We start from the raw sequence: 56,979 nt of genomic DNA on the forward strand, positions 1-56,979 counted from the left end.
CTTCCTGAACGGCGGTGTCTGCTGGCTCGGCCTTGGGTTGTCGTACCGGTTTCTTTTTCCTCCGGACAATGACACCGGAGCGGACACGCTTGTCCTCAATGGACGGTTCGTGGGATGCCTTGTTGAACTCCTTGCGTGCCATTTCGGTTTCTTCGTCCGTCAGACCGCTCATGTGACTCTTGACGTTGATATTGAGCTTGCGGAGCAGATGGATCAACTCCTTGTTTGAAATGCCGAGTTCGCCTGATAATTCTCTTACCCGCATTTTAGTTGTCATAATGTTCCCCCCTACATTTCTTCTGCCAGCCCCTGAACTTCTTGAACTTTTTCATGCATTCACTGCTTGTGCACACGTAGAAACCCCGTCCGGACCGTTTTCCTGTAGGATCAGGACATAATTCCTGTTTGTCGTTTTGGGGACATGTGTATCGTATGATTTCCGATTTGGGAAATCGCTGCCGGCAAATTACGCACATGCGCATTGGAACATGATTGCACCGATGCGGGGTATGGTTGTTCGGCTCGATCTTGCAAGATCGGTTTGGTGGATGCATAGCAGGTCGAAAAATAATGTTTTTTGGAAAATTGATGGTTGGTAAGATGCAGCTTCAAAAAACGTGTGACGTCTCCTGAACGATGCACGGATTTCAGCTCTGTTGGTCGTTGTCGGATTCAGCTGTTTCGGCATCCTCGTGCTCATCGCTTTCAGGAGCCTTTTCCGCAAGCAGGTTGGCAGCAGCCTTGAGATCGGCGACATTTTCTTCCCCGATACCCTCAATATCCAACAGTTCTGCTTCCGTGCTCTCGACGACACTGTTTACATCCTCGAAACCGGCCTCAATGAGATTGTCCACATGGATCTCCGCAGCACTGGCCAGCTGTTCCAGACCCCGACGGTTTTTGTTCAGTTCTCCGTAACGGCTTTCCGTGAAGATATCGATACGCCACCCGAGGAGTTTGGCCGCGAGTTTGACGTTTTGCCCCTTGCGGCCGATGGCCGGCGTGAGCTGATCGTCGGGAACAACCACTTCCAGGGTCTTGTCATCGTCATCCACGGTGATTCTGGATATGACCGCCGGTGAAAGTGCGTTGGCCGCATAGGTGGTAATGTCCGGATTCCAGAGCACGATATCAATGCGTTCACCCCGGAATTCCTGGACAATATTCTGGATGCGCGAGCCCTTGACGCCCACGCAGGCCCCAACGGGATCAACATCGGGTTCGTGGGAAATGACCGCCACCTTGGCACGCAGGCCCGGATCACGCGCCACACCCATGATGGTCACGATGCCATCGTCGATCTCGGGAACTTCGCGTTTGAACAGGGCTTTCATGTACTCGGGGTGCGATCTGGAGACAACGACCTGAGGACCGCGGCCTTCCTGCTTGACGTCTACAATATAGGTCTGAACCCGATCTCCCTGACGGAAACGTTCCCTTGGGATCTGTTCGTTCTTGGGAAGGATGGCTTCGGTTCTGCCGAGGTTGATCACCCAGCCGTTGCGATCCCGGCGTTGAATGATGCCGCCTACGATTTCTCCGATGCGATCCTTGTATTCTTCGTAGATGATTTCATGCTCAGCGTCACGCATCCGCTGGATGATGACCTGTTTGGCGGATTGGGCTGCGATTCTCCCCAGGTCCTCGATTTCCATGCGAAATCCCACTTCGTCGTCCAGCTGGACGTTGGGATCGTGGATCTTGGCATCTTCCAGGGTGATTTCCCGGGAGGGGTCGTTCACCTCGGCAACCACCACCTTGAACTGGTAGACCTCGATCTCGCCGATTTCTTCATTGAAGCTGACTTCGATATCAAGATTGTCGCCGTATTTTTTGATCACCGAGGCCCGGATGGCTTCTTCGAGAGTGTCCACAAGAAGATCACGGTCGATGCCCTTGTCTTTGCTGATCTGATCGATTGCTTTTTTTAGCTCCATGCCCATGAGGATTCTCCGCTTCTTCTTGGAATCAAAAGGATTCGGATAACGGTTGGTTGAAAGGACAGCGGGTGCACCATGTGCCTGCCGCGGTCGTGTACTCTGATCAGCCCGTGAAGACGAGTCGCAGTTTTTTGGTTTCGCCCCATGAAAATTCGTGTTCGCTTTGGTCGTCGAGCCGCAGGGCAAAGGTGTCTCCCGTACGCGAGGTCAAGATGCCCCTGAACTGCTTGCGTCCCTGCCTGGGCGCGTTCAGGGTCAGTTTGACGGTTTTGTTCAGAAATCCGTCGAGCTGCTCGGGCGAAAAAAAGATGCGATCAAGACCTGGAGAGGAAACTTCCAGATTGTACGCGCCTGCAATGATGTCTTCCACATCCAGAAGGACGCTTGCCTGGCGGCTGAATGCCGCGCACGTGTCAATGGTCACCCCTTGGGGTGAGTCAATGAAGATGCGCACAATCCGGTGTTTGGGAGACGCAAGAATCAATTCAATACCCCAGATGGCGACGTTGTGTTCCTCGCACAGGGGGGCCAGAATGGAAATGAGCTGGTCGTAAAGTATGTGTTTTTGCATTTGTTTCCAAAAAAAAAGTGGACCAAAATGGTCCACCCCTCAATAACCCTACCACTTCGGTTATGTCATTACATCTTGGAGTGGAGCGGATGACGGGGCTCGAACCCGCGACACCAAGCTTGGGAAGCTTGTACTCTACCAGCTGAGCTACATCCGCCCGGAAAGCTCTTCTCTTTTGTCGAATTTTCTGGGTTTGTCAACTTTTTTTTCCTGAGATCGACCCGGATGCGTGCCTGCGCCATTCTTAACACAAATGGTCCGGATAGGCAAAAAATGCCCACGCTTTTGGCGGGGACGAGGAACATGGTTTTTTGGAAAACAATATGAATTCTGGCAGGATTATTGCTTTGGTGGAAGATTACGGAGGGTATCAGTCATGCAATCAGCAGTATACAGCGCGGTTTTCGGGAGTACAACCCAGTCCAAGCGGCTTAATTACATCGCCAATAATTTGGCGAACGTCAATACGACCGGCTTCAAAAGGATGGCCATGTCCTTTTGCGATGCGTTCAGGAATCAGGAAATTGGCAAGGACCCCATGGTCTCACAGACCCGGTTGCATACCGTGGACGTGGATCTTAGCCAGGGCGGCTTGACCATGACAGGCAATCCTCTGGATCTGGCCATTGAGGGCAAGGGCTTTTTCAAGCTGGAGACCCCCAATGGGGTTCGCTACACCCGGGCGGGCATGTTTCGGCTTGATGACAATGGGGTCATAACGGATGTTCATGGCAATATCTTGCAGGGCGAGGGCGGTCCGGTCACGGTACCACGTGATTCACAGCCTGTTATCAACGATGCCGGGGAACTGTATGTTGATGGAGCTGTTGTGGGACGTATTGCCGTGGTTACTTTTGATGAGGCCCAGCGCCTTGAACCGGTGGGTCGGCATTTGTTCCGGACTCCTGATGATCAGTCCTTTGAGGAAATACCGGCCACTGACTCCATGGTCCATCAGGGCTTTCTTGAAAATTCCAATGTGGAGGTTGTGCAGGAAATGGTCAGGATGATTGAGGTCTCTCGCAATGTGGGTGCTGAACAGAAAATTATGACTACGTCTTCGGACATGGACGACAAGGCAATCAACACCGTGGGCAAGATTTAGACGGAATCTGTAGTTAGGACGCGAAATGGTCCGAAACATGGGCCGTGTGTGGGTAGGACATTAATGTATGAAATGTAAAAATTAGGAGATAACAAGGTTATGATGCGATCATTGTGGACAGCAGCTTCAGGCATGGTGGCCATGCAGCGCAACATTGACGTGATTTCCAACAATCTGTCCAATGTGAGCACAACGGGGTTCAAGAAGAGTCGGGCGGAATTCGAGGATCTCATGTACCAGAACCTTAAGATATCCGGTGCCCAGAATGTTTCCGGCGATCGGTTGCCCACGGGTATTCAGGTGGGCATGGGGGTGCGGGCCGTGGATGTGCACAAGATTTTTACCGAGGGTGATCTGACCAATACCGGCAATCAGCTTGATCTGGCCATCGAGGGGGATGGGTTTTTCAAGGTGGAGGATGCCAACGGCGATGATGCCTATACCCGTGTAGGATCGTTCAAACTCAATGTTGACGGTGAGCTGGTTACCTCGGGGGGATACAGGTTGCAGCCCAATTTTACGGTTCCCGTGGAAACACAAAATATCGTCATTACCGAAGACGGACATATTAGCGCCCTGGATAAAAACGGCGAGTCCCTGCAGGAAGGGGATATCCCTTTGTATACCTTTATCAACCCGGCCGGGCTCAAGGCCAAGGGACGCAACCTGTATGTGGAGACTGAAGGGTCCGGCGATCCTGTGGAGGGAACCCCCGGAGAGAACAATGTGGGGACGCTGGCCCAGGGATTCCTTGAGTCTTCCAATGTGGATCTCGTGGAGGAAATGGTCAACATGATTGTCGCCCAAAGGGCCTATGAAACCAATTCCAAGGCCATTACCACGGCCGATAACATGCTTCAGACCGCCAACCAGATGAAGCGATAGGTTTGCCATGCGGGATCTGTCTGCAATCATAACGCGCATGCTTGCGCTTTTTATTGGGATGCTGTGGTTGGGCGTTGGACATGGGCATGCAGCCACCGTCGAACGCCTCGTGTTTGCCGATGCCGTCTGCGTACAGGGGCCCCAGGTAACCCTTGGCGATCTGGCCGTGTCCAGTGGACCGGAATCAGCGGTTTTTCTGGAGCATTTTGCCTCGTTCAAGATGGCGGATGCTCCTTCCCGTCAAGGGGACCGGATGATCCTTGCTGCGGACATGATTCGTGCTGCTTTGGGTCGGATACCCCCTGTCCCTGGCGATTGCGACATCCCTTCTCAGATCCATGTCCAGCAGGGAGGGCGGGTCATTGCCTCGGCCGCCATCAGACGTCAGGTCGACAAATTTTTGACAACAGCCCTGACATCCACCCGGGCAGAGATCACCATCCGGGACTACCGGATTCCTGACCGGTTGTTTTTGCCTGATGCCCTTGGAACGGTACGCATTGACTCGTCGCGGGCCATTGCTCCTGGCCGCGTCTCGCTGCGCATCAAGATTCTGGACGGGAACAAAATGGTTGTGCGTCAGATTGCCGCCAGCGCATTTGTGGATGCCTGGGTGACGGTTCCTTGCGCTGCCAGGCCCCTGAGCAGAGGACGAATCATTGTTCCTGATACCGTGCGTTTTGAACGCAAAAATCTGGCTTACCTGCGGGGGGCTGTCTGGAACGGCCGGGGTGGTCCCTGGCGGGTTAAAAGGCCCATGGGTACGGGGGAGGTTGTGTACGACAAAAACATTGAACTCGTGCCGACCATTACCGAAGGTTCACGGGTGTCCCTGGTGTTCGAGGGACCGACCATCCGTTTGGAGGTGCCGGCCGAGGCCCTTGAAGATGGACGCGTGGGTGCAAGCATCGCGGTTCGCAATTTGCAAAGTGACAAACAGGTCCTTGCGCGTGTCAAGGACAAGGATACGGTTGTGGTTCCATAGGCCCGGGGCCGAGCCACATTCCAGGAGATTTTACCCAAGGGTTCACCATGTCATCACCTCGACATTTTTATCCTCATCAATGGTTGGATACAGGTTCTTGGCCACGGCTTATGAGCCGCATTGCCCTTTTTTGCTTTTTCGGTCTGCTTTTTGGCGGTTGCGCCACCACCCAGAAGCACGCTCTGCCCGAACCCGTGTACACCCCGGCCAATGAGTCCATCCCTCCCGAAGAAAATCCGGGTTCGCTATTCAAGCCCGATCAGGCCGATTATCTTTTTGCAGACAGCAGAGCGCGTCGTGTCGGGGATATCGTGACTATCAACATTGTTGAAAACACCGTTTCCAAGAACAAGGCCTCAACTGATGCCAGCAAGGATTCCAGTATCAACCTCGGTGTCCAGAATTTTATGGGAAATGGATATATCAAGGGCATTCCTGTTGGAGCAACGCCAGCCATTGAGGCGGGTTCCTCCAGTGAATTTTCCGGTGACGGAGAGACTAAGCGCGAAAATTATCTGACAACCACGGTGTCCGTGCGCGTCGTGCGGGTTCTGGCCAACGGTGTCCTCGAGGTCGAGGGAGGGCGTGAGGTTCGGGTCAACGACGAGACGCAGATCGTGGTTGTCAGGGGGATCATTCGGTCAAGGGACATTGGACCTGATAATTCCATTGCTTCCACGGCCATGGCAGACGCCCGCATTGAATTGTACGGCCGGGGAGTCCTGGCGGACAAACAGAAACCGGGCTGGCTGACCAGAATTCTGGATAACATGTGGCCCTTTTGAGGCATGAGCATAAGGGGAAGGTGCAGGCATATGGCAAATAATGCCGAACATGGGAAAATCCGTTGTACGCAATGGGCAGCCATGCTGATGGCGGTGGTGGGACTGGGGTTGTTTGTTCCCCGGGCAGATGCTGTCAGACTCAAGGACATGGCCACTTTCAGCGGGGTACGTACCAATCAGCTGGTGGGATATGGGTTGGTTGTGGGCCTTTCCGGGACCGGAGACGGGTCCGGTACCGAATTTACCATCCAATCCATGGTCAACATGCTTGAGAAAATGGGTGTTCGCGTGGACAAGGATGATCTGAGTGTCGACAATGTGGCAGCGGTCATGGTCACGGCCAAAATGCCGGTATCGGCCCGTCCCGGGGCCAAGCTGGACGTGGTTGTCTCCTCTGTAGGTGATGCCTCGAGCCTTTATGGGGGGGTTCTTTTGATGACACCTCTCAAGGGCATTGACGGCAAGGTCTATGCCCTGGCCCAGGGATCGTTGGTCCTGGGCGGGTATTCTGCAGAAGGGCAGGCAGCCCAGGCCACCAAAAACGTTACAACCGTGGGGCAGATTCCCGGAGGCGCTACTGTGGAACGGGGAACACCCTTTGCCTTTAATGAACAGGATTCCCTGCTCATTCATCTCAATGATCGTGATTTTTCAACGGCAGAACAGGTGGTCCAAAGCCTTAACCGGTCTCTGGGGGGCGATTACGCCCGTGCCGAGGATATTGCCACCATCCGATTGCAGATACCGCAGCGTTTCAAGAACAATCTTGTTCCTCTGATGGCTTCCCTTGAGAATATTCAATGTACTCCGGATACCAGGGCCAAGGTGGTCATTGACGAGCGCAGCGGCACGGTAGTCCTTGGGAGCAATGTGACCCTGTCCCGGGTGGCCGTAACCCACGGCAATCTCAATGTGGTGATTAAGGAAAACGCTAATGTCTCCCAGCCCAATGCCTTCAGTCAGGGGCAGACCGTTGTGACACCGGACACCCAACTCCAGACCCGGGAGCAGACCAATCGTCTGGTTCTCGTGGAGGGAGCCAATATTCAGGAACTGGTCAACGGTTTGAACGCCATTGGTGCAACCCCGAGAGACATCATGTCCATTCTGCGGACATTGAAAGCTGCCGGCGCGTTGCATGCTGATCTTGAGAGTATCTGATGCATCCAAGAGCGGGAGAGATGCGTCTATACAAAGGCCCGCACAACGAGGTGGATGATGGGAATCAATGGTATGGCCTCCGTCCAGGCCCAGGATGTCGCTTCCGTGGACGAACAGTCAAAATTGAAGAAACTCGAACGCTTGGGTGATAATGCGGACAGTGAAAAGCAACTCAGGGAAGCTGCTCAGGGGTTTGAATCCATTTTCATAGGCAAGTTGTGGGAGCGCATGCGCGCCACCGTGCCCAAGGACAATTACTTGCACAGCAAGGAAGAGGAGTTCTATCTGTCCATGTTTGATCGGGAATTGTCCCGGAAAATGGCCGAGGCCGGTGGCCTGGGTCTGGGTAAAATGCTGTATGACAGCCTCAAAGACAAGCTTAATCAGGCCAGTCATGAGGCTGCTCCCGTAAAACCACTGGACACACCCCTCCCCACCCGTTCAGAGCCCATGGAGCATTCTGGAACATCGCCTTTGCTGTTTTCGTCGCCCACAAACGATGCCGGAACCATGCGTCAGCTTGAGCAGCTCATTCAGAAAATCGAGCAAGAACATGAGGCTGACGCATCGGATGCCAAGCTTGTCAAAGACGTGTAGGCATTGACGGTTGTCAGCCTCCTGTCGGGATTTGTGGGACGAAAAGGGGGGGCAGCAGGACATGACAAGGGATCATGCATGTTCCTTAAGATTGATGGCCCCGCTTTTTCGGCTCTGCATGGAGCGTGGAAATGCGGGGTTTTTTGTGAGATTGTCCGCGGTTGTCTGTTTCCCAGGACTGTTTGCAGTGAGGACGGGCCTAGGGTTGGCAGGGAAAAATATTTTTTGAACGGATGTTCAAGCTAAATGGTAAAAACTTTGCATGGAATATGACACCAGGATTTTTTTTCCTCCTTGCTGTGCGGGAAATCATGTTGTTCAGTCAATTCAGGGGATACAACGTTATGCAAAAAGTCATTATCCAGAGTCTTGCAAGACAGGCCAAAGGGCTTGTGCTCTTGGGCTCGCTTCTGGATCAGGAACTGCGACTTTTAAAGACAAATGCCCCCCAGGCCGTTGCCGGGCTCGAATTTTCCATTCAGGAATTGTTGCGTCAGATAGCCTCCGAAAAGGCGTGGGTCGCATCCTGTATGCGAGCAATGGGGGTTGAGGCCGTACATCTGACAGATGTCATGGACCTGTTTGCTCATGACGAACGGGTACGCTTGGAAGAACTTCTGGCCGCTATTGACAAGTATCAGCAGGAGTGCGCGCGCAAGGCGGCTATGAACGCAGACATTGCAAAGGCGTTGCAGGATCAGAGCAATTCCCTGCTTTCCTTTTTTCGCGACCAAGTTATGCCCACGAGCCAGCATACTTATTCCTCCCATGGACGTTGGTCGGCCAGAACCAGAACGGCCACACTCATAAGCGGGAGACTCTGATGAGTAGCATTTTTGGGACCATGGACATTGCCAAGCAGGCCCTCAATCTGACTCAGACTCAGATTGAGGTGACCGGCAACAATATCGCCAATGCAGATACCCCGGGGTATAGTCGGCGCGCGGTCAATGTTGAAGAAAACCAGCCGATCAATACCGCTCCCGGACAGATCGGTACGGGGGTCAACGGCACAGAAGTTGTCCGTATTTTTGATGAATTCGTGGAACGACAGTATATGCAAAAACTGTCCGACCAGGGGATGTGGAGCTCCCTTTCTTCACACCTGCAAAGTGTTGAGATGCTTTTCAATGAAAATCAGGAAGGGCGCCTCAACGATGTCATGGCCCAGTTTTTCAAGGACTGGCAGGATCTTTCCATCCGTCCTGACGATGCCAATGTCAGGAGTGCACTGCTTGGCAACACCCAGAGCCTGCTGGAGACATTGGGATTGCTGGCCGAGGATCTGCAGGATCTTGCCGGCCGCATGGACGGGTATATTGAGCAGGAAGTCGAGGACATCAATACGATTGTCAAGCAGATAGCGGCATTGAACAATCAGATTGCGGTGAGCGAACAACCGGGGATCAATGCCAACGTGGCCAGGGATGAACGGGACCTGAAGATTCGTGAGCTTGCGGAAAAGCTGGACATTAATTGTATTGACAATGGTGGCGGCAAACTGACCATTACCACCGGGGGCGGTCAGACCCTTGTGGATGGTGATTCTTATTTTCTCCTGGATGTCCAGAATCCCAAGGCCACGACTTATCTGACGAATGGCTCTTCGTTCGGCACAGATGGCCAGATTTATTTCAGTGGTTCGTCGAGTTACGAGTACACTATCAAGATGGCAGATGCGGGTGCCGTGGATGCCGTGGCTCCGGCAACGCAAGCCACTTTCAACGTTTCCCTGGACGGAGGACGAACCTGGCTCAAGAATGATGATGGCTCGGTCCGGGAATTCGAGGCCACCAGTTATGACAATCGGATCAGTTTGCCGGGAGGCGAGCTGCAGGTCTGGTTCGGGACCAAGGATGACATTAACGGGGTTCCCACACATGACCTGGAGCAGGGGGACATGTTTACCATTGTGCCCAAAGATGGGGTGTACTGGTCAGGGGGCGATACCCTTTCCACGAATATCACCACCCAGATCTACGGCAATGGCGAGGCTAACCCCTCCCGGATCACCGGAGGAAGTCTTGGTGGCTATTTGGCTTTCAGGGACGAGTATGTGGGAGAATATCAGGAACGCCTTAACGCCCTGGCCCGGGGATTGGTCTGGGAGGTCAATGCCATCCACAGTCAGGGAAGCGGGCTCCAGGCTTTCACTGATGTTGTGGGGACCTATTCTGTGACCACGTCAGATGTTGCATTGGGCACGGCCGGGTCGGGCCTTGCATTTGCTGACAAACTTCAGGCAGGCAATCTTATGGTCAGCCTGCATGACGATATCTCCGGCGAGACATCCACCACGGTGCTGTCTTTTGGAGGCGGGACCAATTTTGATCCGCAACAGCACTCCCTGGAAGATGTACAGGCGGCATTTAACGCCATAGACGGTCTGACCGCCACGATTCAGAACAATGCCTTGTATCTGCAGGTGGATCCCGGCACCTCCTTTTCTTCCTTTTCCTTTGGCCAGGATTCCACGGGATTGCTGGCAGCTCTCGGAATCAATACCTTTCTGGATGGTCAGGATGCCTCGTCCCTGGCGGTCAATTCCATGGTCGCGGGCAATCTTGATTATATCAATGCCGGTCAGCTGGATGCCTCGGGAGTGATGGATTCCGGCAGCAATACCGTTGCGCAGGACATTGCCGCCTTGCAGTACACGGGAGTCGCCTTTTCTACCTTATCCAGCGAGACGAGCAATCAGACCCTGCAGGATTATTATACCGCATTGGTGAGTAAGGTTGGCGCGGATACGGCCCGGTCCACGTTCAATCTCGATTATCAGCAGAGTCTTGCCGAGGATCTCAGGGCCAGGCAGGACTCTATTTCCGCCGTCAATCTGGACGAGGAAATGAGCAATCTCATCAAGTTTCAGCAGTCCTATGCTGCAGCGGCCAAGTTGATTACCACGGCGAATCAGATGTTTGACACCTTGTTGGCCATGAAGAATTAAGGAGAATGCCATGCGGGTTGCCCATCGTTCCATGTACGCCAATTTTCTGACCAATATGAATATGGCCACGTCGGAACTGGTCGAATTAAATAACAAGGCTTCCAGTCAAAAAGACGTGAACAAGCCCTCGGATGATCCCTTGGGAACGGCCAGGATTTTGGCTTACAGGGATTCTTTGTCCGCCCTGGATCAATACCTCGAAAACATTGATACCGCTACGGGATGGCTCAGCCTGGCAGACGAAACCCTGGTGCAGGCCAGTGATCTGGTCACGCGGGCCAAGGAGATTGCCGAACAGGCGGCAACCGGGACCATGACAGCAGCCAACCGGGATATCCTGTCCTATGACATGCGTCAGGTTTTCGACCAGATGATCAGCCTGGCAAACACCAGCTTTGGGGGAAAAAGTATTTTTGCAGGCCAGGAGGTGAGCAAGGACGCCTATGAAAGCGGATTGATGGTGTATGATAGGGATGGCGCTGTGGAGCCTTATGTGGAGAACATCTCCGGAACGAGTGATCGGTCCGTGAAGGTGCAGTTTCTTGAAGACGGTACAACGGGTACGGATGATATCGATTATCGGTATTCAAGGGATGGTGGCAAGACATGGGTGAATGGAGTGGTTTCAAGCGCCGACAGAAAGCTTGATCTGGGCGATGGCCTTTCCGTGACCCTGCGTGCCGGATTCCCGGTTACCGGGTCTCCGGCAGACAACGAAGACGTGAGTGTTGGCACCTGGCTGACCGTTGCCCCCACGGCCGTTTATGTGGGAGGCAACGACCAACAGGCTGCGGTTACCCTCTCTTCGGAAGATTTTCAGGCCAGCACACAGGGGGCCTTTGAGCGCGATGTTACCGTTCAGATCGTGTCCGGCAATCTGACCACACCTGTGGATGTGACCTATCGGTACAGCTATGACGGGGGAGGTACGTGGATTCCCGGGCCGCCAGATACGTTCACGGCCAAGGAGACGGGCGCCGATTCCTGTACCCTGGAACTTCCGGGCGGTGAGATCACGGTCAATGGCAGCGGTGATGCCACGGGCCTGGAATTGACCGTGCAAGCGGATACCGCTTCTGTTTTGCAGATGGGCAGTAATGTCAACGCCTATGCCGAAGGTGGGTTTGATCGATCCATGATGGTCCGCATTGACAATGATCCCGGGATGTTTGGTACCGGCGATACCATTGAATATTCCTACAGCCTTGATGGCGGCCGATCCTGGGTCACAGGCAGGCAGGCCGACAACACCGCAGAGCCGGAGCTCTTTGTTCCCGGAGGAACCCTCAAGCTGTCAGCCAAGGGAGGCAACGATGATCTTGCGCAAGGCGACCAGTTCGTTATCCAACCCCAACTTGCGGAACTGGCCGTGGATATTGCCGCAGATAACCGGGTGACCATCAATAACGTGGGATCGGATATTTTCGGAGGCTCCCTGGCCCATGGAACCGGGCATTATGGCTCCATGGATGAAGACGGGTCCAACTTGTTCGTGACTATGGGCAAGCTTATTGCCGCCCTGGAAAACAACGATCAGGCAGGCATTGCCCAGTCCCTCGACGATTTGAAAGTGGCTCAGAGCCAATTGCTGAACCAGGCCGCGGACGTCGGGTCCAGGGAAAATCGTCTTTCCGCCACAAAGACCATTCTTTCGGGACTCAAGCTCAATCAGGAAGAACGGATGAGCACCATTGAGGATGTGGATATTGCCGAGCTGATGACGGATCTGAACAAGCAGGAGATCATTTATCAGGCGGTATTGACTTCTTCCTCCAGGATCATGAAGATGAGTCTTCTCGATTACATCTAACCACCCACAATATGCTCATTCTGTCCAGACGTCCGGGGGAGAGCCTTCACCTGGGAGATCACATCAAGATTACCGTGCTGTCCGCCAAGGGACAGCGGGTCAAGCTCGGGATCGACGTCCCTGACGGGATGCCGGTGTATCGTGAGGAAATATACGATAAAATCCAGGAGCAGAACACAATGGCCGCCCAAGCCTTGCAGGAAGACCTTCTTGCCGTAACCAAATTATGGAAACCAAAACACAACAAATAATCCTTTCCCGGCTCGGGGAAAAACAGATTGATCTGAACAAGGTCATTGCCTTTCCCCGGGGGCTCTTCGGTTTTGAATCCAGCCGCAGGTTCATCCTGTGCAGGATAAGGCAGGACTCACCATTTCTCATGCTCCAGGATGTGGACAACAGCGCCCTTGGGCTGATTGTGACCGATCCCTTTGATTTTGTGCCCGATTATTCTTTGAAGGTGGAAGATTGCGATGCCGATGTCCTGGGCACCTCAAATGTTGACGAGATCTCAGTCATTGTTACGGTGAGCATACCTCATGGCGAACCGGAGAAAACCAGTCTCAATCTGTGCGGGCCCATTCTGATCAATACCTCCACACGTGTGGGGGTTCAAGCTCCCCAGCTTGACCCGGCCTGTAAGTCTGTTCTGCTTCGGGATTTGTGATCATCGTCCGCATGCCGCTATACACAAAGCCAAGAGCCCGTCGGCCAGATGCATCTGGCCGACGGGCTCTTGGCTTTGTGTTGCAGAAGGGGGGGTTAGCCCATAATATCAAGCTCCTCCTGGAGCATGTTCCGGGCGATGTTCCCGGCATCAGTTGTATAGGTACCCGATGCTACCTGGTCCTTCAGGATCTCCACTTTGTCCTCGCGAATACCCGGGGAAGCGTTTGCTGTTTCCTGGGCGGTCTGCAAAAGCTTCCCCTTGTTTGACAGGGATATGGTATCGGCTGCTGATTCCGCCTGTCCTTCTGGGGGCGAAGGTTTGGCCTTGTTGGCCTGGGTCAGGGAACTTGTCTTGTACTGGTCGATTTGAGCTGTAATTGTTCGTATATTCATGAAGGCTACCTCAAGGGTGGTTGGCATTCCAGGGGGATCAGGGACAGATCAGGGTCCTGCTCACCTTGTCCCGGGTGATCTCCTCGATTCGGGTCATAACTTGGGCCCTGTCCTCGGGAGAGAGCACGGTCACTCCCTGTTCCGTGCTGCGCAGGATTTTCAGTTCCTTGTCTGATGCGCCATAGGAAAAAAAAAGTTTTTCCGGAAATTCACGGTCGAGTTCTTCCTTAATTTCCTGAACAATGGGGTTGGTGCTTCCCGATCCCAGCAGATTGTCCATGATTTCCCGGGATATCTGTTGCACCAGTTGATCCCGCTTGGTCTGGCCATGATCATCTTCCTGATCGCCTTCCTGGGTGAGCAGAGGGGAAAGGTGTTTTTTGATGCGCTCCAGCCTTTGGCCATTGCCGAGCTGACGGTCATAACTGCGCATCATGTTCTTGAGCATGTAGGAATGGATAATCATGGTGTTTGTTCTATCCCCTCACATTCCATATCGGCTGCTTACCGGAATATCTTTAGCTTTTTTCATGTCAGGTTGCATCGTCAGGGTCAAGATCCCGTCGAAAGGTGGTTGTTTGCGGGCGGAGTGCTGTCCCCCTGGCAATACGTCATGTTGTGTCCTTGTCCGGGTGTTGCCTGGGAAACGGCGTGTTCCCTTGCGGTATCTTTTCTTGAATCCCAACCCATATTTGGCTAGACAGGCGATCATGAATGCCTTGATTCGACATATTACCCTGGTGGTCAAAGCCGGAAACAACAACGCCCGGAACCTTGCCCGGAAAATCAGCACATGGATTGATGCGCGCAACGTTCATGTTCATATTGTGGAAAACACCATGGACTGCGAAGTCCTTGAGCTGGGTCGCGAAAAACCCGATTGCGTGATTGTGCTGGGCGGAGACGGCACCATGCTGTCTGTTGCCCGAAAAATCAATGGCCATGGCATTCCCCTGCTCGGAGTCAATCTGGGCAATGTGGGCTTTTTAACGGAAACCACGCCCTTGGCCTGGCAACAGACCCTTGAGGACCTGCTTGCCAACAGGTGTACGGTTTCTTCTCGGGTGGTCCTTGAATACACCCTTTACAAGCGCGGGCACAGCGAACCGTCGTGTTCGGGCAAGGCGTTCAACGATCTGGTCGTCAACCGGGGGTCTCTGGCCAGACTCATCACCTTGCAGGTCTCGTATGGTGACCAGTGCCTGGGATGCGTACGGGCCGACGGCCTGATCATTTCCACACCCACGGGCTCCACGGGATACGGTGTTTCCGGCGGCGGTCCACTGGTTTACCCCGATCTCGACGTGTTCATCCTCACCCCCATCTGTCCCTTTTTAAACACCTTTGCTCCCCTTGTTCTTCCTTTTGATCAGACGCTTGCCATACGGGTTGAGCCGAACAACGGCGAGGTGTATCTCACCTTGGACGGACAAAAGGGATTTTGTCTTGAAGACGGGGATCGCGTTGAAATCGGCAGAGCCAAAACACCCATCAAACTTATCCACTCGGCCGCTTCCTCGTACATTACCAAACTCAAAGCCAAGGGATTCATCAAGGAATACCCATGAGCACGCTACCTCCATTCGAATCCAGCACCGAACTCTACTACGGCAGGGACCCTCATCTTGATGCCTGGTTGCTTTATTTTTTTACGGAGAACAATATCGAGTATGCGGTCAAGCCTGATCTGAACGCCTCGCCGGAGCAGATCAGGTTCATGGTTGATATCGGTCCTGATCAGGTTTTTGCGCCCTGCTCGGACTGGATGCTCAAGAATCTTCTGGGAACCCATCTCAGCGAGCCTCTCAAGGAAGAGTACAAGAATGAATGGCGGTTGCTTGTCCAACTCGTGTACGAGAATATCGAAGACCGGTATACACGGAAAAAGATCCTCTCCCTTTCCCGGCACAAGTTCAGGGCTGCCTTGAATTCGACCTTTCTCATTCCTTCACGGCTTTTGAAGCAACTGGTAACCATTTTTCTTTGCCAGTGCGCTGTGGAAGATCCCATGCGCGAGAAAAAGCGGCTCATGAACAAGCGGGCCAATGATTTTATCTATTCCCAGGCCTTTTCCAGCTACTTGAGCGCCTGTCCGTCTTCGACCCTTGGGTGCCAGCGCATTCAGGATCTTCGCTGGAAGCTTGATGTGCTCGAACTCAGACGTCTTTTCAGCCTGTCAACGTGCAACATGATCTGGGAAGAGGATATGGACATGTTGGACGTCCGCAGATTCTGTGAGGAAACCAACGGGTTTTCCACTGAGTTTGATTCCATTATGCGTCCGTTGATAGGCCCCCAGGCCCTGCACCCCCTGCGCATTCTGTTCCTCCCGGACACGAGCGGGGGGATCATGTTCGATCTGATGATCATCAAGTCGCTACTTCGGCAGGGGCACAAGGTCATATTGGCCCTCAAGGAAGGCTTTTATTTTGAGGCACCGACCTTCTGGGACAGGGAATTTGACCCCTTTTTTTCCATGGGCCTTGGCGATGCGGTGTTTCTGGCGGACAACGAAGTTTCCAAAAACAAGCTTCTCAAGACCTTGAGGGAAAATTCCTTTGTGGTCATCTCTGATGGCACCAGGGAACGGCTCAACCTGTACCGGACCAGTGTGACCTTTGCCCGGGCCTGGAAAGAGTCGGATCTTGTCATTGCCAAAGGAACCCGCAATTACCGGCGTTTGATTCTGAATACCCACGCTTTCACGAGAAATATCATCTCCTATTTCCGTCAACCCGATGGCAGTCTTGAAATGCATTTCAAAAAGCGCTCACCCCGGGTGATCAAGATCACGGAAAAGCAGATTTTGAACAAGGCGGAAAAGATCATGAGCGCCATGCGCAGGAAGCGTTCCGAAGGGGAACTGGTCATGTTTTACAGTGCCATCATCGGCAGCATTCCGGGACAGCTCAAGACCGCCAGACGTGTTTTGAACACCTTTGTGGGGTATTTGCGGAGCAAACTGGGAGGGGCCCTGATCATCAATCCGGCCGAGCACTTTGAGCAGGGCATGGATGGTGATGATCTCATGTACATGTGGGAAAAGGTCCAGCGGAGCGGGCTCATTGATGTCTGGAGGTTCCAGACGGTTACCGATATTGAAAAGAGTTTCGAGCTCATGGGTGAAAAGGTTCCTGCTGTTTGGCTCGGCAAGGATGCGACCTTTTCCACCGGATGCACCAAGGAGATGCACATTGCCCTTGATGTGCAGAAAAAGCATCCTGAACTCCAGATCATAGGGCCAAGCCCGGAAAAGTTCTTCCGCCGCAGGGATTACGGGATCGGAAAATATTTCGACGCCTCCCTTGATAGGGCGTAGGCGCATTGGATACGACATGTCCCAGTGGGATGTTGTGGACAACAGGGAGTAGCATCCCTTGGTTGTGGCGGTCATTGGGTATGGGGAAATGATAATGGCGTTTCTTGTTTGAGCCAGGGAACACGAGGGAGTCAAAAGGAGGCTCAGCCATGTATGCAAACAGGCTTTTTATGCTCCTTGCTGGACTTTTGCTGGCCGGGTGCGTGATTACCGGCTGCACCAAACCCTGTCCCCCTTGCCCGGATTCCGAGGCCCGGATCAGGGAACTGGTTCCCCAAGCCCCGCCCTCGTCGCCCGTACCGCCCCACAAGGCAGAAGATGCAACGCAAATTCCGCCTGCTGCGGGCTATGTGCTCCTTGGTCCCCGGGAAAAGCAAAAGATGCTGGAGAGGTTGAATCTGGAGCGGCAACGCATTGGATCATGGCAGGATCTTGGGCCCGCTCTGGCCAAAAGCCTTGCCTATCTGCGCACCAAACCGGATCAGGCACTGGCCATTGATGATGACAACCTGACCTGCACCTATGGCGATCTTCGCCGCACGGTGGAAGAGCTCATAACCCTTTTGCCGGAACTTGATGCCCATCCCGAATACCTGCTCAAGCGGTTCCACTGGTACAAACTCGAGCCCAATACCCTCATGACAGGGTACTACGAGCCTCTTGTGCATGCGAGTCCTGCGCCGTGTCCGGAATATCCCTTTCCCCTGTACGGGGTTCCCAAGGACTTGAAAATGGCCGATCTGGGGGCGTTTCATCCCCGCTGGGCCGGTCAGAAACTCGTTTATCGCATCGAAAACGGGCAGATTGTGCCCTATTATGACAGAAAGGCCATTGATTCCGGTGATGTTTTGGCCGAGCAGGGAGTGGAGATCGCCTGGGTTCGCGATCTTGTGGACATCTTTTTCCTGCAGATTCAGGGCTCGGGCCGGCTGGTTTTTCCCGACGGTTCCATCCGTCATGTCCTGTATGCCGGGAAAAACGGTCACAGATATGTTTCCCTGGGCAAGGTGCTCATTGAAAGTGGGTACATGAACCCCGAGGAAATGAGCATGCAGAACATCAGAACTTTTTTGAAGAATCGTCCGGACATGGTGGAGCCCTTGCTCAACACCAATCCCAGTTATGTGTTTTTCCGCCTGGCCGACAAGGGACCCTACGGAGCCATGGGCCAGCCCCTGACGCCGCTTGTGAGTGTTGCTTCGGACCCTGACCGGATTCCTCTGGGATCAGTGCTTGTGCACCAGGTCAGTCTTCCCGACAGCAAAGCCCCCTCTCCCCCAGTGGTCATGCTGGGCCTTGCCCAGGACAGGGGAGGGGCCATCAAGGGGGATCGCCTGGATCTTTTTTGCGGTGCCGGGGACATGGCCGCTTTTCTGGCCGGCCACATGAAAGAGGAGGCAAGGGTTTGCCTCCTCATCAGTTCCAAATCGGATGATCATTAACCCAACAACATCCGAACCCATGCTTCGGATACGGATACACATGGACACCATTGCAAGCGTTAATCAATTCAAAAAGGACATCAAGGCATGCTGGCAAGCGCAGCTGGAAACCGTTTGCCAGTGGCATGAAACACTTCCCGAGACCATTACAGCACCAGGATTGATGGGGCTGGTTCTGGCTCAGCATCTGTGCAATTTCAAACTCTGGCATGTTGAGGACCGGGCCCGGATGCTTCATGTGGACGGTGAGGTCATTGCCGGTTGCAAACGGGAGATTGACGGGCTCAATCAGCAGCGCAACGATTTCATCGAACAGATCGATGCCGAGATCATTGCCCGGGTGGACACCTTTTTGCCAGCCGACGCTGCGCACAGATACAATACCGAAACCCTGGGGAGCGTGCTTGATCGTCTCTCCATTCTGAGCCTCAAGATTTTTCACATGCGGGAACAGACATTGCGGGACGACGTGGACGAGAACCACAGGGTTTCCTGTGGGAAGAAACTGGCAACCCTTGAGGAACAGCATCATGATCTTGCCTCCAGTGCCCTGGAGCTTGTTGATGACTACGCCCAAGGGATAAAACGCCCCAAGGTCTATTTTCAGTTCAAAATGTACAATGATCCCCGTCTCAACCCGGCATTGTACGGCAAGGGAAAATGATTCCCCCCGTCCTGGCCGCGGATCAGCACTTTGTCCCGCATCATGGTCATGCGGCAAAGAAACTCCATGTAGGAAGCAACCGGCAGGGGGATAGCCGCGGCCAGACCTGTCAGAAGTTTGCAACCAGTCTGTTTCGGACAACCGGTCCACCGGTTGTCGTTTTTTTGTTACGCCAATGTCTCCAAGGAGAAAAGGATGAGCGCATACGAGACCGTCATTGGGCTTGAGGTTCATGCCCAGCTTAAGACCAAATCCAAGATCTGGTGTTCCTGTTCCACCCGGTTCGGAGCCGAACCCAATGCCCATACCTGTCCGGTGTGCACCGGGATGCCGGGAACCCTGCCGGTTTTGAACAAGCGGGCCGTGGAGTACGCCGTCAAGATGTCCCTGGCTGTTGATTGTACCATCAACAAGCGTTCGGTCTTTGCGCGCAAGAATTATTTTTATCCGGACCTGCCCATGGGCTATCAGATTTCCCAGTTCGAGCTTCCCGTGGCCGAACACGGGCATGTGGTCATCACCACCTCCAAGGGAGAAAAGACCATCGGGATTACCCGGATTCACATGGAAAACGATGCCGGCAAGAACATCCATTCCGATTCGGAAAATGTCAGTTTCGTGGATCTCAACCGGGCAGGTGTTCCGCTTATCGAAATTGTCAGCGAACCGGACATGCGCAGTCCCGAAGAAGCTGTGGCCTATCTCAAGGCCCTTCGAGCCATCCTGGTCTATCTTGAAATCTGTGACGGGAACATGGAGGAAGGAAGTTTTCGCTGTGACGCCAATGTATCCCTCCGCCCCGTAGGACAGAAGGAACTGGGGACACGAACCGAGCTCAAGAACATGAATTCGTTCAGAAATGTGGAGAGAGCCCTCAAGTACGAGATCGAACGCCAGCGCGATATGCTTGATGACGGCGAAAAGGTGGTTCAGCAAACCCGGCTTTTTGACGTTTCCAAGGGCGTGACACGTTCCATGCGCGGCAAGGAAGAGGCCAATGACTACCGGTATTTTCCCGATCCCGATCTGGTCCCCCTGGTCTTTGACGACCAGCAGCTTGAAGCCTGGAAAGAGGAGTTGCCTGAACTGCCACGTGCCAAGAAAGAACGGTTCATGAAGGAGTACGGGCTGTCCTTGTACGATGCCGAGACCCTGACCGCGGACAAGGGGTTGGCCGAGTATTTTGAACAGGCGGTTGCCGCCTACCCCCAGCCCAAGAAGATCGGCAACTGGATGATGACCGAGATGCTCAAGGAATTGAACGACACGGGCCGGGATATCCGAGCATGTGTTTTTGAGCCCGTGCATCTGGCCAAACTGGTCAAGCTCATGGATGATGGTCTTATCAGCGGCAAAATCGCCAAAAAGGTCTTTGGGGCTCTTTTTGAAGAGGGCGGAGATCCGGAAGCCTATGTCAAGGAAAAGGGCATGATTCAGATCTCCGATACCTCGGCCATTGAAGGATATGTGGACGAGGTCATAGCTGAAAATCCCGATGAGGTTGCCCGGTTCAAAGGCGGGGAAAAGAAGCTGACCGGTTTTTTTGTGGGTCAGGTGATGAAAAAGTCCAGGGGCAAGGCCAATCCCAAACTGGTGAACGAGCTTTTGGCCAGAAAGATGGGATGATTTGGGGGACGTTGGGCAACCCTGCAAGCCGTGTCGACCTGTTGGGCGACATGCATCAGCTATAAGGAATCTTTATGGAAGACCATATCCGTTTTTCAGAGGAACAAGACGCTCTCATCCTTCTGGATCAACGCTATCTGCCCGTCAGGGAGGAGGCATTTGTCTGCTCCGGGGTCAAGGATATCATATACGCCCTGCAAACCATGGTTGTCAGGGGTGCTCCTGCCATTGGCGTGACCGCGGCCTATGGATGCTATCTGGCTGCCCGTGAAGTGGACCCGGCTGATCCCCATTGGTCCGAAGGGGTCATGTCCCGGCTGGACAAGCTGGCCCAGGCCCGGCCCACAGCAGTCAATCTCAAGTGGGCGGTGAACCGCATGCGTGCGGCCTGGCAGGATAATGAGGCCATCACCAACCTGGGGGAGCTTGCCGATTTCTGGCTCTCCCTTGCCCGACAGATCCAGGCCGAAGACATTGCCATGTGCAAGGCCATAGGCCGGTTTGGCGGAGAACTCCTCGAAGATGGAGACACGGTCATGACCCATTGCAATGCCGGAGCCCTGGCAACAGCCGGGTACGGGACCGCCCTGGGGGTCATCCGGGGCGGGGTGGATATGGGCAAACGCATCCAGGTCATTGCCAACGAGACTCGTCCCTTTCTCCAGGGAGCGCGGCTGACAGCCTACGAGCTTCACAAGGACAATATTCCCGTGAAAGTGGCCTGCGACAATGCCTGTTCCCTGCTCATGGCCAGAAAGCTCGTGCACAAGGTGGTGGTGGGTGCGGACCGCATTGCAGCCAACGGGGACGTGGCCAACAAGATCGGCACTTCGGGTGTTGCCATCCTGGCCCGGCATTACGGGATTCCCTTTTACGTGGCTGCGCCATCCTCCACCTTTGATCCGGACACCCCTGACGGCAACAGGATTCCCATTGAAGACCGGCCGCCCCGCGAGGTCACCCATGTGGGCGATGTCCAGATCACGCCGTCCGGGGTGGAGGTGTTCAATGTGGCCTTTGATATCACCCCCAACGAGCTTATTACGGGGATCGTCACGGAACAGGGGGTGGTGTATCCGCCATATGGGGAAACCATTGCGTCCATGATATTTCACAACAGATAACGGCTTTGGTTCTCATGGCTCCGGTTTAATCGCACGGGATTGGGTGGGCATGGGCATGCCCGGATCCCGTGCCTGATGTGGCTTTAATCTTCCAACCCGCGGGCAGGCATGTTTCCACTTCGCGATGACACCCCCAATGTGCACAAACCGGTCATGGTGACCACCATCGTGGTCGTCAATGCGGTGTTGTTTCTTGGTGGGCTGCTCCTTTCCCCCCGGGGTCAGGCGTACGTCTTTCACGTCTTCGGGGTGGTACCCCTTCGACTGACCGATCCCATGTGGGCAACGGCCCACGGGTATCCGGGCGGAGTTCTGGTTTCCCTGGTCTCGCACATGTTTTTGCACAGCTCGTGGATGCACATCATCGGGAACATGTGGACCCTTTGGATCTTCGGGGACAACATCGAAGATGTCATGGGACCCTTCAGGTTTCTGCTTTTTTACCTGTGTTGCGGGTTTGCCGCTCTGCTGACCCATCTTGTTTTCAATTTTTCCTCACCCATCCCGGTTGTTGGCGCTTCAGGAGCCATTGCCGGGGTTATGGGCGCCTATCTTGTGCTTTATCCCCATGCCAAGGTGGTCACCCTGATCCCCATCTTCATTTTCCCCTGGTTTGTGGATCTGCCGGCTGTTCTCTTTTTGGGCATCTGGTTTCTCTTGCAGTTTTTCAATGGAGCTGCTTCAGCAGCCGGAACCGGAGGGGTTGCATGGTGGGCCCATGTGGGCGGTTTTGTGGCGGGCATTGTCTTGCTTCGGTTGTTTGAAGACAAAAAGCGCTGTCAGAAATGCTATCTTTCCGGCAAGAACGTGACGCCCTTCTGGAATGCTGTGCCCAAGGGGCCACGACCCGATGACGATCCCTGGAAACATTTGCGGTCGTGAAAAGGGCAGGGCAAGGGCTCTGGTGAGCCTTGCTGATCGCCTTGGTGCCAATTGAGCAGGGTTGGCCCGGGATCATTCCTTTTTGCTTGACACCAGGGCCTCTCTTACATAGAAACCCTCCATTCCACACATGCCGGGGTGGTGAAACTGGTAGACGCACTGGACTCAAAATCCAGCGGTAGCAATACCATGCGAGTTCGATTCTCGCCCCCGGCACCAGACAGTGAAAAGGGCTTATGGATTTTCCATAAGCCCTTTTTTTATCGGGTGGACCTGGATGAAGGTTGCGATACGCAGTGGTCAGGGCAACTCGTTGCAGGCAACGACAAACGGCCCGGAAGACAGAATCTTCCGGGCCGTTTGCTCAGGAGAAGATGAAGCTGATGATGCTCTTGTTACTCTACGTTGGTTGGTTCGTAGCCGGATCCGTCCATCATACCGCGGCCAGATCCATGCATCATGCCGGAACCAGATCCGTTCATCATGCCGTGGCCAGATCCGCTCATCATGCCGCAACCGCCCATACCGTTGCCGCGCCTGGGGTGGTGAAAGCCGCCCCAGCCGACCTTGAGGCCGATTTCCTTTTCAAGACGATTTTTGAGGGCCTCATGCTCGGTACGCATCTGCGTGTGCAATGCACCGATTTCCTTGACAAGGGCCTTGATTTCTTCAGGCTTGGTGTTGGGATTGGGGGAAAGGGCCTTGAGTTCAAGACGTTTTTGCCACATGGATTCGCGCAGCGGGGTCATCTTGGTGTGGAATGCATCCATGATCTTGCGGTAGGCTTCCTGTTTTTCCGGAGTCAATTGGGCGATCTGGGCGGGGTTGTACCCCATTCTTGGTCCACAGTTGCCAGGACCCATGCTGCCATGGCCGCCGTTGCCAAATCCTGCCTGCCTGCCGGGTCCGGCAATGGCAAAAGATGCCAGGCCGACCATGGCCACCAAGGCCAGGGTAATGATGAGAGTTTTGTTGCGTTCCATAACAGTCCTCCTTTGCGGATTGAAATTTGCTAGATGTATTCCCCATAAAGCAATGGCGATGCCAAGTTGAAAAAATTTTTTTCAATATGCTGATATACCACGTATAAATTATTCAAGAGTGTGCGGCCGTTTCCAGCGTTGGCCAAAGCTGGATTCTGGTGTATAAAAAATGAGCATGTTTACACCCATCAGGTGTATAAAATATGAACACCTGGTTGTATTCTATCCACCCGGGATGCTCGTGCACGAGTGAGGACCATAGAGCATGTTTGTCAGAAAAAAACACAGTGATCTACCAAGGATTTTTTCTCCCTGGGTGGTCATCGGATCGTCGCTGATCCTGTTTGTCATTGTCACCGTACTCACGGTCATGAATATCAACCGACAGCGAGCCGCTACCTCCACGGTGCTTCTGGAAAAAGGCCAGGCACTCATCAAGGCCCTGGAGGCGGGCTCGCGCATAGGGATGCGCGGCCGGTTTGCCCAGGGTATCCGGCTGAGTCATCTTCTGGAAGAGACAGCCAAGCTGCCGGGAGTGGATTTCATTGTGGTCACCAATCCCGAAGGCGGGATCATTGCGAGCAATGATTTCGACAGGATAGGAGCAACCTTCCTCCCCGGTCACGGGGACAGGGTTGTGCCGTCCGAGCATCCCCAATGGTTCATGGACAAGGGGGCGGATGGAGCCTCCCTGTTTGTGGTATACAGTGAATTCCGACCCATCATGAAGGCCGGATTTCGGGAACATGCCCAGACCATGCGGGAGCGCTTTTTGGCCTTTTGTCCGGCGCGGCCTTCCCCGCCCCCCATGCATGGCGGCGTTGTTCACCCGGAAAAGATGTTCATCTACCTGGGGCTCAAGGCCACTTCCATGGAGGACGCCCAGAAAAGCGATCTCATGCATTCTGTAGTCATGTCCTGCATCGTCCTGTTTGTCGGTCTGGCTGGATTCATTTCCCTGTTCTGGGCCCAGAACCTGCGCGTTTCCCAAAGGCTGTTGAGCGATTCCAGGGCCTTTGCTTCCGAAGTGGTTGCTAATCTTCCCGAAGGACTTGTGGTTATGGGGCCGGATGGGGAAGTTTCCTTTGGGAATGAATCAGCCGTTGCCTTGTGTGCTCCTGAAACGACCACAAGTGGCAACGCGGCCCAGACCGATACCTTGATGATTCCCGAGGAGATCCGTCCGGTCATTGATCGCCTGGAAACGGAACGGGTGGTCACGGAACAGGAGATTGTGTGTACGTTTGAACACGATCGGGAGATCCCCCTTGGGGTCAGCGGTGCCAGGATCATTACCGAGGACGGCAGGTTCCTTGGCAAGATCATCATTTTGCGTGATCTGCGAGAGGTTCGGCGGTTGCAGCAAGAGGTCAAGCGCAAGGAAAAGCTGGCCGCCATAGGCAGCCTTGCTGCCGGGGTGGCCCACGAGATCCGCAATCCCCTGAGTTCCATCAAGGGGTTTGCCACCTTGTTTCGGGCCCGGTTCGAACCGGAAAGCACGGAACACGGTGCCGCGGAAATCATGATCCACGAGGTGGACCGGCTGAACCGGGTGGTTACCGAGCTCATCGAATACGCTCGACCTTCTCGTATTGCTGCCAGGGACACGGATCTGGGTACCATGATCAACCATTCCCTTTCTCTTATCCAGCAGGATGTGCAACGCGCAGGCGTGCGTGTGGAAACGGATATCCCCGAGGATATTTCCCCGGTGTTCCTCGATCCGGACAGGATGCAGCAGTGTCTTTTGAATGTTTATCTGAATGCCGTTCAGGCCATGCCCCAAGGGGGTATCCTGCGCGTGGAGGGATTTCGTGCTCCGGATGGTCGATTCGGCATGCGCATCAGCGACACGGGCAAGGGTATTCCTGCCCAGGATCTGCCCAAGATTTTTGATCCCTATTATACGACCAAAAATCGGGGAACCGGGTTGGGTCTGGCCATGGTGCTCAAGATCGTTGAAGCCCATGACGGCGAGATAAAGGTTGTTTCAAAAGAAGGGGAGGGGACGGTGATTACGATTATACTGCCTCAAAAAGGGGGCAGCGCAAGGCAGGTCACCTAGAAACGCGTCTGCAAAAGGGTTGTTTGGAATGTCTTGCTGCAAATACATGTCTGCTGTCCGTCATGTTTGTACATGAAGAAATATGTCAGGATGCAACCAGACCACGGGAATGCAATCATGAATCCATCCATTTTGATCGTTGACGATGATTTTGCCCACCTGACCATGCTCAGAACCATGCTCAAGGGGTGGGGGTATGATGTGGACGAAGCCGAAGACGGGAGCGTGGCCGTGGACAAGGTGACCAGCCGTCCCTATGATGGCGTGCTCATGGATGTGCGTATGGCCCATGTGGGCGGGATCGAGGCCTTGAAGGAGATCATGAAATTCAATCCGGCCATTCCCGTACTCATCATGACCGCATATTCATCCGTGGAAACGGCTGTGGAAGCCCTCAAGGCAGGAGCCTACGACTACCTGACCAAACCCCTTGATTTTGATGAATTAAGACTCACCCTGGAACGGGCCATGGATCACACCCGACTTGTTTCCGAAAACAGGGAACTGCGTAAAATGCTTCCGGACAAGGGCACCGGCATGGTGGGAACAAGCGCTCCCATGAAGGAACTCATGGAGACCATCGCCACGGTGGCTCCGAGCGATGCGACCATCCTGATCCAGGGAGAAAGCGGCACGGGCAAGGAGCTTGTGGCCAGGGCCATCCATCAGAACAGCCGCAGAAAGGCCAAGCCCCTGGTTACGGTCAATTGCGCGGCCCTGACCGAGTCCCTGCTTGAATCAGAACTTTTCGGCCATGAAAAAGGGGCCTTTACCGGAGCGGACAAACGCCGTGATGGCCGGTTTGTACAAGCCCACAAGGGAACCCTGTTTCTGGACGAGATAGGCGAGGTGGCTCCCGGCGTTCAGGCCAAGCTGCTTCGGGCCCTGCAGGAAGGGGAAATCCAGCGGGTGGGCAGCGACAAGCCCATCATGGTCGATGTCCGGGTCATTGCGGCAACCAACCGGAATCTGCTGGAGGAGGTTCGGGACAAGCGGTTCAGGGAGGATCTGTACTATCGGCTCAATGTCATTTCCCTGGCTGTGCCTGCCCTGCGCCACCGCCCCGAGGACATCCCCCTGCTGGCCCAGTTTTTTCTCAAGCGATTCATGGAAAAGAATCACAAGCGCATCCGAGGGTTTTCCTCCAGGCTCATGGACCGGATGATCCGCTATGATTGGCCGGGCAATGTCCGGGAACTGGAAAACGCAGTGGAACGGGCCGTGATCATGAGTACGGGAGAATTTATCACGGAAAGGGACATGCCCCTTCTTGCCTCGGATGCATCGGCGGATCAGGAGCGCCCTGTGGACGCTGGCGTGGACCTGGCCGGTCATTCCTTGGAAGAGATCGAACGACAAGCCATCATGGCCACCATTGAGGCCACCGGGGGCAACAAGAGCGAGGCCGCGCGTCAGCTGGGCATTACCAGGGCAACCCTGCACAACAAGATGAAGAAATACGGGGTATGACGACCACAAGGCCGGCATCGGCTGGTGGCCCCGATCCCTTGGCGGTAAGGGAAAATCAAACCCCGATGGTTCAAATCGTCCTTAACCTGCAACCCGGGAGTATCCCATGCATGGACCGGTCATGGCCTTTTGGGTGGTCTGTCTGGTTATTGTGGTTTTGATCGTTTTTGTTCGACCCAGGATGAAGCCGCGCGGCAAACTGGCCTTGCCCAAAACCGTGGGGCTGAAGGTGGGGATTGACGATCTCAAGGCCGATCATCAGGGGTACGACCTCTATTATTGCGGGCGCAAGGCTGTTCCTTCGGCCATTTTGTTCGTACCTCAAGCGAGTACGATCCAGTGGATTCTTGTTGCTGAGAAACCGGGCGGGTGGAAGAAGATTGTTGATGAAGCCATGTTTGCCGATCTTGTCGCCCGTATGCAGGATACGGACATGGGATCACGCACGCAGTTGAAGATGGTGCTTCCCCCGGGAGATATGCGGGGCCAAACGCGGGATCTCTGTCTTATCTACACGGCCGGCTCAACAGCTTGCTATCGCCAGGGAGAGGAAGAAACTACCTATGTCCTGCCGCCTGTGCCCGAGAGGGGCAAACGGGATTATGACCGCAACAAGTAGAATATGTCTGTTACAAGGCTTTTTTCAGAAGGAAGAAGGTGTCAGGTCCTGTCCTTTTTGCGTGACCACGTCTTTTCTCAGGGCCTGAAAGAAGGGCCTCATGACACGGACAAAAAGTTTCATGCAAAGGTTGTATCCCATCAAGAAAGGCCGCCTCACGGAGACGTGAGGCGGCCTTTTCAGGTCGGTTCGGCAATCATTCATGTTTTCTGAACCATGGCCTGGAAAGGAGCACCTATTTTGGCAAAGAACTCCTTCCTGTTGAGCGGTCCGGGGAGGTGTTGGGCGTCGGCCACCACCATCGCACCGTAGTTGCTGGGATCATCCGTGATCAGGTAGATGGCATTAACGGAATCTGCATCCACAAGCTGGGCCTTGGGGAATTCCTGCCTGACGGCGGTCAGCCGTTCCCGGGCCAGTTTGAGCATCTCTTCCCGTTCGCCGAAGTTCATGGTTCCTGTGGGGCAGGTGGCCACGCACATGGGCACAAGACCGTTGCGGACCCTGTCAAAGCACATGTCGCATTTGACAATGGCTCCGGTTCCCGCGTTGCGGCGGGGGATATCGTACGGGCAGGCTTCGCGGATTTCCTGAAACACCTCTTGGGAGAGCTGTTTGGTCAACTCCGTGTACAGGATGGCGCCAGTTGTTTCGTCCTGGATAATGGCTCCGGGCAGATAGTCATCGGCCACATATTTACAGGGTGCGTCAATGCAGTGCCTGCACTGATCCGGAAAGAAATTCCAGACCACCCGGTCGCCTTGGAGGTATTCATGGAACCGGACGATTTTGTAGTTGAAGGGATTGAGATCCGGAGGATTCTGATGGGTCCCCTGTTGTTTGGTTTTGACTGCCGGGAGTTCGTGCCATTCCTTGCAGGCAACCTGGCATCCCCGACACGCGGTGCAGCGCGAGGTATCGATAAAGAATGCTTTGGGCATTTTCTTACTCCTTGTTCATGAAACGGGCATTGCCTGTTTCGTCAGGGTATGTGTCTACGGGTTAGATATCCAGTTCCTTGATGGACTTGGCCTTTCTCACGTTGACAAGACATGCCTTGTACTCGGGAATGGTGGTGTTGGGATCACCTACCGACGGAGTCAGTCGGTTGGTGGAGTCGCCACATCCCGGAGTGGTCCAGCCGAAACAGAAGGGCATACCCACTTCGTGGACCGTTTTGCCCTGGATTGTAAGAGGACGCATGCGCACCGTGACCATGGCGATGGCCTCGACCCGCCCGCGAATGCTTTCAACAATAACGGGATCACCGTTCTTGATCCCCTTTTCTTCAGCCAGTTGTGGGCTCATTTCCACATACAGCTGGGGTTCGGCCTCAAGCAGGACCGGGGTGTTTCTGGTTTCGCCCCCACCACACCAGTGTTCGGTCATGCTGTAGGTGGTCAGGACAATGGGGAACCGTTTATCACCGGGCGCGGCCAGTTTGTCCATTTCACCGTCAAAGATGACTGCGCAGGGATTGTTGAGCTGGCGCGAAAAGGGATGCTTTTTGACCGGTGTTTCAACCGGCTCGTAATGCTCGGGAAAAGGACCTTCGACACGACCCGGACCAAAGAGTTGGCCGTGGCCTTCCTTGTGCATGATAAAGGGATATCTCCCCTTGCCCGTTGCCAGAGGCGGCCAGCCGCCATCAGGCACATCGCCGATCCACTTGGAGCCGTCCCAGCGTATGACCGCCTTGTCCGGTGCCCACGGCTGACCGTTTTTGTCCACAGAGGCCCTGTTGTACAGGATCCTTCGGTTGACGGGCCAGCACCAGGAGTAATTGGGGTAGAGACCGATGTTGGCCTGTTCCGGTGTCTGGGACCAGTCTCGCCGTTTGGATTTATTGTATTTTCTGCCGAGTTCTTCCTCGGTGTAGCCACCGGCATAGAGCCAGTTGAGGGAGACCGTTGACCCGTCGTCCTTCAAGGCCGTGAAACTGGGTACCTGCTGGCCTTTTTTATACAGTTTTCCATTGATCATGGTGTCCCTGGTGAACCAGCCGTTGCATTTCTGGGCGACCTTCTCGGGATCATAATAGGCCGGGAAGTCAAGATTGAGCAACGGCTCGGGATAGGTGCCACCTTCCTTGCGGTAGAGGTTTCTGACGGCATTGGTGATCTTGACGCACATGTCGCCCAGGGACAGGCATTGGCCCTGGGGTTTGGTGGCCTGGTAATGCCAGAGTTGCCAGCGCCCGCTGTTGGTGATGGACCCTGCCTTTTCCGCACGGTTTGCCGAAGGAAGCAGGAAACATTCGGTTTTGATGGTTGCCGGATCGACTCCCGGGCGACGCCAGAAGTCGGTGGATTCGGTATGGTGGACTTCGGCAAAACAGGCCCAGTCGAGGTTTTCCAGTGCTTTGCGGACCTTGTTGGTGTTGGGAACACTCTGGGCCGGGTTGGTACCCCAGATGAAGCCGCCTTTTATTTTATTGTTGTACATGCGGTCAAAGATATACAGGTAGGAATAGTTCCCATCGTCATCGGCTTTAGGGATCCAGTTGTATCCGAAGCCGTTTTCTTTGGTTCCCTTGTCACCATACCATCCCTTGAGGAGGCTGACCATATAGGCTGGCCTGTGCTGCCACCAATTGGCACTCTGAGGATCGTTGCTCACGGGGGTACAGGCCTTGTTGTAGGCTTCCAGGGAATCCCACCTAGCCTTGGGCATGGGAAGGTAGCCCGGAAGGATATGCCAGAGAATACAATGGTCAGTGGAACCCTGGACGTTGGGTTCGCCGCGCAAGGCCTCAATGCCACCGCCAGCCACACCGATGTTTCCGAGAAGAAGTTGGATCAGGGCGCTGGCACGGATGTTCTGGACTCCCACACTGTGCTGGGTCCAGCCCAATGCGTAGCAAATGGCGCCCGCCTTGCCCTTTTTGCCCGTTGCGCCAAATGTTTTCCAGACCTTGAGCAGGTTCTCCTGTGAAACTCCGGTGATGCTTGAAACCTTTTTCAGGGAGTACCTGGAGTAGTGGTCCTTCATCAGCTGGAAGACGCACCGTTTGTCCTGCAGGGTCCTGTCGCGCAGGGGAACGCCGTTTTCGTCCTTTTTGAACGCCCAGGTGGTCTTGTCGTAGATGCGTTTGTCGGCGTTGTACCCGGAGAACATGCCGTTTTTGAATTTGAAGCCGTCGTCAACAATAAAGGATGCGTTGGTGTACTCGGCAACGTATTCCTTGAAATACAGGTTTTCTTCAATGATGTAATTGATGAAGCCACCAAGAAAGGCGAGGTCTGTGCCGGATCTCAGAGGTATATGAAAGTCGCACCGTGCCGATGTTCGGGAAAATTTCGGGTCCACGTGGATGAGCTTGGCTCCCCTGTCCTTGGCGCGGAGGATCCACTTGAAACTCACGGGATGGTGCTCGGCAGCGTTGCTGCCCATGATGAAGATACAGTCAGAATTTTTGAGATCGATCCAGTGATTGGTCATTGCGCCACGTCCGAACGACTCTGCCAGAGCCGCAACCGTTGCGCTGTGTCAGATGCGTGCCTGGTGGTCGAAGTGGACCAGACCAAGCCCCCGCACCGCCTGATGCACAAGGGCGCATTCCTCGTTGTCCATGATGGAACAACCGAGATGAAAAATGGATTCGACCCGGTTGACAGTCTGCCCCTTGGCATTGACTCGTTTGAAATCCCTGTCACGAGTGTCCTTGATCTTTCGGGCCAGCTTCTCCAGGATCCATTCCCAGCTTTTTTCTTCCCAATGGTCACTGTAAGGGGCGCGGTACATGGGTTTAAGTAATCTGTGGTGACTGTTGATCATGGAAAGCTGGGCTGCGCCCTTGGCGCACAGGGAACCTTCGCTTATGGGGTAGTCCGGATCACCTTCGGTACTGACTATTCTGCCGTCCTTGACGTGGGCAATGTAGTGGCAGGTGACAGCGCAGAAGGGGCAGATGGACACGACTTCTTTGGCTCCATCGATCTTCATCCCGGCGGCATAGGCCTTGATCGGTTTCAGGCTGATCCCCAACTGGCTCAAGGGAAGCATGGCCATGCCCATCCCCACCAGTTTCAAGAAACCTCGACGTGTACATACCATTTGTTGTGACCTCCTGGAGCTTGTGTACATGATACAAAGGCCTGACAATCCTTGCTGGTTTGTCCGGCCATGTGCCGAACCATGGTCATTTTTATGATCTTAAATGGCATAAGAAAATGTTTTGTGTCAACTTTTTTTATGAAAAAAACAAGTAAAGTCGATATGTTATATCAAGCATACATAATGTCTTTTCTGGCAGAAAACTCTGGATAATATGTTTGAAATGATTTACATAATAGATTCTTTCTGCCTGAACCCACAACAGGTTGAGCCGGAGTTTGTTCCTGACCGACAATGCAGATGAAAATGGGAGCTTTTCCCAGCATGCAATGTCTTTGAACAGATTCGGGTTGGGGAAATCCAGACAGGCCAATACCGGGAGGTATCCGCGGCCCATTGGGTTGGATCAAATACTTTTGCACCCAATGTTTTAACTACTTAAAAAGATAATTTAAATCGTTTTTTGTCAGTGCATGAAAAGGGGAAATCCGAGATTGTCTCGGGAACATGCAAGGAGGGGCGGAACAGTGGGCGCGCATTCTCATTCAGACTCTTTTTCGTATCGTCCCATCGGGAAGTACGATTTTGAGGAATTCATAGACATGGCCATCAGATTCCATAATTACCCGGCCCCGGGTTTGCTGGTGGGCGGCTACATGGTGGAAGAGGCAAAACGGCAGATTCCCCGGGGAGTTCTCTACGAGGCCATCGCAGAAACCGGTTGGTGTCTGCCCGATGCTGTACAGATGCTTACTCCGTGCACCATTGGTAATGGTTGGCTGCGCGTCGTCCACCATGGGGTCTATGGCCTTGTTTTGTATGACAAGTTCACGGGAGAAGGGATCAGGGTGTGGCTCGATATTGCCAAATTTCCCAAGGATTCCGAAATCAGAACCTGGTATCTGAAACTCAGGCCCAAAATAGAACAGGATTCCGACAGGCTGCGCCATGAAATAGGCATGCTGGGTTCTGACATCCTGTCATCAGGCCCGGTGAAGGTTAGAAAGCAACATTTGGGAAAGCGCAGCAAGGGAAGAATTGTCATCTGTCCCGGTTGCGGCGAAGCTTATCCCGCCAAGGATGGTAATGTTTGCAAGATCTGCCAGGGAAATACCTTGTATGAACCCATGCCCGGCATGCCCAAGGGTGGGTTCCTGACAGGCTCCCATCCGGAAGCCTGATACAGCCTGCAAGGCCCCTTTGACCAAAAAAACCGTGCCCGGAAAAATCCGCGCACGGTTTTTGTTTGAAAAACTTTTTGCCCTGTGATTTTGGGTGATCCGGGATCCACCTAAAAAACTCTGTTTGTGGCACATATATCCTTGGCGTTCCCAACAAGACTCCTCAGGCTTTTTTCTCCAACAAGGAGGTGCCCTCTGGAGTTCAAACGGAGAATCGAAAGCCCCCATTGCATACTCTTTGCTTGCTGTTGTTTCTGTCTGGGGATAATTGTTCAATAAAGCGCAGTGGTTCGCGTGACACAAGCAGAGACCCGAGGTTTTCATGAAAATAGCTGTTCCAAGTACCCGGCCTGATCTGACGGGGGCGGTGGCTTCAAAGATTGGTACTGCCCGTTATCTTCTGGTGATCGAGACCGACGACATGTCGTTTGAAGTCTTGGACGGACCTCAACATGATTCCGGTCCCGGGGCCGGAATCACGGCCATTTCCCTGGTGGTGAATCGGAGTGCTCGGGTTATTCTGGTGGGGCACGTTGCCCCGCATATTGTTGATGCCCTGAAAAAACAGGGGATTCAGGTTGTCACGCAGATTACGGGAAACGTGGCCGAAGCTGTAAACAAGTATCTGGGTGCTTGTCTGGTACAGCATGAACCAGGAGAGCATGATGGTGTGGGGGTGGAACCTGCGGTCCGGGATACCTCCTCTTCAAAAAAATCCCTATGGGCCCATGCCCTGAAAAAAGGGGGACGCCAGTTTTATGCCCTGCTGCCAAGGCTTGTGGGAGTGATCCTTGTTCTTGGGCTGGTGCGCGGATGCGTGTCCGAGGAAGTCCTTTTTTCCCTGTTTCCGGGCAAGGTGGTTCTGGATTCCCTGTGGGGAGCTTTTTTGGGCAGTGTCCTGGCAGGCAATGCTGTCAACAGTTACGTCATTGCCAAGGGGCTTCTTGGTGCGGGAGTGGGTCTGTCTGCTGTCACGGCCATGATGCTTGCCTGGGTGGGGGTCGGGGTTATCCAGTTGCCTGCGGAATCTGCGGCCATGGGAATGCGTTTTGCCGTGGTGCGCAATTTTGCAGGATTTGTCATGGCTGTTGTTTTGTCCTTTGCGGTCATTTTCTGGCCGGGAGGAGGGATATGAAGCCGTCCCAAAAGGCAACACCCTCTTTGAAACCATGGTTGCGGTGTGTTCGCCCCTGGGTGTTTCCCCTCGGGGTGGCCGGCATCTACGGCCTTGGTTTTTTTGTTGCACCGGAAAAGGTCATTGCCTCGGCAAGGCTGTGCATATCCATGGGCAAACACCTGGCAGGGCCCATCTGTCTGGCCCTTGGGGTCATGGTGGTGTTCAACCGGTTCCTGTCCCCCGCCCTGGTGACCAGGTTTCTGGGACATGGTGCCGGACTGAAGGGGGTCGTCTTTTCATCAATGGCAGGCATCTTGTCCATGGGCCCCATTTATGCCTGGTATCCCCTGTTCAACAATCTCAGGGACAAGGGAGCATCGGTCTTTCATGTGGCCAATTTCATGGGGTGCCGGGCCGTCAAACCAGCATTACTGCCGGTGATGGTGGTTTATTTTGGTTGGGGATTCACCCTGTTGTTCATGGGCATGAGTCTTGTGGGCGCCTTATGCGTGGCTTGTGTTGTCCACATGATCTGTTCGGGTGCCACCGGGCAGAGGGAGGAAGGTGTGCAATAAAGGCGTGACTGGCAAAGGAGCTTTTTTTCGGCATCATGTGTTCCTGCCCATGGCTTTGCCGGTGTGCATGATCCCTTCTACCGTATATGTTCCCACGGCAATCCAGATGAGGATAAAGGTGATTAGATAGTTGATGGAAAAGGGCTCCTTGTACACAAAGGCCCCGAGCATAAAGGCCAGGCTGGGGGAGAGGTATTGCAGCATGCCTATTTGGATGAGGCTCAGGCGTCTGGCGCCAAAGGCAAAACCGAGCAGGGGCAGTGAGGTAACCACGCCGGCTCCCATAAGCAGAAAATCCGTTTGAAGGTTCAGGTGGCCGAAAGCTCCTTTGCCAGTAACTGCCAGGAATATGAGATATCCTGCAGCAAACACTCCCAGCAGGGCTGTTTCACAGAAAAGACCGGGCAGGGATTCGGCTTTGACCAGTTTGCGCATGAGCCCGTACAAGCCAAAGCTTATGGCCAGAGTCAGGGCGATGAGAGGGACGTGGCCGAAATGCCAGATGCGGTTGATCACCCCCATGACGGCCAGGGTCAGGGCTGCAATCTGCAAGGGGCGCAGACGTTCCCGGAAGACCGCAAAGGCGAGACATACATTGACCAGGGGGTTGATGAAATATCCCAGGCTGGTTTCCAGTACATGACCGTTATTGACGGCCCAGATATAGATGAACCAGTTTCCTCCAATGAGCAGGCTGGAAAGCAAAAGATGCCATATGGCTTGGGGAGAGGCAAAAACATTTCTGACCTCTTGCCATCGGCCCTGGATCCCGATGATTATGCCGGAAAAAAGCAGGCTCCATACTATGCGATGGCAGAGGACCTCAAAGGCCGGAACATGGTCCAGGGTTTTCCAGTAGATGGGCAAAAGTCCCCAGGCTGCAAAGGCAGCCAGGGCGGCCATGAATCCTGTTGCGGCCGGGGTTTTGGGGCATGGTGGTAACGTCATGTCTGTTTTCTTATCCGGTTTGTTCCGGATGGTTTGTCACGCATGGAATCAAAAAACGTATGAAGGAGTGCACGTGATCGGCTTCAAGGCTGACAGGTTTCCGGAAACCCCTGGTGTCTATCTCATGAAGGATGAGACCGGGAAAATCATTTATGTGGGCAAGGCCAAGAATCTCAGGAAAAGGGTGTCCTCGTATTTCCGACCCAAGGATCAGCTCCCTCTGAAAACCCAGGCCCAGATGAGCAAGGTTGAGGCCATTGATACCCTGCAGACCCGGACGGAAAAAGAGGCCCTGCTCCTTGAGGCCAGCCTCATCAAGAAGCACAGGCCCCGGTACAATATTGTCCTTCGGGATGACAAACAATATTTGCTGTTCAAACTGGACAGGCGGTCCGCATATCCGCGACTGACCATCACCCGGAAAATGGTCCGGGACGGGTCCGTGTATTTCGGTCCTTTCACCTCGGCCCTGGCGGCTCGTCAAACCCTCAAAACTCTCAACCGGGTGTTTGCGCTTCGAAAATGCAATGACCATGTGTTCAGAAACCGGGTTCGGCCCTGTTTGCAGTATGATATGGGTCGCTGCCTGGGACCGTGCGTTCATGAGGTGGCCAGGGATGAGTATGCCGGCATGGTCAGGCAGGTGGAGCTTTTCCTGTCCGGAAAATCCAAGGAACTCCTGAGTGATCTGCGTACAAGGATGCACAAGGCTGCTGATGAACTGGCCTTTGAACGGGCTGCGCAGTTGCGGGATCAGATCCGGGCCATTGAAAAGACGGTGGAGCCCCAGGCGGCCGTGCTTGCGACGGATAAGGATCTGGATGTGTTTGCCGTGACAGGCGGCCACAACGATCTGGTTATTTCCGTGGTTTTTGTCCGGGGTGGCAAGGTTGTGGATGGGAACCAGTTTTACTGGAACAACATGAAGATCAAGGGGGGTGATCAGCAGACCATGCTGGTGTCCTTTTTGGGTCAGTTCTACGGTCCGGAAAAATCCATTCCCGAGAGGATCGTCCTTCCCTTTGCCCTTGACGATCCCGCCCTGGAGGAGGCCCTTTCGGATTTTCGCAAGGGCAGGGTGCATATTGCCAAGGCCTGGGGGCCTGCCGAGCGCCGTCTGGTAACCATGGCCAAGGCCAATGGCGGGGAATTCATGCGCAGAAAACAGCAGACCCGGAAAACCCTTGATCTGGCCCGGGCGCTTAAACTGCCCGGAGAACCACAACGTATCGAGTGCATTGATGCCTCGCATCTGTCGGGCCAGGGGATGCTGGTGGGCATGGTTGTTTTTGAAAACGGCAGACCCGTGAAAAACGATTACCGTATTTATGGATTCCCGGAACTCGAAGGTGCGGGGGATGACTACAAAGCCCTGGCCGGCTTTCTTGTTCGCCGCCTTGAAGCGGGTCCTCCCTGGCCGGATCTTTTGCTGGTTGATGGCGGCAAGGGTCAGTTGCGTATTCTGGAACGTGTTTTTGAGGAGCAGAACCAGCAAGGGCTGTTTCCCATGGCCTCCATTACCAAGGGGGAGACTCGCCGGGCCGGAGAACTTGAAGACCGTATTTTTCTGCCCGGACGCAAGAACCCCCTGCCCCTCAAACCGGGAAGTCCCGAATTGCTCTATCTGCAACAGATCAGGGATAACGCCCATCGCTTTGTCATCTCCAGGCAGCGTCGATCCAGGAAAAAAACAACTCTTGATTCCACTCTGGAATCCCTGCCCGGAATCGGTCCCAAGATGGCCCGTTTGCTGTGGGAACATTTTGGTTCTCTGGAAGCCATGAAAAAGGCCGATGTGGAGGCTATTCAGGTCATCAAGGGAATCGGAAAGAAAAAGGCCTTCATGCTGGCAAATGCCCTTGCAGGTTTGAACCGCCCGTCCGGAAAAACGTGAGCTGGATAAGGGGGATGCGGTTCTCGGGAGGCCTGCCCGGGCGACATGGACGGTTGCCGGTTTCATGTTCGGCAGGATGTACAATGCGTTTTATGGGCGCAAAGTGCGTCTTGGCGAGCGTGGTGTAGGCATTGCCTCATGCTCATGTTGTTGCAATGCATGTATTTGATTGACTTGGAACTGCTCTTGCTTCTCTTGAAGCAGGTAGGAAGAGTGATGTTGATTGCATGTATTGTTGACAAGGTTTGCAGGCTTCACGCCATGATTATCAGGCAGGCCAGGAGGTTACACCCATGAAGATCGCTATCAGCGCGCAGCAGAACAGTTTGACCAGTCCCCTTGATCCCCGGTTTGGCCGGGCCCAGGGGTTTATCATCTACGATACGGAGTTGAACACGCATCAATGGCTGGACAACCAGAACATGGATCTTGCCCAGAGTGCGGGCATTCAGACGGCCCAGATGGTTGTGCAGGCCGGGGCCCAGGCCGTGATCACCGGCCAGGTCGGTCCCAAGGCCCGGGCAGCTCTGGAACAGGGCAGCATCAGAATCGTGAGCACCGGGGCTGCAACCGTTCAGCAGGCCATTGAGGAATTTGTTGGTGGTGGGGCACCGGCACCCACGCAGGGTCAGGATATGCCACAGACCGGTCCAGGCACGGGACGCGGTATGGGACAGGGTGGCGGCATGGGCTCGGGAATGGGCCGAGGCATGGGTCGCGGTATGGGCGGTGGCCGTTGTGGCCAGGGCCGCGGATCCGGCGGCATGGGCCCCGGCGGTGGTCAGGGAAGAGGCCGGAATAGATAAGAGACAGAGACGGTGGAGGTCAAAGGTCGGAAGACACTTCCCCCTCAATGAGTACCGCTGTTTTCAAGGATACACCATGAAAAGGCCGGAACCCGGGATATTGTCCCGGGTTCCGGCCTCTTTATGTACCAGCGTTCAAGCTTGTGAGCCTATCTTTTGCAGCTAGTGATCACAGATGTTTTGTCCGGTCTTCAGGGTGCCGTTCATGAAGGCCGTGGCCAGTTCTTCGGGAGAACCGCCCTGGGCGCCTACAAGAACCTTGACCCCGGCCTCGGTGAACAAACTCTGGGCCCTGGCTCCCATGCCGCCGGTGATGACCAGATCGGCTCCCTGCTCGGCAACCCATTTGGGCAGAACACCGGGCTCATGGGGCGGAGGATTGAGAAATTCGGTCCCGAGAACCTTCTTGGTGGTTTCGTCAACGCTGACCATGGCGAATTGTTCGCAGTGACCGAAATGCATACACAAAAGACCATTGGCAATAGGTATGGCAATTTTCATAGTAGATGCCTCTCCTTGGGGTTTGACAGGTGCTTGGGAATTGGAGGCCGTGGGCGGCTGGGTGCCGTCCTGAAGGCTGCCTGCCATGGCCAGAATGGGTTTGATGATGCGGCCCATGGCCTTGGCGGCTTCGCTTTCGTGGTGAACCTTGACGTAGACGTATCCTTCGTCACCGGCTCGAACAACTTCGGGATCAATGGGGATGCGGCCGAGAAAGTTGACATTCATCTCTCTAGCCAGGTCTTCGCCACCGCCCGGAGGAAAGATGTCCACCACTTCACCACATTTGGGGCAGACAAATCCGCCCATGTTTTCAACGATTCCCAAAATGGGGTTGCCCAGCTGGTGGCAGAAGGTCACGGAACGACGAACATCGTCAACAGCCACACCCTGGGGGGTGGTTACGATGACTGCCTGGGCATCCTTTCCCAGAAGCTGCATGGCAGACATGGGTTCGTCACCGGTTCCCGGAGGGCAGTCAACCACCAGAAAGTCCAGATCGCCCCAGGCCACATCTTCGATGAACTGTCTGATCAGACCCATCTTGACAGGGCCGCGCCAGATGACCGCATCCTTGTCACTGGGGATCATGAACCCGAGGGACATGACCCACAGATTGGGACTCCATTGAATCGGCTCCATGTAATCCTTTTCAACATGGGGATGTTCTCCCTTGAGACTCAGCAGACGAGGCACGCTGGGGCCGTGTACATCCACGTCCAGCAGCCCGACTTTTTTTCCGGCCAGGGACAGGGAAACAGCAATGTTGGTGGCCACGGTGCTTTTGCCAACGCCTCCCTTGCCCGAGAGAACCACCAGTTTATGTTTGATCTTGCTGAGCGTGTTTTTCAGTTTTTCATCTTTGCTCCCGCAATTTTCACAGCTTCCGCCGGCGCAGGATGAACAGTGTTCAGACATGGGTGCCTCCCGTCATGAAACTAGGGTTGATATGCAAAAAAGTGGGTACAAGGCTGTTTCTTCCATTACGGCCGTGTACCTCAATCACTGGTTGTTTTGGCATGCCGGAGCATGGTTTGCCACATGGGAGGGAATAACTGGCCGATTCCCTCGGGATCATATTCCACAATGCTTTGTCTCCGGACCTGAGCCTCGGTGAATGCGGCATCATAGGGCAATGTGCCTAGTAGTGGAATCTTTTTGGTCTGGCAATATGCTTTCATTTTATCCACGAGTTCGTGGTTGATGTCCGCCTTATTGATGAGCACCATGGCCGGGATGTTGAAATGGGTGGTCAGCTGGTAGACCCGTTCCATGTCGTGCACGGCCGAGATGGTGGGCTCGGCAACAATAACCGCCAGGCCTGCATTGCTCAGGGATGCGATGACCGGACAGCCTATCCCGGGGGATCCGTCGATCAGAACCGTGTCAAGCCCCTGCTGGACCGCCATGTCATGGGCTTTGACACGGACAAGGGAAACGAGCTTGCCGGAGTTTTCCTCGCCGATTCCCAGTTCCGCATGGACCATGCTTCCGTAACGGGTTGTTGATTGGTACCATTCTCCGCAATGCCTGGGAACCATGTGGGCGGCCTTTTCCGGACAGACATATTCGCACACCCCGCAACCCTCGCAGTGTTCCTGCACGACCTCAAAGGTATCGGAAATGGCGTGGAACCGGCAATGTTCCTGGCAGATGCCACAGCCGATGCAGGTGTCCGGATCAATGGTGGCCAGTTCTCCGCTCCAGAATGCATGGGTTTTCTGGATTTCGGGATCAAGGATGAGATGAAGGTCGGCCGCGTCCACATCGCAGTCGGCAAGTACTTTTCTGGGTCCGCAACTGGCAAGGGCAGCAACCGTGCTTGTTTTGCCCGTTCCTCCCTTGCCGCTTATGACAACGATCTCTTTCATGACATTCTCCCTTCCGGCATGAGGCGTGTGATCTGGTTCCACAATCCCTGATAGATCTCCCGAAAGTCCGCAATGGCATTGATGAGCAATTCACCCTTGGAGTAGGCGGTTGCGGCTTCCTGGGTGTGGGGAATGGAGGCAAGGAGCGGGATGGACTCCTCTTCAATGTATGTTTCCACACAGTTGTTGCCCATGCCGGCCCGGTTGATAACAACTCCAAAAGGATAGCCAAGCTTGCGCAATAGTCCCACGGCCAGGCGGAGATCATTGAGTCCGAACGGGGTGGGTTCGGTGACCAGAACGACAAAATCCGCGCCCTGCAGGGATTCGATGACCGGGCAGGATGTACCGGGAGGGCAGTCCAGAAGCTGGATGTCGTTATGGGATGCTTCTTCCTTGACCCTGGCAATGAGCGGTGGGGCCATGGCCTCGCCGATACGCAACAATCCGCCATACAGATCAATGCCTTTTCCCTGACCATGGCGGAGTGCGCCTACTTCACGTACCGTGTCGGAAATGGCATCGGCCGGACAGACCAGGTTGCACAGGCCGCAGCTGTGGCAGAGCTCCGGGAAGACCATGATGGCATTGACCATCCAGATCATGGCTTTGAACTTACAGGCCTGAGAGCATTTTTGGCAGGTTTCTCCCAGACATTTGGTTGCGTCGATTTGGGGGACCGGAACATATGCTGTTTGTTCGTCCTGCCATGTGGTGGCGAGGAAAAAATGGGAATTGGGTTCCTCCACATCGCAATCAACCAGGGTCACTTTGTGACCCGTCTGTTGTAACAAGGCGGCGAGATTGACGGAAATGGTGGTTTTCCCTGTTCCGCCCTTCCCGCTGGCAATGGCGATTTTCATGCTGGCTCCTAGAATTTTCGGGTCATGGGTGCCCCGCAACAGGGGCAAGGGATGGATTCGCAAGGTTTCCCCTTCTGGTGGGGTGAGGATGCACCGCATTGTCGGCAAAAGCACAGTGATCCGGGTTCGCTGTCCTCGACATGGGGTGTCGGGGAAGTTGAGGACGTTTGAGGGTCTTTCCGGGTATGAGAAAAAGATGGGGGCATGATGGTTTCCTGATGGTGCATGAGGGGGTTTGTGTCACAAGCAAACAGACCGTGCGGCCTGCACACGGCCTGTTGCCTGGTTGGTGAAACAATGTTTGTGGGTCTGTTCCCAATGAGACGGATTGGGAATCAGTCAAGGTTCTGACGTTGTTTCCTGAGTTGTTCCAATTCCCGGGTCAGCGTGGCGATCCTGTTGTCGAGCGTGGCCGCGTCAAGGGTTTCGTCCATGGGCTGCATGGGTGCGTCAACTCGCCTGCCGGCAGGAGTCAACCGGCTCCATGCCCTGGCCCGGTTGCCACCCCGGCCAAAGCCGGGCCGCATGCCGTATCCTGTGCCCGAACAGCGGCCGAAACCACCGCCTGTCATGGGGCCCTGACCCCTGGGTCCTGTTCCGTCAAATCCTGGCATGATCCATTCCTCCTTGTTGCGTTGTGGTCGTTCCCCTGGTGGCCTCACAAGTAGTGCATCGTGGGCAGCAACACCGTAAGGGGACCAGGAAAAAAGATCGTTGCCGCAAAGTGTTTGCAAAAAAAGTCCAACTTACGCGGGTTGAGCCATGGAAACACGGGAAGCATGGTTTGCTGGCAGCATCCCGGATGGTTCCATGCAATGGTTTGAAAACTTACCAATGCCCCGGCTTGTTGGCATCGGTTGCAGGCGTGAGATCACCTTTCTTGTAGGCCTCAATGGCCTCGCCTACGGTGCCGCTCGTGAACAGGTACATGGTGATGTCGCCCTGCTTGAGGGCAGTAAAGGCCTTGGGGCCGATATTGCCGGTGATGACCGCCTGGGCTCCGGTCTTGGCCACGTTTTGTGCCGTCTGGATACCTGCACCCTGGGCAATGTTCAGGTTCTGGTCGTTGGATGCGTATGCCGTGGATCCGGTTTCCAGATCATAGACCACAAATCCCTTGGCGCGACCGAATCGGGGATCAACCTTGCTGTTCAGAGTCTTTCCCTGGGAACTGATAGCGATTTTCATGCTTCATCCTTCTTCTTGATGGTGGTTGGTAGGTTTGCCCAAAGGGGTTACCTTGTATTGCTGGGCGTGGCCGCATCTTCGGCCTTGGCCCTGACCCCGTCCGCCGTTTCTGCATGTACCCCTGCATCCGGGCATGGTCAGATCGTCAAGGGTATTGCGCTGCCAGGCGGCAAGAACCCCGTCGATTTCCCCGCAGATCCAGGGAATGACTTCAAGCTGGGCGCCCGTGATCAGTCGCAGGGTGCAGCCGGAAATGCCCCCGCAGATAAGGGTGTTCACCCCGCAGGACATGATGGATGCGACCTTGGAAGGGAGGTCAGCGAACGGGAGGGAAATGTGCCCTGCGGGGCAAATATGTTCATCTTCAACATCATAGATGCGAAAGGTTGTGGCGTTGTCAAAAAGAACCGCCAGACGGTTTCCATAGCAGGCCAGACAAAGGCGCATATGAGATCCGGATTCCAGGGTTGAAAAAAGGCATTGGCAAGCGAACTTGATTCTCGTGTTGTCTAATGCATGAACGGTGCCTGATTTTATATATTATTATTTCAATTGGTTGTAAATTTCGCGAAAGATAGTGGGCGAAAAATAAGCCTTTTTGAAGGTGATATGCGCAAAATAAGCCCATTTTGCAGGGGAGGCAAACAGACTGGCTAACCTGAGGGAAATAGGCTAAAGAGCCCCGCGTCAACGGGTTTTCAAGACGGCTTGTCCCATCAGAATGTTGCAGCGCCAATACGGCCAGGGAGGGGAACGTTCATGCCATTACGCCATCATGCAGAAAGAATCAGGATTTATGTCGGGGAAAACGATAAGTACGAAGGCATTCCGGTATATGAGCGGCTTCTTGCAACGGCTCAGTCCCTGGGCATGCCCGGCGGGACGGTAACCCGTGCCATTGCCGGGTTCGGGGTCCGCGGGGTTCGGACCAACAAGATCCTCCGCATTGCCGAAAACATGCCCCTGGTCGTGGAAATGGTTGCCAACAGCGAGCATGTCCGTCCCTTTCTGGAGAGCATCCAACCCATGATTTCCGGGGGGCTGGTAACCCGTGAACCCGTGGAAGTGGTTTTCTATCACCATGAGTCCCTGAAGGATGAGTCAACAACCACAAGCAAGGCGAGCACATCATGACTACCATTGGAACCCCCCTCTCACCCACGGCCACCAAGGTCCTTCTTCTCGGTTCCGGAGAACTGGGCAAGGAAGTGGTCATTGAACTCCAGCGACTCGGTGTGGAGGTCATTGCTGTTGACCGGTATGCAAACGGGCCGGCCATGCAGGTCGCCCATCGTTCCTATACCCTGTCCATGCTGGACGGCACAAGGCTTCGCGAGATCGTGGAGCAGGAAAAGCCGGATTATATCGTCCCGGAGATTGAAGCCATTGCCACGGATACCCTGCAGGAATTGGAGGACGAGGGCTTTACGGTCATTCCCACGGCCCGGGCCACCCGGCTGACCATGAATCGGGAGGGGATCAGACGGTTGGCGGCCGAAGAGCTTGGCATCAAGACGTCACCCTACAGGTTTGCCGCCACCAAAGAGGAATTTGTGCAGGCCGTCGAAGAGATCGGCATCCCCTGCGTGGTCAAGCCCATCATGAGCTCGTCAGGCCACGGCCAATCGGCCGTGCGAAGCGAGGATCAGATAGAGGCTGCCTGGGAGTTGTCCCAGAGTGAGGGCAGGACCGGTGCGGGCGAGGTCATTGTCGAAGGCCTGGTGGATTTTGATTACGAGATTACCTTGCTCACGGTTCGCCATGTGGGCGGAACCTCCTTTTGTCGACCCATTGGTCACCGTCAGGAGAACGGGGATTATCAGGAATCCTGGCAGCCGCAACCCATGTCCCAGAACGCCCTCAGGGAAGCTGAACGTATCGCCCGGACCGTGACCACGGCCCTGGGGGGATACGGCATTTTCGGGGTTGAATTGTTCGTCAAGGGGGATGAGGTCCTGTTCAGCGAGGTTTCTCCCCGGCCTCATGATACCGGCATGGTGACCATGATTTCCCAGGATCTTTCGGAATTCGCCCTGCATGCCCGGGCCATTCTCGGTCTTCCCATTCCGTCGATTGCCTTTCACGGTCCGTCAGCCTCAAGCGTCATCATTGCCCGCGGGGCATCGACTTCCACCACCTACGGGAATCTGAACAAGGCTCTGGAAGAACCCGATACCCAGATTCGTCTTTTTGGCAAACCCGAGGTCAAGGGACACCGCCGCATGGGTGTGGCCCTGGCCCGGAGCACTTCTGTTGAACAGGCCCGCGCAAAGGCCAACAGGGCGTCTTGCGCCGTAACCATTACGTTGTAGGAAACACGGATTATGATTATTGGACCAAAGAACGACCCCAACGATTCGAGCCATCATCTCAAGGACAGGTCGCCCGGGCAAGGGACCGGCCGGAGCGGCCATGCCCGGTTTTTTTGCCTGCGCTGCTACGAGCCCCTTCAAACCGTCAGGACCTGACGCAACGTGGTGTTGCACTGCACGGCGTGCGGTGCTCAATATCAGTTGAGTCAATACGGACGGATGATCGAGGAGGATATGGAAGATTTTCTCGGCGACGTGCCGTGTGACAGGTTGTAGCCAGGGGGCGTGTATCCGGTACGGGTCGATCAGCAGCATGTACAATGGGCAGGAAGGGAACCCCCTTTTTGCCCATTGTTTTTTGTCTCATGGACACGTAAAGATCCTGGTGGACACGAAGAATCTCGCTCAACGGGTGAGCGTGACCGAGCAAGGAGACGGTTTATGGACGATCAGCTTGAAAAACTTCAGACCCAGATTGCCTTTCAGGAAAGAAGCATTGAAAAACTCAATCAGGCCCTGATTTCCCAGCAGTGCCAGATTGACGAGCTGGAGCGACAGATACGTATCCTGGCTGAAAAACTGCTGGAGGTGCGTGCCGTGGATGACAACAATGTGCCTGAGCCACCGCCTCCCCATTATTGAGGGGAATCAAGCCCGTATGCAGAGGTGCCACCCATGAAGCCCATAACCACTTCCCTTTTCGAGCTGTTCAAGATTGGCCCCGGACCTTCCAGTTCCCATACCATCGGCCCCATGAAGGCCGGGTATGATTTCATCACCACGGTTCGGACCCTTCCCGAGGATATTCTTGCCAGGGCCGTGTCCATCAAGGTCCATCTCTACGGGAGCCTGAGCGCCACAGGACGGGGACATGGTACGGATCGGGCCGTGTTGGCCGGTCTTCTGGGAGCCAATCCCAGGACCTGCTCGGCGGAGTTCATGGATGGTCTCGACAGGGACAATACCGATGGATACCGGGTTGCCATCGGATCCAACGAATGTGTCCTTACCTGGGATGACATTGTGTTCGATGCCTTTGAAAGGGATTCCTGCTTCAGCAACACTCTGAGCATTCGGCTCTTCGGGGATGACCAGACCCTCCTTTTTGAGCGGGAATACTATTCCGTTGGGGGCGGATTCATCCAGTGGAAAGGGCAGAAGGAAGAGGTCCGGGGTATGCCTGCGTATCCCTATGCCACCATGGAGGGCCTCAAGAAGATCCTTCGCACGGAAAAACTCCGCTTGCACGAGGTCATCCTGGCCAACGAGAAGGCCCTTACCGGGGCCTCCGAAGGGGAGATCTCGGCAGGGCTCGATCACATCATCACGACCATGGAAGAGGCCGTGGATACGGGGATCGGTTCCGAAGGCATTCTTCCCGGCCCCATCGGGTTGCACCGCAAGGCGCCGGTTTTGTACAGGCGGGCCTGCAAAATGACCCACTCAACCGATCATCTCATGGTCGCATTGAGCGCCTACGCTTTTGGGGCCTCCGAGGAGAACGCAGCCGGTCACCGCATTGTTACGGCGCCCACGGCCGGTTCCAGCGGGGTCATGCCCGCGGTGGTCTATGTCCTCAAAAATCACAGAAACATTGCTCCCCATGCACTGCGCGAAGGGCTCATGGCTGCGGCTGCAGTGGGATTTCTGGCCAGACATAATGCCTCCATTGCCGGGGCGGATGTGGGGTGCCAGGGAGAGATCGGTGTGGCATCGGCCATGGCCGCATCCTTTCTGGCCTATGCCCTGGGGTACCGGTTCCAGGTCACGGAAAACGCGGCCGAGATCGCCCTGGAACATCACCTCGGGCTGACCTGCGATCCGGTATTGGGCTATGTGCAGATCCCCTGCATCGAGCGCAATGCCATGGGTGCGCTCAAGGCATATACCGCGTTTCTGATCGCTTCGGCCGAGATCCCGGGCAATCACAAGGTTGATCTTGACCAGGTCATCCGGGCCATGGCCGAAACCGGCCGTGACATGTGCACCAAATACAAGGAAACATCCCTGGGCGGCCTGGCCCAGAGTGTGGTGCAGTGTTGATGATGGGAGTGCGCAGCAAGGGTACGCGTGAAAGTGGGGGAGCCTGGTGGGAGACGGGCGACCGGGATCCCGCCTCTGCCATCTGAACCCTGAGTGTCAGGTGCCCGCACAGGGCTACGCCTGAACATCTCGCACACCAAAGGCCTTTTTTGCATGGAATTCGGACCGAAATCACCACTCCAACCAATGGATACATGTCTTGGAAGCATTACATCTCAGGGGAAAGAGACATATCCTTTTGCCTCTGCTTGCTCTGACCGGTATTTTCTGGATCAATTTCTTTTCCAGGATCATTCTCAGTCCCCTGATCGTACCGGTTCAGGAGGCCTTTTCCCTGTCCATATCCCGGACGGGATGGCTGTTTCTGGCCACTTCTATCGGCTACAGCGTTGCCCTGTTTTGCTCGGGTTTTGTTTCCTGCCGGCTGACCCATCATAAAACCGTTGTGCTGTCTTTGTTCACCCTGGGCGCGGCCCTGGGAATGACCGGCATGTCCACCTGCGTGTGGGGGATGATGGCCGGACTCTTTCTCATCGGGATCGGCGGAGGACTGTATCTGGGATCAGGAGCGGCCAGCATTACCGAGGTGGTGCCGGTGAAGCATTGGGGCAAGGCCTTTGCCCTGCACGAAACCGCTCCCAGCGTGGCCTTTTTGGCCGCCCCCCTGGTGGTAGAGGGGGTCTTTTTGTTTGGAACCTGGAGAACGGTCTTTTATCTTTTTGCCGGTGTATGTTTTCTCGTGGGGCTTGCCTACCTGAGCATGGGACGTGCAGGCAGGTTTGCCGGTCAAATGCCGAGCCTTGGCAATATCAAGGTTATTGTCAGAAATCCCGCCTTCTGGATCTTGACGGTGGGTTTCGGCCTGTCCATTGCCATGGAAATCGGGGTGTACAACCTGCTTCCCCTGTATCTGGTGCATGATTTCGAATTGGCCCGTGAGAGCGCCAACATGCTTTTGTCCCTGAGTCGGGTTCTGGGGCTGATCATGCTTGTGGGGGCGGGGTGGCTCACGGATCGTCTGGGGGTCAAAGCCGCCCTGATTCTGTTTGTGGGGAGCGCGGGTCTTTCCACCATTGCCCTTGGCTGGGGGCCCCTTGGCTGGGTTGTTGCCATGCTTTTTGTGCAGCCGGTTTTCGTGGTCTGCTTTTTCCCGGCAGGATTCGCAGCCCTTTCAACCATAGCTCCTGCGGGGATGAATGATCTGGCCGTGTCCCTGTGCGTGACCATTGGCGGGATTGCGGGCAGCGGCCTGTTGCCCCTGTGCATGGCCGCCATTGCTGACGGGATCGGGTTCAGCTACGCGTTTTCCCTGCTGGGAGGAGTCATGCTCCTGTGCCTTCCTTTTTTTTTCCGTCTCCGCGTTGCCAGGGAATCGTAGGAACATCCAAAAAAAAGGCGGGCATGAAGCCCGCCTTGAAGATGTGGTGCATGTTTCAGGAGTCTACAACGCCGTCGGGTGGACGGTATCCCGGACCCAGTACATGAGATTGTATTTTTCCTGCAGGGATTTTTGAAGCTGTTTTTCTTCGGACTTGTCCATGTCCGCAATACGGATGTATACGTGCCTGGTGTCAGGCCCCCCCTGTTCATAGGACGTCAGAATGCTGATGATCCTGGCCTTGGAGGCCCGCAGGTCACTCAGAATTTCTTTCAGGGAACCTGGGGTGTTGGGTAGTTTGAAACCCATTTGCAGGGCACCGTGATACACGCCGGTGATATCGATCATGACGTTGAAGATATCCGTTTCCGTGATGATCCCCACAACCTTTTCGTCATCGTCGACCACGGGAAGTCCCTCGACCTTTTTCTCGCGCATGACAACGGCGGCCTTTTCAACCGTGCCTTTTTCGTTCACGCAGAACGGATTTTTGGTCATGATATCCTTGATCTTGATCTCCGACAGCAGGTAGTAGAGCTCATGGACGTCCAGTGTGGTGGCCTTGGAAGGGGAGGCTTCCTTGATGTCCCTGTCGGTGACAATGCCAACCATCTTGCCGTTATCATCCACCACGGGAAGCCTGCGGATGTTTTTTTCCTTGAGTATCTTGGACGCCTTCATCATCGATGTTTCCGGGGTCACGGTGATCACGTCACGGGTCATCCATTCGCTGATCAGCATGGTTGCCTCCTTGGTAAGCTGCTGGTTGATTTCGATGTTCGAGTATATGAGTAGGAATTTTGTATCGTTTGGTGATTACTAGGCCTTTTTTCCGTTTTCGTCAAAACGCTTTCTTCTTTACACCGGATTTTCCCTTGTAGGGATTGCAGTCATTCCAGGGAGTACTTGTGAACACATCATCTTCGCACATGGCCATCATCAAATCGCCGTACCGGAATATCTGGAAACTTTCATGGCCTCAGGTGGTGATGATGTTTTTTCATTTTGCCATCGGGTTTGTGGATGTCTGGGTAGCCGGAAGACTGGGCCGCAACGTGCAGGCCTGCATGGGAATCATCACCCAGGCCCAGTTTTTTTTCCTGGTTGTTGCCATGGCCTTTGCCAACGGGAGTGTGGCGGCCATCAGCCAGTCCGCAGGAGCCGGACTGTTTCGGCGGGTGCAACGCTATGTGGGGTTGGGTCTTGAAGCCGGTGCGGTTCTCGGGATCGTTCTCTTTGTGGGGGGACTTGCGGCACGGCCCCTGCTTTTCGGCGTGCTTCAAATCCCCGCAGGCGTGGAGGATGTGGCCCGGTACTTGTTCAACGTGTATTTGTTCATTCTTCCGGCCTATTATCTGTTCATCATCAGCAACGCCATTTTCAGGGCCAGAAAGCAGGTTATGTGCCCGCTGTATTCCATCATTCTCGTGACCACCGTGAATACGCTGGGAGATCTCGGGTTCGGACTCGGCTATTTTGGCCTGCCCAACCTGGGCTACAAGGGATTGGCCTGGGCCACCTTTGCTTCGGTGCTTATGGGTACGCTTTTCAATCTCCTGGTTCTGGCAAGAACAGGAGCCCTGGCCCGCAAGAGCTTTGCTCCGTGGAAGTGGGTCAGGTGCGCGCTGCCCTATCTGTTCAAGGTGGCCTGGCCAGCCGGACTCATGCAGCTCATTTGGCATTCCGCCTATCTGCTGCTGTTTTCCATCACCGCCTCTCTGCCCAGTGGAGAAGTGGTGGCCCTGGCCGGGATGAGCGCCGGGCTTCGGGTGGAATCCTTGTTTTTTTTGCCCGGGTTTGCTTTCAATTTTACGGCAGCCATTTTGGTCGGTCATTATCTTGGAGCTGGAGAACCCCAGGAAGCCAAGCGTTTCGGGTATCGAATCCTCGGTTTGGGTCTGGTTGTGGTGTCCGTGGTCACGGCCCTGGCCTGGACCTGGCTGGATGATATCGCCCTTTTTGTGGCCCCTGATCCTGCGGTGCACGCCGTGGCTGTGAGCTATCTCTATTATAATCTGGCCGCCTTGCCCTTTGTGGTCGTGTCCATGGTTCTGGGTGGTGCCCTGTCCGGGGCGGGGGCGACCATGTATCAGATGGGGGTCACGGGCACCTCGTCATGGCTCATCCGCCTTCCCCTTGCCTGGTATCTCGGACATGTGTTCTTTGCCGATGCCGAAGGCATCTGGATCGCCATGTTCATCTCCATGGTCATCCAGTCCATGGCCATGCTTGCGGTCTATCAGTTCGCTCCCTGGCAGCGGTTTGCCATGCGGGGTAGTACGCGGAAAAAAACAACAGGAAATCCGGTGCATTGACGCAGACATGATGGTACCGGCCTGGCCATGTATGTGCGGACAGGGGGATGCGATGCTGTTGTCCGGCTGAGGACAGGCACTCCCCGTTGTGATGTGGCTCTCATCAGAAAATCCCGGCAGGATACGTGTCCTGTCGGGATTTTCTGATAGAGCAAAGGTCTGGCGGAACGGATCAGGCCGATGCCTGCTTCTCCGTTTCCGGGCGTCCCTTGTGGATGTGTCGCGCCAGGTAAATGAACGGGGTGTCCAGAATGCCCATGATGGTTTTCATCAGATAGGTGGACAGGACAATCTGTACCCAGACGGATGTTTCAAAGACTCCCCAGAAGGCAATGGTGCAAAAGACCAGGGTATCCAATGCCTGGCTGATCAAGGTGGATCCGTTGTTCCTGATCCACAGGTATTTGCCGCGGGTCCATGACTTGAGCAGGTGGAAGGCCCACACATCATGCCATTGGGAAACCAGATAGGCCAGCATGCTGCCCAGGGCGATGCGGGGCATGAACCCGAAGATGGCCTGCAGGTGGGGCTGGGCAAAGTCGTTGGCCGCCGGCGTGAAGTACAGGGCAATGTGCATGTACACGGTTACCAGGATCAGCGCTGTGAATCCCAGCAGGACTCCTTGTTGGGCAGCCTTTTTGCCGTAAAATTCGCCCAGGATGTCGGTGGACAGAAAGACACTGGCGTACAGGACATTGCCAAGGGTGGTGGTGATACCGAACAGCTGGACAGTCTTGATGACCTGGATGTTGCATGTCAGCAGGCTGAAGACGATCATGGCCAGAAGACCTGCCCGACCAAAGAAGCGGAAAACGGCAAGGACCGCCGCAAGGTCCAGCAGGGCAAATCCGGTCCACAGGATTTCATTACCGATCATGCCAGGAGTACTCTCTTGGTTGCATGATGTGCCTGCAGGTATGCCTTGGGCAGAGACACATCGTATGGGTTGAAAAACAATACCTCTCCAGGCTACCTGCAGCAGGAGAGGGACTCAATTCATGGCTCGCCAGCCAGAAAACAAGGGGGCGGGCAGGGGCAGGGAATGGTTGGCAAGGGACAGACCACGGCAAGGATCGAGAGATCGTGCCGGAAAAGGGACCATGTGGTCATTGGCAAAGAGGGGGATCCTGCCGTTCCCGGTGACGCCCCACGATTACCCCAAGGTCCCTTGGCTTGGCAACCGGTTACCCCCGGGTTTTCCCGCGGAGGTGTCTTGGGACAACCCCTGGAAGGTATTACCAGTCTGTACGATAGGGTGCTGTGCCCAGGTGGTCCTGGTCGATGTTCCTGGCCGTTTTTCCCGTTTACATCTTCCGGACAAAGGGTTTACGAGCATTGTGGCTTGGAGTTCGTGTCCCAGGACAGGGCATGAACGGGCGAGCAATGCGATGTTGCGAATTCCGGGAACAAGTGGGCTTTCTTGCGTGTTTCCGCATCGTTGAAACAATGGGGATGTTTGTCATGATCAAGAAACAGGCATTGGAACGCTGGTCCGTTCAGGATGCTGCGGATCTGTACAATATCCAGAGCTGGGGGATCGGATACTTTGATATCTCTCCCAAGGGGAACGTGGTGGTGACCCCTTTTCCCAACAATCGGGACGTGGCCGTGGATCTGACCGAGGTCATTGCCGGTATCCGGGATCGGGGATATGAAATGCCCGTGCTCCTGCGTATCGAAAACATTCTTGATTCCCAGATACGCACCATGCACGAAACGTTCAGGGCCAAAATGAAGGAGTTCGAGTACAAGGGCGCCTTCAGGGGAGTCTTTCCCATCAAGGTCAACCAGCAGCAGCAGGTAGTGGAGGAAATAGCCCGGTTTGGGGAACAGTACCATCACGGGCTTGAGGCCGGAAGCAAGGCCGAGCTCATTGCGGCCCTGTCGCTTCTCAGGGATCGTGAGGCCTGTTTGATCTGCAACGGTTACAAGGATGAGGAATTCGTGGATCTCGGGCTGTACGCCACCAAGATGGGGGTCAAATGTTTCTTTGTTCTGGAGATGCCCAGCGAACTGTCGCTGGTCCTTGAACGATCCAGGGTTTTGGGCATTCAGCCCCTCATTGGCGTGCGCATCAAGCTCTCCACCCAGGCCGGGGGGCATTGGACGGATTCCGGTGGGGACCGCTCCATTTTCGGACTTTCGGCAACCCAGGTGGTCGAGGTTGTGGATACCCTCAAGGAGCACAACATGCTCCATTGCCTCCAGTTGCTGCATTATCATCTTGGCTCCCAGATCCCCAATATCCGGGATCTCAGGTTTGCCGTACTCGAGGCCTGCCGGGTTTATGCCGGTCTGGTGACCGAGGGCGCGCCCATGGGCTATCTGGATCTTGGGGGGGGGCTGGCCGTGGACTATGACGGATCGCACACCAATTACACCAACAGCCGCAACTATACCCTTGACGAGTACTGCGCGGACATCATCGATACCATCATGACCACACTGGATGATGACGCCATCGCCCATCCCGTGATCATTACCGAATCGGGCCGGGCCACGGTGGCCTATTATTCCATCCTGCTGTTCAATGTTCTGGATGTCAGCCGTTTTGAAGCCCCTGAACTCCCGGATGGGCCGGACAAAGATGATCCCGAGATCATTGCCAATCTGTTCGAAGTCCGGGATGTGCTGTCCCTGAAGAATCTCCAGGAATGCTACAACGACGCCATGTATTATCGCGACGAGGCCAGACAGTTGTTCAAGCACGGGCAGCTTACTCTCCGGCAGCGGTCTCTGGCGGAGAAGATCTTCTGGCACATCATTCTGCGTGTGGCCAGAGAGCTCAAGAACCTGAAGTTCGTGCCCAAGGATCTCAAACACCTTCCCGAGGCCCTGGCTGATATTTATTATTGCAATTTCAGTGTATTTCAGTCCCTCCCCGATGCCTGGGCCATTGATCATCTTTTTCCCATCATGCCCATTCATCGACTGGACGAAATGCCCGTGAAACAGGCCACCCTGGCGGATATCACCTGTGACTGCGACGGCAAGATCGACCGGTTCATCGATATCCACGGGGTTAAGCGAACCCTGCCCCTGCATGAGCTTCGAGATGACGAGGAGTACTATCTGGGCGCTTTTTTGGTGGGTGCCTATCAGGAAACCCTGGGCGACCTGCACAATCTGCTGGGAGATACCAACGTGGTCAGTATCCGCATTTCCGAAGACGGGGACTTTTCCTTTGTTCGAGAAGTGGACGGGGATTCGGTGGCCGACGTGCTTTCCTATGTTGAGTACGTGCCCAAGAACATGCTCGAGGATTTCCGCAAAATGGCTGAACAGGCCGTGCGGGACAAACGCATCACCCCCCAGGAGCGGGGCCGTATCGTCAGTGCCTATGCGGACGGATTGCGTGGATATACGTATTTTGAAAGATAAACCAGAGCAGCAAGACCGGTCCCGGCACCTTTGAGGGAAATACACAAGCGAGCCCCTGATGTGCATGCGTATATCAGGGGCTCGCTTGTACCTGGGCCGTGCCATTGATGTGGGCTGTACCGTAATGGTCTTCCACGGCCTGCAGGTTCGGGTTCAGCAGACCAGACCAAGAGCCAAAAGCAGACTGAAGATTAGGGAGAGTTTGGCGGTTTGGGCCAGGGTCTGGTTCAGGGGAGTGCCTGTCAGCGAATTCATCTGCCGGATACAGGAAAGGGCCAGGGGCAGGGAGAGCAGGGGGAGCAGCGCCGCCCACACGGAAATCTGGCGCACTGCTGCCAGGATAATGGGTGTCGCATAGGTCAGACCCAGGAGAAGCATGAATTGGATCCGGGTCAGGGAGGGGCCGATGATCACGGCCAGGGAGCGTTTGCCTACAGCCGCGTCGGTTTTTATGTCCCGGTAGTTGTTGACCACCAGAATGGCCGTGATCACGAACCCCACGGGAACAGCAAGAAGGACTACCGTCCAGGTCAGGGTCAGGGCCTGGACGTAATAGGTACCGCATACGGCCACGAGGCCGAAAAAGACAAACACGAAGAAATCGGCCAGGCCGTGGGAGGCCATGGGAAAGGGCCCGCCGCTGTAGGTCAAAGCGCCCAGGATGGAGGCCACAGCAATCCAGAAGATGGGCCATCCTCCCACATGCATGAGATACAGGGCGATGAGCCCTGCCAGACCAAGGACAAGAATCATGGCCTTTTTCACGGTTCCGGGTTCCATGAGACCGCTTTGGGTAACCCTGACCGGGCCGAGCCGGTCGTTTTGGTCAATACCCTTGATGCCATCGAAATAGTCGTTGGCCAGGTTGACCGCGATTTGGAGCAGGAGACAGCCAAGCAGGGCCGCCAGAGCGGGAATCAGAGAGAAGGCGTGATCGGCAAAGGCCACTGCCGTCCCCACGATGACCGGGCCGCCTGCTGCCGGCAGGGTTTTGGGACGGATGGCCAGTATCCAGGTTTTGAGGGTGATGTCAGACATTGATGCATCCTTGTTGTCATGAGTTATGGTGATTGTCATATCCTGCCGTTTGCCCGCCTATCCCTGCCGACCAGCGATTCCTCTCTTTTCCCCGGCCATGTCTGCAGCTATGCTGCCCAGCTTTGCGATGCCTTCCTGCATGGCCGCATTCCAGATCCCGTCACAGCTGAGCCGGATGAACGAATTGTAATTCTCCTGGGTGGAAAAGATGGTCCCCGGGGCGATGCCGATGCCTGCCTTTTTGGCCCGGAAGAAGTAATCCACAGCATCGATGTCCCCGGGCAGCTCGACCCAGAGTACGGCGCCTCCTGTGGGGCGTGTGGCACGGGTCCCTTGGGGAAAGTGTTCCGTGATGGCCATCTGCAATGTTTTCATCTGTTTGGCAATCGCCTGCCTGAGCCGTCGCAGATGGCGGTCGTACTGCCCTGATTCCAGATAGGCGGCCACGACCATCTGGGTGGGGGTGGCCGAGCACACGCTGGACGTGGCCTTGATTTCCAGTGCCTGATCGTAGCGTTTTCCCGGTATCATCCATCCCACCCGGTACCCCGGAGCGAGGGTTTTGGAAAAGGAGGAGCAGTAGATCACGTTCCCGGTATGGTCATGCTGTTTGTATGTTCCCGGTCGGGTATCCTCGAAATGCAACTCGCCCGAGACATCGTCCTCAATGAGGGGGATCGACCGTTCCTCGAAAAGGTGGGCAATGGCTTTTTTGGCCGGTTCAGGAGTCAGACTGCCGTCGGGGTTGTTGAAGTTGGAGGACAGAATGCCGGCTTTGATGTCAAAGGTGTCCAGGGCTGTTGCAATATCCTCGGGATCAACACCAGTTCTGGGGTCCGATCCTATTTCAATGGCTCGCAGTCCGCAATTCTCCAGAAGCTGAAGAAAACAGAAATAGGTGGGAGACTGGACAAGGACGGTGTCTCCCGGTCGGGTAACGGTGCGCAGACTGATGTTCAGGGCCTCCATGGCCCCGAAGGTGACCAAGATATCCTGAGGCAGGACGGATATGCCCGCGTCAATGGACCTGAAGCAGATCTGGCGGCGGAGTCTCAAATCTCCTTCACAGGGCGCATAGCTCAGGGACGTGCCATCATCCCGTGCAACAACCTGGCGCATGAATTTCGAAAGGGCCTTGTGCGGGAGAAGCTCCTTGGCCGGAGAAATAATGGCAAAAGGCACAAGGGATGTGTCTCCCACCGCCTCGAGCACAGTCCTTATGAGTTGGTTCCTGTTCACTGTTGTGGGTTCGAGGGCCGGTCGCGGATTGCCCGCAAAGGGAGGAAGTTTGCGTGTCCTGTGGGCTACGAAAAAACCCGATCTGGGCCTGGCCGTGATCACTCCCTGTTCCTCGAGCCTCACATAGGCCTGGGAGACCGTGGAGATGCTCACTTGCATGTGCGTGCTCAGGGAGCGCAGAGACGGAAGTCGGTCACCCGGAGTAAGGGTTCCCGAGGTTATGAGTCC

At 54.9% G+C, this 56,979-nt stretch carries 55 protein-coding genes and 2 tRNA genes (2 of these 57 cut by a window edge); 36 read left to right on the plus strand and 21 right to left on the minus strand.

Features of this window, described 5'->3' with window-relative positions:
• From infB to DPF_RS11745, 5 genes are all read right to left on the minus strand, one after another.
• Nucleotides 1-277, minus strand: partial view of a translation initiation factor IF-2 gene (gene infB / locus DPF_RS11730; RefSeq protein WP_069859876.1) — the beginning only. The gene continues 2,369 nt to the left of window position 1, outside the view; only the first 277 of its 2,646 coding nucleotides appear in the window; it begins with the start codon at nt 275-277; the stop codon falls past the left edge of the window.
• A complete protein-coding gene (locus DPF_RS13805) occupies nt 267-554 on the minus strand; it encodes a YlxR family protein (RefSeq protein ID WP_369689595.1) in 288 nt (95 codons plus the stop codon). The genes infB and DPF_RS13805 overlap by 11 nt, the downstream gene beginning before the upstream one ends.
• Before the next feature lie 93 nt (nt 555-647).
• The gene (gene nusA, locus DPF_RS11735; RefSeq protein ID WP_069859877.1) at nt 648-1,943 is read right to left on the minus strand and encodes a transcription termination factor NusA; all 1,296 of its coding nucleotides are present in this window, start codon (nt 1,941-1,943) and stop codon (nt 648-650) included.
• Between the two features lie 100 nt (nt 1,944-2,043).
• Nucleotides 2,044-2,511, minus strand: coding sequence for a ribosome maturation factor RimP (gene rimP / locus DPF_RS11740; protein ID WP_069860147.1), 468 nt, complete (start codon nt 2,509-2,511; stop codon nt 2,044-2,046).
• An 81-nt stretch (nt 2,512-2,592) separates the two neighbouring features.
• Nucleotides 2,593-2,668, minus strand: a tRNA-Gly gene (locus DPF_RS11745).
• Nucleotides 2,669-2,887: 219 nt separating this feature from the next.
• Between DPF_RS11745 and flgF the strand changes: the two genes are divergently transcribed.
• From flgF to fliW, 11 genes are all read left to right on the plus strand, one after another.
• Nucleotides 2,888-3,616, plus strand: a complete 729-nt coding sequence (gene flgF, locus DPF_RS11750) for a flagellar basal-body rod protein FlgF (RefSeq protein ID WP_069859878.1) — start codon at nt 2,888-2,890, stop codon at nt 3,614-3,616.
• A 99-nt stretch (nt 3,617-3,715) separates the two neighbouring features.
• On the plus strand, nt 3,716-4,501 hold the full coding sequence (gene flgG, locus DPF_RS11755; protein WP_069859879.1) for a flagellar basal-body rod protein FlgG: 786 nt from the start codon (nt 3,716-3,718) through the stop codon (nt 4,499-4,501).
• A gap of 67 nt (nt 4,502-4,568) precedes the next feature.
• Nucleotides 4,569-5,486 carry a flagellar basal body P-ring formation chaperone FlgA gene (flgA, locus tag DPF_RS11760; protein WP_176724256.1) on the plus strand — a complete coding sequence of 306 codons (918 nt, stop codon included), beginning with the start codon at nt 4,569-4,571 and terminating at the stop codon, nt 5,484-5,486.
• A 110-nt stretch (nt 5,487-5,596) separates the two neighbouring features.
• A complete protein-coding gene (locus tag DPF_RS11765; protein WP_069859880.1) occupies nt 5,597-6,271 on the plus strand; it encodes a flagellar basal body L-ring protein FlgH in 675 nt (224 codons plus the stop codon).
• Nucleotides 6,272-6,301: 30 nt separating this feature from the next.
• The gene (locus DPF_RS11770; protein WP_069859881.1) at nt 6,302-7,432 is read left to right on the plus strand and encodes a flagellar basal body P-ring protein FlgI; all 1,131 of its coding nucleotides are present in this window, start codon (nt 6,302-6,304) and stop codon (nt 7,430-7,432) included.
• Between the two features lie 72 nt (nt 7,433-7,504).
• Entirely contained in the window at nt 7,505-8,029 is a 525-nt protein-coding gene (locus DPF_RS11775; RefSeq protein ID WP_231702180.1) for a rod-binding protein, read from the plus strand.
• Nucleotides 8,030-8,373: 344 nt separating this feature from the next.
• Nucleotides 8,374-8,853: a flagellar protein FlgN gene (locus tag DPF_RS11780; RefSeq protein WP_069860149.1), complete on the plus strand. Its 480-nt coding sequence runs from the start codon at nt 8,374-8,376 to the stop codon at nt 8,851-8,853.
• On the plus strand, nt 8,853-10,979 hold the full coding sequence (gene flgK / locus DPF_RS11785) for a flagellar hook-associated protein FlgK (RefSeq protein WP_069859883.1): 2,127 nt from the start codon (nt 8,853-8,855) through the stop codon (nt 10,977-10,979). The genes DPF_RS11780 and flgK overlap by 1 nt, the downstream gene beginning before the upstream one ends.
• A 10-nt stretch (nt 10,980-10,989) precedes the next feature.
• Complete coding sequence (gene flgL, locus DPF_RS11790) at nt 10,990-12,789, plus strand: flagellar hook-associated protein FlgL (RefSeq protein WP_069859884.1); 1,800 nt, start codon at nt 10,990-10,992, stop codon at nt 12,787-12,789.
• An 11-nt stretch (nt 12,790-12,800) separates the two neighbouring features.
• Nucleotides 12,801-13,040, plus strand: coding sequence for a carbon storage regulator CsrA (csrA, locus tag DPF_RS11795; protein ID WP_069859885.1), 240 nt, complete (start codon nt 12,801-12,803; stop codon nt 13,038-13,040).
• The gene (gene fliW / locus DPF_RS11800) at nt 13,016-13,456 is read left to right on the plus strand and encodes a flagellar assembly protein FliW (protein ID WP_069859886.1); all 441 of its coding nucleotides are present in this window, start codon (nt 13,016-13,018) and stop codon (nt 13,454-13,456) included. The genes csrA and fliW overlap by 25 nt, the downstream gene beginning before the upstream one ends.
• Before the next feature lie 95 nt (nt 13,457-13,551).
• On the opposite strand, the gene flgM is transcribed toward fliW, so the two are convergent.
• Both flgM and DPF_RS11810 read right to left on the minus strand, forming a co-directional pair.
• The gene (gene flgM / locus DPF_RS11805) at nt 13,552-13,851 is read right to left on the minus strand and encodes a flagellar biosynthesis anti-sigma factor FlgM (RefSeq protein ID WP_069860150.1); all 300 of its coding nucleotides are present in this window, start codon (nt 13,849-13,851) and stop codon (nt 13,552-13,554) included.
• 37 nt (nt 13,852-13,888) lie between these two features.
• Complete coding sequence (locus DPF_RS11810; RefSeq protein ID WP_069859887.1) at nt 13,889-14,317, minus strand: DVU0524 family FlgM-associated protein; 429 nt, start codon at nt 14,315-14,317, stop codon at nt 13,889-13,891.
• Nucleotides 14,318-14,561: 244 nt separating this feature from the next.
• On the opposite strand from DPF_RS11810, the gene DPF_RS11815 reads away from it, so the two are divergent.
• The 8 genes from DPF_RS11815 (at nt 14,562) to DPF_RS11850 (ending at nt 23,127) form a co-directional block, all read left to right on the plus strand.
• A complete protein-coding gene (locus DPF_RS11815; protein ID WP_069859888.1) occupies nt 14,562-15,419 on the plus strand; it encodes an NAD(+)/NADH kinase in 858 nt (285 codons plus the stop codon).
• Nucleotides 15,416-17,170, plus strand: a complete 1,755-nt coding sequence (locus DPF_RS11820; RefSeq protein WP_176724257.1) for an ARMT1-like domain-containing protein — start codon at nt 15,416-15,418, stop codon at nt 17,168-17,170. Before DPF_RS11815 ends, DPF_RS11820 begins: the two co-directional genes overlap by 4 nt.
• A 149-nt stretch (nt 17,171-17,319) precedes the next feature.
• On the plus strand, nt 17,320-18,612 hold the full coding sequence (gene mltA, locus DPF_RS11825; RefSeq protein WP_069859890.1) for a murein transglycosylase A: 1,293 nt from the start codon (nt 17,320-17,322) through the stop codon (nt 18,610-18,612).
• A gap of 40 nt (nt 18,613-18,652) precedes the next feature.
• Complete coding sequence (locus tag DPF_RS11830; RefSeq protein ID WP_069859891.1) at nt 18,653-19,276, plus strand: DUF4254 domain-containing protein; 624 nt, start codon at nt 18,653-18,655, stop codon at nt 19,274-19,276.
• A 195-nt stretch (nt 19,277-19,471) separates the two neighbouring features.
• A complete protein-coding gene (gene gatB, locus DPF_RS11835) occupies nt 19,472-20,902 on the plus strand; it encodes an Asp-tRNA(Asn)/Glu-tRNA(Gln) amidotransferase subunit GatB (protein ID WP_069859892.1) in 1,431 nt (476 codons plus the stop codon).
• A gap of 74 nt (nt 20,903-20,976) precedes the next feature.
• Nucleotides 20,977-22,026: an S-methyl-5-thioribose-1-phosphate isomerase gene (mtnA, locus tag DPF_RS11840; RefSeq protein WP_069859893.1), complete on the plus strand. Its 1,050-nt coding sequence runs from the start codon at nt 20,977-20,979 to the stop codon at nt 22,024-22,026.
• A gap of 108 nt (nt 22,027-22,134) precedes the next feature.
• Nucleotides 22,135-22,908, plus strand: coding sequence for a rhomboid family intramembrane serine protease (locus DPF_RS11845; protein WP_069859894.1), 774 nt, complete (start codon nt 22,135-22,137; stop codon nt 22,906-22,908).
• 132 nt (nt 22,909-23,040) lie between these two features.
• Nucleotides 23,041-23,127: transfer RNA gene (locus DPF_RS11850), tRNA-Leu, on the plus strand.
• 176 nt (nt 23,128-23,303) lie between these two features.
• Here DPF_RS11850 and DPF_RS11855 read toward each other — a convergent pair.
• On the minus strand, nt 23,304-23,891 hold the full coding sequence (locus tag DPF_RS11855; RefSeq protein WP_069859895.1) for a Spy/CpxP family protein refolding chaperone: 588 nt from the start codon (nt 23,889-23,891) through the stop codon (nt 23,304-23,306).
• A 265-nt stretch (nt 23,892-24,156) separates the two neighbouring features.
• Here DPF_RS11855 and DPF_RS11860 point away from each other — a divergent pair, with 265 nt between their 5' ends.
• From DPF_RS11860 to DPF_RS11870, 3 genes are all read left to right on the plus strand, one after another.
• Nucleotides 24,157-25,956: an ATP-binding protein gene (locus tag DPF_RS11860; protein ID WP_069859896.1), complete on the plus strand. Its 1,800-nt coding sequence runs from the start codon at nt 24,157-24,159 to the stop codon at nt 25,954-25,956.
• Nucleotides 25,957-26,073: 117 nt separating this feature from the next.
• A complete protein-coding gene (locus DPF_RS11865; RefSeq protein WP_176724258.1) occupies nt 26,074-27,426 on the plus strand; it encodes a sigma-54-dependent transcriptional regulator in 1,353 nt (450 codons plus the stop codon).
• Between the two features lie 106 nt (nt 27,427-27,532).
• The gene (locus DPF_RS11870) at nt 27,533-28,045 is read left to right on the plus strand and encodes a hypothetical protein (RefSeq protein WP_069859897.1); all 513 of its coding nucleotides are present in this window, start codon (nt 27,533-27,535) and stop codon (nt 28,043-28,045) included.
• Nucleotides 28,046-28,245: 200 nt separating this feature from the next.
• Here DPF_RS11870 and DPF_RS11875 read toward each other — a convergent pair whose 3' ends face one another.
• Both DPF_RS11875 and fdnG read right to left on the minus strand, forming a co-directional pair.
• On the minus strand, nt 28,246-28,986 hold the full coding sequence (locus tag DPF_RS11875; protein WP_069859898.1) for a 4Fe-4S dicluster domain-containing protein: 741 nt from the start codon (nt 28,984-28,986) through the stop codon (nt 28,246-28,248).
• A gap of 61 nt (nt 28,987-29,047) precedes the next feature.
• Nucleotides 29,048-32,101, minus strand: coding sequence for a formate dehydrogenase-N subunit alpha (gene fdnG, locus DPF_RS11880; protein ID WP_083254690.1), 3,054 nt, complete (start codon nt 32,099-32,101; stop codon nt 29,048-29,050).
• Between the two features lie 602 nt (nt 32,102-32,703).
• On the opposite strand from fdnG, the gene DPF_RS11890 reads away from it, so the two are divergent.
• From DPF_RS11890 to DPF_RS11900, 3 genes are all read left to right on the plus strand, one after another.
• Nucleotides 32,704-33,282, plus strand: coding sequence for an FmdE family protein (locus tag DPF_RS11890; protein WP_069860152.1), 579 nt, complete (start codon nt 32,704-32,706; stop codon nt 33,280-33,282).
• A 322-nt stretch (nt 33,283-33,604) separates the two neighbouring features.
• A complete protein-coding gene (locus DPF_RS13810; protein ID WP_083254692.1) occupies nt 33,605-34,417 on the plus strand; it encodes a NifB/NifX family molybdenum-iron cluster-binding protein in 813 nt (270 codons plus the stop codon).
• Entirely contained in the window at nt 34,414-34,974 is a 561-nt protein-coding gene (locus tag DPF_RS11900; protein ID WP_069859901.1) for a hypothetical protein, read from the plus strand. The genes DPF_RS13810 and DPF_RS11900 overlap by 4 nt, the downstream gene beginning before the upstream one ends.
• A 33-nt stretch (nt 34,975-35,007) precedes the next feature.
• Here the strand turns inward: DPF_RS11900 and rarD are convergent, their stop codons facing one another.
• Nucleotides 35,008-35,922 carry an EamA family transporter RarD gene (rarD, locus tag DPF_RS11905; protein WP_069859902.1) on the minus strand — a complete coding sequence of 305 codons (915 nt, stop codon included), beginning with the start codon at nt 35,920-35,922 and terminating at the stop codon, nt 35,008-35,010.
• A gap of 73 nt (nt 35,923-35,995) precedes the next feature.
• Here rarD and uvrC point away from each other — a divergent pair, with 73 nt between their 5' ends.
• Together uvrC and DPF_RS11915 are read left to right on the plus strand one after the other, a co-directional pair.
• Complete coding sequence (gene uvrC / locus DPF_RS11910) at nt 35,996-37,816, plus strand: excinuclease ABC subunit UvrC (protein WP_269433417.1); 1,821 nt, start codon at nt 35,996-35,998, stop codon at nt 37,814-37,816.
• A gap of 293 nt (nt 37,817-38,109) precedes the next feature.
• Nucleotides 38,110-38,622 carry a NifB/NifX family molybdenum-iron cluster-binding protein gene (locus tag DPF_RS11915; RefSeq protein WP_069859903.1) on the plus strand — a complete coding sequence of 171 codons (513 nt, stop codon included), beginning with the start codon at nt 38,110-38,112 and terminating at the stop codon, nt 38,620-38,622.
• A gap of 162 nt (nt 38,623-38,784) precedes the next feature.
• On the opposite strand, the gene DPF_RS11920 is transcribed toward DPF_RS11915, so the two are convergent.
• The 6 genes from DPF_RS11920 to DPF_RS11945 all read right to left on the minus strand — a co-directional run bounded on the left by DPF_RS11920 (nt 38,785) and on the right by DPF_RS11945 (nt 43,492).
• On the minus strand, nt 38,785-40,041 hold the full coding sequence (locus tag DPF_RS11920; protein ID WP_069859904.1) for an iron-sulfur cluster carrier protein MrpORP: 1,257 nt from the start codon (nt 40,039-40,041) through the stop codon (nt 38,785-38,787).
• An 80-nt stretch (nt 40,042-40,121) separates the two neighbouring features.
• Nucleotides 40,122-40,994 (minus strand): ATP-binding protein, encoded by an 873-nt coding sequence (locus tag DPF_RS11925; protein WP_069859905.1) that lies wholly within the window; start codon nt 40,992-40,994, stop codon nt 40,122-40,124.
• The gene (locus DPF_RS11930; protein ID WP_069859906.1) at nt 40,991-41,857 is read right to left on the minus strand and encodes an ATP-binding protein; all 867 of its coding nucleotides are present in this window, start codon (nt 41,855-41,857) and stop codon (nt 40,991-40,993) included. The genes DPF_RS11925 and DPF_RS11930 overlap by 4 nt, the downstream gene beginning before the upstream one ends.
• A gap of 335 nt (nt 41,858-42,192) precedes the next feature.
• Entirely contained in the window at nt 42,193-42,471 is a 279-nt protein-coding gene (locus DPF_RS11935) for a DUF5320 domain-containing protein (RefSeq protein ID WP_069859907.1), read from the minus strand.
• A 214-nt stretch (nt 42,472-42,685) separates the two neighbouring features.
• Complete coding sequence (locus DPF_RS11940) at nt 42,686-43,045, minus strand: NifB/NifX family molybdenum-iron cluster-binding protein (RefSeq protein ID WP_069859908.1); 360 nt, start codon at nt 43,043-43,045, stop codon at nt 42,686-42,688.
• 3 nt (nt 43,046-43,048) lie between these two features.
• On the minus strand, nt 43,049-43,492 hold the full coding sequence (locus DPF_RS11945) for a NifB/NifX family molybdenum-iron cluster-binding protein (protein WP_069859909.1): 444 nt from the start codon (nt 43,490-43,492) through the stop codon (nt 43,049-43,051).
• Nucleotides 43,493-43,804: 312 nt separating this feature from the next.
• On the opposite strand from DPF_RS11945, the gene DPF_RS11950 reads away from it, so the two are divergent.
• From DPF_RS11950 to DPF_RS11970, 7 genes are all read left to right on the plus strand, one after another.
• Complete coding sequence (locus DPF_RS11950; RefSeq protein WP_069859910.1) at nt 43,805-44,179, plus strand: DUF190 domain-containing protein; 375 nt, start codon at nt 43,805-43,807, stop codon at nt 44,177-44,179.
• Nucleotides 44,176-45,357: a formate-dependent phosphoribosylglycinamide formyltransferase gene (purT, locus tag DPF_RS11955; protein WP_069859911.1), complete on the plus strand. Its 1,182-nt coding sequence runs from the start codon at nt 44,176-44,178 to the stop codon at nt 45,355-45,357. Before DPF_RS11950 ends, purT begins: the two co-directional genes overlap by 4 nt.
• A 12-nt stretch (nt 45,358-45,369) precedes the next feature.
• Complete coding sequence (locus DPF_RS14150; protein ID WP_176724259.1) at nt 45,370-45,513, plus strand: hypothetical protein; 144 nt, start codon at nt 45,370-45,372, stop codon at nt 45,511-45,513.
• A 9-nt stretch (nt 45,514-45,522) separates the two neighbouring features.
• Complete coding sequence (locus tag DPF_RS14470; RefSeq protein ID WP_369689601.1) at nt 45,523-45,633, plus strand: dual CXXC motif small (seleno)protein; 111 nt, start codon at nt 45,523-45,525, stop codon at nt 45,631-45,633.
• 165 nt (nt 45,634-45,798) lie between these two features.
• Nucleotides 45,799-45,999, plus strand: coding sequence for a SlyX family protein (locus tag DPF_RS11960; protein ID WP_069859912.1), 201 nt, complete (start codon nt 45,799-45,801; stop codon nt 45,997-45,999).
• Between the two features lie 33 nt (nt 46,000-46,032).
• Nucleotides 46,033-47,400, plus strand: a complete 1,368-nt coding sequence (locus DPF_RS11965; RefSeq protein WP_069859913.1) for an L-serine ammonia-lyase — start codon at nt 46,033-46,035, stop codon at nt 47,398-47,400.
• A gap of 199 nt (nt 47,401-47,599) precedes the next feature.
• Nucleotides 47,600-48,778, plus strand: a complete 1,179-nt coding sequence (locus DPF_RS11970) for an MFS transporter (protein ID WP_069859914.1) — start codon at nt 47,600-47,602, stop codon at nt 48,776-48,778.
• A 63-nt stretch (nt 48,779-48,841) separates the two neighbouring features.
• On the opposite strand, the gene DPF_RS11975 is transcribed toward DPF_RS11970, so the two are convergent.
• Entirely contained in the window at nt 48,842-49,519 is a 678-nt protein-coding gene (locus tag DPF_RS11975) for a CBS and ACT domain-containing protein (protein ID WP_069859915.1), read from the minus strand.
• 167 nt (nt 49,520-49,686) lie between these two features.
• On the opposite strand from DPF_RS11975, the gene DPF_RS11980 reads away from it, so the two are divergent.
• Nucleotides 49,687-51,093 (plus strand): MATE family efflux transporter, encoded by a 1,407-nt coding sequence (locus tag DPF_RS11980; RefSeq protein WP_369689596.1) that lies wholly within the window; start codon nt 49,687-49,689, stop codon nt 51,091-51,093.
• Nucleotides 51,094-51,265: 172 nt separating this feature from the next.
• Here DPF_RS11980 and DPF_RS11985 read toward each other — a convergent pair whose 3' ends face one another.
• Complete coding sequence (locus tag DPF_RS11985; protein ID WP_069859917.1) at nt 51,266-51,970, minus strand: queuosine precursor transporter; 705 nt, start codon at nt 51,968-51,970, stop codon at nt 51,266-51,268.
• 584 nt (nt 51,971-52,554) lie between these two features.
• Between DPF_RS11985 and speA the strand changes: the two genes are divergently transcribed.
• The gene (gene speA / locus DPF_RS11990) at nt 52,555-54,474 is read left to right on the plus strand and encodes a biosynthetic arginine decarboxylase (protein ID WP_069860155.1); all 1,920 of its coding nucleotides are present in this window, start codon (nt 52,555-52,557) and stop codon (nt 54,472-54,474) included.
• A gap of 153 nt (nt 54,475-54,627) precedes the next feature.
• Here speA and DPF_RS11995 read toward each other — a convergent pair whose 3' ends face one another.
• Nucleotides 54,628-55,512: a 1,4-dihydroxy-2-naphthoate polyprenyltransferase gene (locus DPF_RS11995; RefSeq protein ID WP_083254694.1), complete on the minus strand. Its 885-nt coding sequence runs from the start codon at nt 55,510-55,512 to the stop codon at nt 54,628-54,630.
• Nucleotides 55,513-55,569: 57 nt separating this feature from the next.
• A protein-coding gene (locus DPF_RS12000) for an aminotransferase-like domain-containing protein (protein ID WP_069859919.1) crosses the window boundary here: on the minus strand, nt 55,570-56,979 show its 3' portion. It continues 57 nt past the right edge of the window; the window shows 1,410 of its 1,467 coding nt (coding positions 58-1,467); its start codon lies beyond the right edge, outside the window; it ends in the stop codon at nt 55,570-55,572.

It is taken from the genome of Desulfoplanes formicivorans (genome assembly GCF_001748225.1).
In the GTDB taxonomy this organism is placed as follows: domain Bacteria; phylum Desulfobacterota; class Desulfovibrionia; order Desulfovibrionales; family Desulfomicrobiaceae; genus Desulfoplanes; species Desulfoplanes formicivorans.

What these genes read in the sequence shown, in the direction of transcription:
- DPF_RS11780 (WP_069860149.1), top strand. Translation starts at nt 8,374, where the DNA reads ATGCAAAAAGTCATTATCCAGAGTCTTGCAAGACAGGCCAAAGGGCTT.
- DPF_RS11810 (WP_069859887.1), bottom strand. Translation starts at nt 14,317, where the DNA reads ATGATTATCCATTCCTACATGCTCAAGAACATGATGCGCAGTTATGAC.
- flgF (WP_069859878.1), top strand. Translation starts at nt 2,888, where the DNA reads ATGCAATCAGCAGTATACAGCGCGGTTTTCGGGAGTACAACCCAGTCC.
- DPF_RS11870 (WP_069859897.1), top strand. Translation starts at nt 27,533, where the DNA reads ATGCATGGACCGGTCATGGCCTTTTGGGTGGTCTGTCTGGTTATTGTG.
- DPF_RS13805 (WP_369689595.1), bottom strand. Translation starts at nt 554, where the DNA reads ATGCATCCACCAAACCGATCTTGCAAGATCGAGCCGAACAACCATACC.
- flgG (WP_069859879.1), top strand. Translation starts at nt 3,716, where the DNA reads ATGATGCGATCATTGTGGACAGCAGCTTCAGGCATGGTGGCCATGCAG.
- flgL (WP_069859884.1), top strand. Translation starts at nt 10,990, where the DNA reads ATGCGGGTTGCCCATCGTTCCATGTACGCCAATTTTCTGACCAATATG.
- DPF_RS11860 (WP_069859896.1), top strand. Translation starts at nt 24,157, where the DNA reads ATGTTTGTCAGAAAAAAACACAGTGATCTACCAAGGATTTTTTCTCCC.
- mtnA (WP_069859893.1), top strand. Translation starts at nt 20,977, where the DNA reads ATGGAAGACCATATCCGTTTTTCAGAGGAACAAGACGCTCTCATCCTT.
- DPF_RS11925 (WP_069859905.1), bottom strand. Translation starts at nt 40,994, where the DNA reads ATGAAAGAGATCGTTGTCATAAGCGGCAAGGGAGGAACGGGCAAAACA.
- speA (WP_069860155.1), top strand. Translation starts at nt 52,555, where the DNA reads ATGATCAAGAAACAGGCATTGGAACGCTGGTCCGTTCAGGATGCTGCG.
- DPF_RS11940 (WP_069859908.1), bottom strand. Translation starts at nt 43,045, where the DNA reads ATGAAAATCGCTATCAGTTCCCAGGGAAAGACTCTGAACAGCAAGGTT.
- DPF_RS11915 (WP_069859903.1), top strand. Translation starts at nt 38,110, where the DNA reads ATGAAGATCGCTATCAGCGCGCAGCAGAACAGTTTGACCAGTCCCCTT.
- DPF_RS11865 (WP_176724258.1), top strand. Translation starts at nt 26,074, where the DNA reads ATGAATCCATCCATTTTGATCGTTGACGATGATTTTGCCCACCTGACC.
- DPF_RS11770 (WP_069859881.1), top strand. Translation starts at nt 6,302, where the DNA reads ATGGCAAATAATGCCGAACATGGGAAAATCCGTTGTACGCAATGGGCA.
- DPF_RS11890 (WP_069860152.1), top strand. Translation starts at nt 32,704, where the DNA reads ATGGCCATCAGATTCCATAATTACCCGGCCCCGGGTTTGCTGGTGGGC.
- DPF_RS11995 (WP_083254694.1), bottom strand. Translation starts at nt 55,512, where the DNA reads ATGTCTGACATCACCCTCAAAACCTGGATACTGGCCATCCGTCCCAAA.
- fliW (WP_069859886.1), top strand. Translation starts at nt 13,016, where the DNA reads ATGGAAACCAAAACACAACAAATAATCCTTTCCCGGCTCGGGGAAAAA.
- DPF_RS11965 (WP_069859913.1), top strand. Translation starts at nt 46,033, where the DNA reads ATGAAGCCCATAACCACTTCCCTTTTCGAGCTGTTCAAGATTGGCCCC.
- gatB (WP_069859892.1), top strand. Translation starts at nt 19,472, where the DNA reads ATGAGCGCATACGAGACCGTCATTGGGCTTGAGGTTCATGCCCAGCTT.
- DPF_RS11830 (WP_069859891.1), top strand. Translation starts at nt 18,653, where the DNA reads ATGGACACCATTGCAAGCGTTAATCAATTCAAAAAGGACATCAAGGCA.
- DPF_RS11985 (WP_069859917.1), bottom strand. Translation starts at nt 51,970, where the DNA reads ATGATCGGTAATGAAATCCTGTGGACCGGATTTGCCCTGCTGGACCTT.
- DPF_RS11815 (WP_069859888.1), top strand. Translation starts at nt 14,562, where the DNA reads ATGAATGCCTTGATTCGACATATTACCCTGGTGGTCAAAGCCGGAAAC.
- DPF_RS11930 (WP_069859906.1), bottom strand. Translation starts at nt 41,857, where the DNA reads ATGAAAATCGCCATTGCCAGCGGGAAGGGCGGAACAGGGAAAACCACC.
- DPF_RS11855 (WP_069859895.1), bottom strand. Translation starts at nt 23,891, where the DNA reads ATGGAACGCAACAAAACTCTCATCATTACCCTGGCCTTGGTGGCCATG.
- DPF_RS11775 (WP_231702180.1), top strand. Translation starts at nt 7,505, where the DNA reads ATGGCCTCCGTCCAGGCCCAGGATGTCGCTTCCGTGGACGAACAGTCA.
- DPF_RS13810 (WP_083254692.1), top strand. Translation starts at nt 33,605, where the DNA reads ATGAAAATAGCTGTTCCAAGTACCCGGCCTGATCTGACGGGGGCGGTG.
- DPF_RS11935 (WP_069859907.1), bottom strand. Translation starts at nt 42,471, where the DNA reads ATGCCAGGATTTGACGGAACAGGACCCAGGGGTCAGGGCCCCATGACA.
- mltA (WP_069859890.1), top strand. Translation starts at nt 17,320, where the DNA reads ATGTATGCAAACAGGCTTTTTATGCTCCTTGCTGGACTTTTGCTGGCC.
- DPF_RS11875 (WP_069859898.1), bottom strand. Translation starts at nt 28,986, where the DNA reads ATGCCCAAAGCATTCTTTATCGATACCTCGCGCTGCACCGCGTGTCGG.
- nusA (WP_069859877.1), bottom strand. Translation starts at nt 1,943, where the DNA reads ATGGGCATGGAGCTAAAAAAAGCAATCGATCAGATCAGCAAAGACAAG.
- purT (WP_069859911.1), top strand. Translation starts at nt 44,176, where the DNA reads ATGACTACCATTGGAACCCCCCTCTCACCCACGGCCACCAAGGTCCTT.
- DPF_RS11765 (WP_069859880.1), top strand. Translation starts at nt 5,597, where the DNA reads ATGAGCCGCATTGCCCTTTTTTGCTTTTTCGGTCTGCTTTTTGGCGGT.
- rarD (WP_069859902.1), bottom strand. Translation starts at nt 35,922, where the DNA reads ATGACGTTACCACCATGCCCCAAAACCCCGGCCGCAACAGGATTCATG.
- DPF_RS11950 (WP_069859910.1), top strand. Translation starts at nt 43,805, where the DNA reads ATGCCATTACGCCATCATGCAGAAAGAATCAGGATTTATGTCGGGGAA.
- DPF_RS11960 (WP_069859912.1), top strand. Translation starts at nt 45,799, where the DNA reads ATGGACGATCAGCTTGAAAAACTTCAGACCCAGATTGCCTTTCAGGAA.
- DPF_RS11920 (WP_069859904.1), bottom strand. Translation starts at nt 40,041, where the DNA reads ATGTCTGAACACTGTTCATCCTGCGCCGGCGGAAGCTGTGAAAATTGC.
- flgM (WP_069860150.1), bottom strand. Translation starts at nt 13,851, where the DNA reads ATGAATATACGAACAATTACAGCTCAAATCGACCAGTACAAGACAAGT.
- DPF_RS11820 (WP_176724257.1), top strand. Translation starts at nt 15,416, where the DNA reads ATGAGCACGCTACCTCCATTCGAATCCAGCACCGAACTCTACTACGGC.
- rimP (WP_069860147.1), bottom strand. Translation starts at nt 2,511, where the DNA reads ATGCAAAAACACATACTTTACGACCAGCTCATTTCCATTCTGGCCCCC.
- DPF_RS11975 (WP_069859915.1), bottom strand. Translation starts at nt 49,519, where the DNA reads ATGCTGATCAGCGAATGGATGACCCGTGACGTGATCACCGTGACCCCG.
- DPF_RS11900 (WP_069859901.1), top strand. Translation starts at nt 34,414, where the DNA reads ATGAAGCCGTCCCAAAAGGCAACACCCTCTTTGAAACCATGGTTGCGG.
- DPF_RS11845 (WP_069859894.1), top strand. Translation starts at nt 22,135, where the DNA reads ATGTTTCCACTTCGCGATGACACCCCCAATGTGCACAAACCGGTCATG.
- DPF_RS11945 (WP_069859909.1), bottom strand. Translation starts at nt 43,492, where the DNA reads ATGCGCCTTTGTCTGGCCTGCTATGGAAACCGTCTGGCGGTTCTTTTT.
- csrA (WP_069859885.1), top strand. Translation starts at nt 12,801, where the DNA reads ATGCTCATTCTGTCCAGACGTCCGGGGGAGAGCCTTCACCTGGGAGAT.
- DPF_RS14150 (WP_176724259.1), top strand. Translation starts at nt 45,370, where the DNA reads ATGATTATTGGACCAAAGAACGACCCCAACGATTCGAGCCATCATCTC.
- flgK (WP_069859883.1), top strand. Translation starts at nt 8,853, where the DNA reads ATGAGTAGCATTTTTGGGACCATGGACATTGCCAAGCAGGCCCTCAAT.